Origin of the sequence: Rhodococcus rhodochrous (genome assembly GCF_014854695.1) — a bacterium.
Lineage (GTDB): Bacteria > Actinomycetota > Actinomycetes > Mycobacteriales > Mycobacteriaceae > Rhodococcus.
Map to the genome: position 1 here is coordinate 55,176 of NZ_CP027559.1, position 57,408 is coordinate 112,583.

The 57,408-nt window shown below is 64.5% G+C and carries 47 protein-coding genes and 4 pseudogenes (1 of these 51 cut by a window edge); 30 read left to right on the forward strand and 21 right to left on the reverse strand.

Annotated features, from left to right (window positions below; genetic code table 11):
• Positions 1-184: 184 nt before the first annotated feature.
• Together C6Y44_RS27095 and C6Y44_RS27100 are read right to left on the reverse strand one after the other, a co-directional pair.
• Positions 185-1,273 (reverse strand): IS630 family transposase, encoded by a 1,089-nt coding sequence (locus tag C6Y44_RS27095; RefSeq protein WP_192379219.1) that lies wholly within the window; start codon positions 1,271-1,273, stop codon positions 185-187.
• A 438-nt stretch (positions 1,274-1,711) separates the two neighbouring features.
• Entirely contained in the window at positions 1,712-2,575 is an 864-nt protein-coding gene (locus tag C6Y44_RS27100; RefSeq protein WP_225623915.1) for a DUF2637 domain-containing protein, read from the reverse strand.
• Between the two features lie 921 nt (positions 2,576-3,496).
• Between C6Y44_RS27100 and C6Y44_RS27105 the strand changes: the two genes are divergently transcribed.
• Positions 3,497-4,030: a hypothetical protein gene (locus C6Y44_RS27105; RefSeq protein WP_192379213.1), complete on the forward strand. Its 534-nt coding sequence runs from the start codon at positions 3,497-3,499 to the stop codon at positions 4,028-4,030.
• A 997-nt stretch (positions 4,031-5,027) separates the two neighbouring features.
• Here C6Y44_RS27105 and C6Y44_RS27110 read toward each other — a convergent pair.
• Together C6Y44_RS27110 and C6Y44_RS27115 are read right to left on the reverse strand one after the other, a co-directional pair.
• Positions 5,028-5,285 (reverse strand): ParB family protein, encoded by a 258-nt coding sequence (locus C6Y44_RS27110; RefSeq protein WP_192379123.1) that lies wholly within the window; start codon positions 5,283-5,285, stop codon positions 5,028-5,030.
• On the reverse strand, positions 5,282-5,554 hold the full coding sequence (locus C6Y44_RS27115) for a ParB family protein (RefSeq protein WP_192379125.1): 273 nt from the start codon (positions 5,552-5,554) through the stop codon (positions 5,282-5,284). The genes C6Y44_RS27110 and C6Y44_RS27115 overlap by 4 nt, the downstream gene beginning before the upstream one ends.
• A gap of 186 nt (positions 5,555-5,740) precedes the next feature.
• Here C6Y44_RS27115 and C6Y44_RS27120 point away from each other — a divergent pair, with 186 nt between their 5' ends.
• Together C6Y44_RS27120 and C6Y44_RS27125 are read left to right on the forward strand one after the other, a co-directional pair.
• Positions 5,741-6,628 (forward strand): replication initiation protein, encoded by an 888-nt coding sequence (locus C6Y44_RS27120; protein ID WP_192379127.1) that lies wholly within the window; start codon positions 5,741-5,743, stop codon positions 6,626-6,628.
• A complete protein-coding gene (locus C6Y44_RS27125) occupies positions 6,625-6,888 on the forward strand; it encodes a sigma factor-like helix-turn-helix DNA-binding protein (RefSeq protein ID WP_192379129.1) in 264 nt (87 codons plus the stop codon). Before C6Y44_RS27120 ends, C6Y44_RS27125 begins: the two co-directional genes overlap by 4 nt.
• 70 nt (positions 6,889-6,958) lie before the next feature.
• Here the strand turns inward: C6Y44_RS27125 and C6Y44_RS27130 are convergent, their stop codons facing one another.
• Together C6Y44_RS27130 and C6Y44_RS27135 are read right to left on the reverse strand one after the other, a co-directional pair.
• A complete protein-coding gene (locus C6Y44_RS27130) occupies positions 6,959-7,957 on the reverse strand; it encodes a replication protein (RefSeq protein ID WP_192379131.1) in 999 nt (332 codons plus the stop codon).
• Positions 7,958-8,337: 380 nt separating this feature from the next.
• Positions 8,338-8,523 (reverse strand): toxin-antitoxin system HicB family antitoxin, encoded by a 186-nt coding sequence (locus tag C6Y44_RS27135; protein ID WP_033098656.1) that lies wholly within the window; start codon positions 8,521-8,523, stop codon positions 8,338-8,340.
• Between the two features lie 188 nt (positions 8,524-8,711).
• Between C6Y44_RS27135 and C6Y44_RS27140 the strand changes: the two genes are divergently transcribed.
• Positions 8,712-10,121 carry a cytochrome P450 gene (locus C6Y44_RS27140; protein ID WP_192379132.1) on the forward strand — a complete coding sequence of 470 codons (1,410 nt, stop codon included), beginning with the start codon at positions 8,712-8,714 and terminating at the stop codon, positions 10,119-10,121.
• Positions 10,122-10,194: 73 nt separating this feature from the next.
• On the forward strand, positions 10,195-11,250 hold the full coding sequence (locus C6Y44_RS27145) for a GAF domain-containing protein (RefSeq protein ID WP_192379134.1): 1,056 nt from the start codon (positions 10,195-10,197) through the stop codon (positions 11,248-11,250).
• A 216-nt stretch (positions 11,251-11,466) separates the two neighbouring features.
• On the opposite strand, the gene C6Y44_RS27150 is transcribed toward C6Y44_RS27145, so the two are convergent.
• Complete coding sequence (locus tag C6Y44_RS27150; RefSeq protein WP_033098657.1) at positions 11,467-11,913, reverse strand: helix-turn-helix transcriptional regulator; 447 nt, start codon at positions 11,911-11,913, stop codon at positions 11,467-11,469.
• Between the two features lie 537 nt (positions 11,914-12,450).
• On the opposite strand from C6Y44_RS27150, the gene C6Y44_RS27155 reads away from it, so the two are divergent.
• The 7 genes from C6Y44_RS27155 to C6Y44_RS27185 all read left to right on the forward strand — a co-directional run bounded on the left by C6Y44_RS27155 (position 12,451) and on the right by C6Y44_RS27185 (position 21,059).
• A complete protein-coding gene (locus C6Y44_RS27155) occupies positions 12,451-13,725 on the forward strand; it encodes an insoluble domain protein (RefSeq protein WP_192379135.1) in 1,275 nt (424 codons plus the stop codon).
• A gap of 233 nt (positions 13,726-13,958) precedes the next feature.
• The gene (locus C6Y44_RS27160) at positions 13,959-14,492 is read left to right on the forward strand and encodes a hypothetical protein (protein ID WP_225623898.1); all 534 of its coding nucleotides are present in this window, start codon (positions 13,959-13,961) and stop codon (positions 14,490-14,492) included.
• Positions 14,489-16,468 carry a cutinase family protein gene (locus C6Y44_RS27165; protein ID WP_192379136.1) on the forward strand — a complete coding sequence of 660 codons (1,980 nt, stop codon included), beginning with the start codon at positions 14,489-14,491 and terminating at the stop codon, positions 16,466-16,468. The genes C6Y44_RS27160 and C6Y44_RS27165 overlap by 4 nt, the downstream gene beginning before the upstream one ends.
• 154 nt (positions 16,469-16,622) lie before the next feature.
• Positions 16,623-18,227, forward strand: coding sequence for a peptidoglycan DD-metalloendopeptidase family protein (locus C6Y44_RS27170; protein WP_225623899.1), 1,605 nt, complete (start codon positions 16,623-16,625; stop codon positions 18,225-18,227).
• 66 nt (positions 18,228-18,293) lie between these two features.
• Positions 18,294-18,938 carry a hypothetical protein gene (locus C6Y44_RS27175; RefSeq protein WP_192379137.1) on the forward strand — a complete coding sequence of 215 codons (645 nt, stop codon included), beginning with the start codon at positions 18,294-18,296 and terminating at the stop codon, positions 18,936-18,938.
• A complete protein-coding gene (locus C6Y44_RS27180) occupies positions 18,935-19,534 on the forward strand; it encodes a hypothetical protein (protein WP_192379139.1) in 600 nt (199 codons plus the stop codon). The genes C6Y44_RS27175 and C6Y44_RS27180 overlap by 4 nt, the downstream gene beginning before the upstream one ends.
• Before the next feature lie 10 nt (positions 19,535-19,544).
• The gene (locus C6Y44_RS27185; protein ID WP_192379141.1) at positions 19,545-21,059 is read left to right on the forward strand and encodes a MinD/ParA family ATP-binding protein; all 1,515 of its coding nucleotides are present in this window, start codon (positions 19,545-19,547) and stop codon (positions 21,057-21,059) included.
• Positions 21,060-21,091: 32 nt separating this feature from the next.
• Here C6Y44_RS27185 and C6Y44_RS27190 read toward each other — a convergent pair whose 3' ends face one another.
• Entirely contained in the window at positions 21,092-22,294 is a 1,203-nt protein-coding gene (locus C6Y44_RS27190) for an IS110 family RNA-guided transposase (RefSeq protein ID WP_225623900.1), read from the reverse strand.
• 332 nt (positions 22,295-22,626) lie between these two features.
• On the opposite strand from C6Y44_RS27190, the gene C6Y44_RS27195 reads away from it, so the two are divergent.
• The 8 genes from C6Y44_RS27195 (at position 22,627) to C6Y44_RS27230 (ending at position 33,294) form a co-directional block, all read left to right on the forward strand.
• Positions 22,627-22,944 (forward strand): hypothetical protein, encoded by a 318-nt coding sequence (locus tag C6Y44_RS27195; RefSeq protein WP_225623901.1) that lies wholly within the window; start codon positions 22,627-22,629, stop codon positions 22,942-22,944.
• Positions 22,945-22,977: 33 nt separating this feature from the next.
• Positions 22,978-23,730: a hypothetical protein gene (locus tag C6Y44_RS27200; RefSeq protein ID WP_192379142.1), complete on the forward strand. Its 753-nt coding sequence runs from the start codon at positions 22,978-22,980 to the stop codon at positions 23,728-23,730.
• Positions 23,731-23,732: 2 nt separating this feature from the next.
• Entirely contained in the window at positions 23,733-25,859 is a 2,127-nt protein-coding gene (locus C6Y44_RS27205) for a hypothetical protein (protein ID WP_192379144.1), read from the forward strand.
• Positions 25,859-27,451 (forward strand): hypothetical protein, encoded by a 1,593-nt coding sequence (locus tag C6Y44_RS27210; protein ID WP_192379145.1) that lies wholly within the window; start codon positions 25,859-25,861, stop codon positions 27,449-27,451. Before C6Y44_RS27205 ends, C6Y44_RS27210 begins: the two co-directional genes overlap by 1 nt.
• Positions 27,451-28,950, forward strand: a complete 1,500-nt coding sequence (locus tag C6Y44_RS27215; RefSeq protein WP_225623902.1) for an ATP/GTP-binding protein — start codon at positions 27,451-27,453, stop codon at positions 28,948-28,950. The genes C6Y44_RS27210 and C6Y44_RS27215 overlap by 1 nt, the downstream gene beginning before the upstream one ends.
• Positions 28,947-30,758, forward strand: coding sequence for a type IV secretory system conjugative DNA transfer family protein (locus tag C6Y44_RS27220; RefSeq protein ID WP_225623903.1), 1,812 nt, complete (start codon positions 28,947-28,949; stop codon positions 30,756-30,758). The genes C6Y44_RS27215 and C6Y44_RS27220 overlap by 4 nt, the downstream gene beginning before the upstream one ends.
• A complete protein-coding gene (locus C6Y44_RS27225; protein WP_192379147.1) occupies positions 30,755-31,375 on the forward strand; it encodes a hypothetical protein in 621 nt (206 codons plus the stop codon). The genes C6Y44_RS27220 and C6Y44_RS27225 overlap by 4 nt, the downstream gene beginning before the upstream one ends.
• A 191-nt stretch (positions 31,376-31,566) precedes the next feature.
• A complete protein-coding gene (locus tag C6Y44_RS27230; protein ID WP_192379149.1) occupies positions 31,567-33,294 on the forward strand; it encodes a hypothetical protein in 1,728 nt (575 codons plus the stop codon).
• On the opposite strand, the gene mobF is transcribed toward C6Y44_RS27230, so the two are convergent.
• Positions 33,291-37,709, reverse strand: a complete 4,419-nt coding sequence (gene mobF, locus C6Y44_RS27235; protein WP_225623916.1) for a MobF family relaxase — start codon at positions 37,707-37,709, stop codon at positions 33,291-33,293. The genes C6Y44_RS27230 and mobF overlap by 4 nt on opposite strands.
• A 228-nt stretch (positions 37,710-37,937) precedes the next feature.
• On the opposite strand from mobF, the gene C6Y44_RS27240 reads away from it, so the two are divergent.
• The 3 genes from C6Y44_RS27240 to C6Y44_RS27250 all read left to right on the forward strand — a co-directional run bounded on the left by C6Y44_RS27240 (position 37,938) and on the right by C6Y44_RS27250 (position 39,212).
• Positions 37,938-38,393 (forward strand): hypothetical protein, encoded by a 456-nt coding sequence (locus C6Y44_RS27240; RefSeq protein ID WP_225623904.1) that lies wholly within the window; start codon positions 37,938-37,940, stop codon positions 38,391-38,393.
• 42 nt (positions 38,394-38,435) lie between these two features.
• The gene (locus C6Y44_RS27245; RefSeq protein WP_225623905.1) at positions 38,436-38,927 is read left to right on the forward strand and encodes a hypothetical protein; all 492 of its coding nucleotides are present in this window, start codon (positions 38,436-38,438) and stop codon (positions 38,925-38,927) included.
• A 120-nt stretch (positions 38,928-39,047) separates the two neighbouring features.
• Positions 39,048-39,212, forward strand: coding sequence for a hypothetical protein (locus C6Y44_RS27250; RefSeq protein ID WP_186455231.1), 165 nt, complete (start codon positions 39,048-39,050; stop codon positions 39,210-39,212).
• A 230-nt stretch (positions 39,213-39,442) separates the two neighbouring features.
• On the opposite strand, the gene C6Y44_RS27255 is transcribed toward C6Y44_RS27250, so the two are convergent.
• A complete protein-coding gene (locus C6Y44_RS27255) occupies positions 39,443-40,447 on the reverse strand; it encodes a DUF4192 family protein (RefSeq protein ID WP_192379151.1) in 1,005 nt (334 codons plus the stop codon).
• A 787-nt stretch (positions 40,448-41,234) separates the two neighbouring features.
• Here C6Y44_RS27255 and C6Y44_RS27260 point away from each other — a divergent pair.
• Both C6Y44_RS27260 and C6Y44_RS27265 read left to right on the forward strand, forming a co-directional pair.
• Positions 41,235-42,260, forward strand: coding sequence for an ImmA/IrrE family metallo-endopeptidase (locus C6Y44_RS27260; protein ID WP_192379153.1), 1,026 nt, complete (start codon positions 41,235-41,237; stop codon positions 42,258-42,260).
• A complete protein-coding gene (locus C6Y44_RS27265; RefSeq protein WP_192379155.1) occupies positions 42,257-42,760 on the forward strand; it encodes a hypothetical protein in 504 nt (167 codons plus the stop codon). Before C6Y44_RS27260 ends, C6Y44_RS27265 begins: the two co-directional genes overlap by 4 nt.
• Here C6Y44_RS27265 and C6Y44_RS27270 read toward each other — a convergent pair.
• Positions 42,755-43,543, reverse strand: a complete 789-nt coding sequence (locus tag C6Y44_RS27270; protein WP_225623906.1) for a DUF6602 domain-containing protein — start codon at positions 43,541-43,543, stop codon at positions 42,755-42,757. The genes C6Y44_RS27265 and C6Y44_RS27270 overlap by 6 nt on opposite strands.
• A 122-nt stretch (positions 43,544-43,665) precedes the next feature.
• Complete coding sequence (locus C6Y44_RS27275; RefSeq protein WP_192379159.1) at positions 43,666-44,253, reverse strand: recombinase family protein; 588 nt, start codon at positions 44,251-44,253, stop codon at positions 43,666-43,668.
• A 292-nt stretch (positions 44,254-44,545) separates the two neighbouring features.
• Between C6Y44_RS27275 and C6Y44_RS27280 the strand changes: the two genes are divergently transcribed.
• On the forward strand, positions 44,546-45,094 hold the full coding sequence (locus C6Y44_RS27280; RefSeq protein ID WP_065996229.1) for a recombinase family protein: 549 nt from the start codon (positions 44,546-44,548) through the stop codon (positions 45,092-45,094).
• Positions 45,095-45,305: 211 nt separating this feature from the next.
• Here the strand turns inward: C6Y44_RS27280 and C6Y44_RS27285 are convergent.
• The 6 genes and pseudogenes from C6Y44_RS27285 to C6Y44_RS27310 form a co-directional block, all read right to left on the reverse strand.
• Positions 45,306-45,862 (reverse strand): annotated as a pseudogene (locus C6Y44_RS27285) (HAD-IC family P-type ATPase); the annotation flags it as partial.
• Positions 45,863-45,945: 83 nt separating this feature from the next.
• Complete coding sequence (locus C6Y44_RS27290; protein WP_192379160.1) at positions 45,946-46,788, reverse strand: F510_1955 family glycosylhydrolase; 843 nt, start codon at positions 46,786-46,788, stop codon at positions 45,946-45,948.
• 41 nt (positions 46,789-46,829) lie between these two features.
• A complete protein-coding gene (locus C6Y44_RS27295) occupies positions 46,830-48,998 on the reverse strand; it encodes a heavy metal translocating P-type ATPase (RefSeq protein ID WP_192379162.1) in 2,169 nt (722 codons plus the stop codon).
• A gap of 47 nt (positions 48,999-49,045) precedes the next feature.
• Positions 49,046-49,702 carry a DUF305 domain-containing protein gene (locus C6Y44_RS27300; RefSeq protein ID WP_192379164.1) on the reverse strand — a complete coding sequence of 219 codons (657 nt, stop codon included), beginning with the start codon at positions 49,700-49,702 and terminating at the stop codon, positions 49,046-49,048.
• A 77-nt stretch (positions 49,703-49,779) separates the two neighbouring features.
• Positions 49,780-51,249, reverse strand: coding sequence for a multicopper oxidase family protein (locus tag C6Y44_RS27305; RefSeq protein ID WP_404817820.1), 1,470 nt, complete (start codon positions 51,247-51,249; stop codon positions 49,780-49,782).
• A 31-nt stretch (positions 51,250-51,280) separates the two neighbouring features.
• The gene (locus C6Y44_RS27310; protein WP_225623907.1) at positions 51,281-51,718 is read right to left on the reverse strand and encodes an SHOCT domain-containing protein; all 438 of its coding nucleotides are present in this window, start codon (positions 51,716-51,718) and stop codon (positions 51,281-51,283) included.
• A gap of 76 nt (positions 51,719-51,794) precedes the next feature.
• Here C6Y44_RS27310 and C6Y44_RS27315 point away from each other — a divergent pair, with 76 nt between their 5' ends.
• Entirely contained in the window at positions 51,795-52,472 is a 678-nt protein-coding gene (locus tag C6Y44_RS27315; RefSeq protein WP_192379233.1) for a response regulator transcription factor, read from the forward strand.
• The gene (locus tag C6Y44_RS27320; RefSeq protein WP_192379167.1) at positions 52,469-53,623 is read left to right on the forward strand and encodes a sensor histidine kinase; all 1,155 of its coding nucleotides are present in this window, start codon (positions 52,469-52,471) and stop codon (positions 53,621-53,623) included. The genes C6Y44_RS27315 and C6Y44_RS27320 overlap by 4 nt, the downstream gene beginning before the upstream one ends.
• 104 nt (positions 53,624-53,727) lie before the next feature.
• On the opposite strand, the pseudogene C6Y44_RS27325 reads toward C6Y44_RS27320, so the two are convergent.
• Positions 53,728-54,468, reverse strand: a pseudogene (locus C6Y44_RS27325) (IS256 family transposase); the annotation flags it as partial.
• A 123-nt stretch (positions 54,469-54,591) separates the two neighbouring features.
• Between C6Y44_RS27325 and C6Y44_RS27330 the strand changes: the two are divergent.
• Positions 54,592-55,821 (forward strand): integrase catalytic domain-containing protein, encoded by a 1,230-nt coding sequence (locus C6Y44_RS27330; protein WP_192379169.1) that lies wholly within the window; start codon positions 54,592-54,594, stop codon positions 55,819-55,821.
• Here the strand turns inward: C6Y44_RS27330 and C6Y44_RS27335 are convergent.
• Positions 55,749-56,366, reverse strand: a pseudogene (locus tag C6Y44_RS27335) (transposase); the annotation flags it as partial. The gene C6Y44_RS27330 and the pseudogene C6Y44_RS27335 sit on opposite strands and share 73 nt — an antisense overlap.
• 352 nt (positions 56,367-56,718) lie before the next feature.
• Positions 56,719-57,039, reverse strand: a complete 321-nt coding sequence (locus tag C6Y44_RS27340; RefSeq protein ID WP_263869930.1) for a Fic family protein — start codon at positions 57,037-57,039, stop codon at positions 56,719-56,721.
• Between the two features lie 191 nt (positions 57,040-57,230).
• On the opposite strand from C6Y44_RS27340, the pseudogene C6Y44_RS28305 reads away from it, so the two are divergent.
• A pseudogene (locus C6Y44_RS28305) lies at positions 57,231-57,408 on the forward strand (arsenic resistance protein) (its annotated part continues 71 nt past the right edge of the window); the annotation flags it as partial.

Below are 57,408 nucleotides of genomic sequence, written 5' to 3' on the forward strand. Positions count from 1 at the left end.
GGCGGGTTTTCCCTTGCTCGGTGGTCGGCGGGTCCGGTAGGGCCGTGTGTGGTGACCGGGCGCGGTACCCGCGGAGCAGCGGGAACCTTGGGAGTGAGGGACAGGGGTCCGGGGGCGGAGCCCCCGGGGATCTGTAGAGCCGATGCTCACGGCAGGCGAGCCGGGGCACACTCCTAGTGGCTCGTCACGCAACCTTGGCCGGGTAATGCGGGTACTCGGCCCACGACCGGATCGGTGAGTCCGGGGCGAACCGGGTCTTCGGCTCGGCACGAGCATTGCGCCACCGCATATACGACGCGATCGCAGTGTTCTGCTCGGCATGACTGCGATGATCGGTGCCGTTGAGCGCGAAATACCGCAAGGCGGCGAATTCCGCCTCGATCCAGTTCAGCCACGACCCGTAGGTCGGCAGAAACACCAACTCGACGTCGTTGTCCTTAGCCCACCTGCGGACACTCAGGTGCCGGTGCGGGGAGAAGTTGTCCAGGACCACATACAACTTCTCCCCGGGCCACCTGGCCCGCAACACCTTCAGAAGATCGAGGAACTCACCGGCACGTTTGCGCGGACGAATCCGGTAATACATTCGGCCGCTGGACAGATCGAGTGCGGCGAGCATGTGCATCACCCCGTCGTAGCGGTGATACGTCGCCCGCAACCGTGCAGGACGGGTGGCCGGCCGCCACGATTTCCCTTTCCGCGGCTGCAGGTTCAGCGGACCGAACTCGTCCACACAGACCACCCGACCGTCGGCCGGCGGGGTGTCGTACAGATCCAAGATCGTGCGCATCTTCGACAGGAAATCCGGATCGGTCGAGGCCTTCCACGTCGTGGTCGACTGCCAGGTGACCTTCCCGTCGCGCAGGATGCGGCGCAGCGTCTCACGACTGATCGTCGGCACGATCTTCTGCGCGATCAGGTGCTCGGCCAGTTTGGCCAGACTCCAGGTGGAGAACCCGGCGATTTTCCAATCGGCGGGGGACGTCCGGGCGATCAAGCAGATCTTCTCGCGGGTCTGCTCATCGATCGTCTTCGGTCGTCCCCCTTTCCATTTTGGGTGCAACGCCTCGAATCCCTGCTCGTTGAACGCGTGGATGACATCGCGGACGTAGTCGTCGCTGACCTGGATCAACGAGGTGATGTCCTTGACGGTCTGGCCTTGCGCGGACATCAGCACCACGATGGCGCGGCGGAGTTTGATCGGGTCCTTGGCGGTGCGGCTGATCTTCTGCAGCCGCCGGCCTTCCTCCATGGTCAACGATCGAACGAACACGCTCGGTTTGCGTGCCACGACTACCTCCTTGTCTCGACTCGGAGACAGTCTGCCGTGGACGTGTCGGTCAGCCGCGGATTACCCGGTCAACAATCCGAGACGAGCCACTAGCAAGGGCGAGGGGCACCGTCCGCCGGCCGCGGGAGCATACGTTTGCCGGCCCCGAGACCAACGAGGCCAAAATCCGACTGCCACACCGACCCTTGAGCACACTGCTCGTCGACACCCGAGACGACCCGAAGGGGGTCCGGGGGCGAATCGCCCCTGGTCAACGCCGCAAATGCGACTCGGCGCACCCAACCGGGGACGATTCCCGAGTTCGATACGCCGAGGTGAGACTGTCAGGCATCAGACGTGGGCATTTTTTGATGTCGGTCTGATCTCTTGTTGATTCAGATTTGAAGCTGAAAAGTTGCTTTTTCGATGACCTTGTGATGCTCAGATGGGGACGGAGGTGTCGGCCTCGGAGAGCCATCGGTAGACGGTGGCGACGGAGCGGTCGACTTCTTGGGCGATGACGGGCACGTCCACTCCGGCCTGACGTCGAGTCAGTGCCCATTCGCGACGTTCCTCGTGGGAGTGGAAGGTCGGGATGGGGGTGGCGTCGAGGTGCGCGCCGGGTAGGTGGGGCAGTGGCACCTCGAGCTGTCGAGTGAGAGCGTCAGCGGTCGCGGTGCGAGTCGGTTGCGCGGCTGGGGTCTCGTTCGCAGTCCCGGCTGCGGCACGGTTCTCAGTGATGGTCGTGACGTGAGTCTTGGATGCGGTCGCGTTCTCGTTCGCGGTCTCACGGAGCGGCTGTGTCGCGGGCACGGATTCGATGTGAGTCTCGGCGGGGCTCTCGGTGGGTGCAGCGGTGCGACGGCCGAGAACGGTCAGCGCGTGGGTGGAGGCGAGCAGCGAGATCGGCGGGAGTGTTGCGATCACTGCGGCGAGAACGGAGTTGAAGCCGGGGGTCGTGGTGAGAACGGCGTGGATCGCGTTTCCTGCGATCGAGACGGTGGCGGCTCCGATGAGAATCTTCCAGAAGAATCGTCGCGCCCGGTGGTCGTGACGTCGGGAGACGACTCCCATCGTTGCTTGCAGGATCGTTCCGTCGACGATGACGGGGAACAGGAAGGCGATCTCTCTCGGTTGGCCGGCCTGGATGCACAGGTCTCGCAGTGCGAGGAAGCTGAGAATGAACGCGGCCGCGCCGATTCCTACGGTGATGGTCACGCCTGCGAACCACATGGATCCGCTGACGGGTGTTGTGTTGGCGGGCTCCGAGTTCTTCTCGTTCTTATGGCGCTTCGTCGCTTTCATGGTGTCCATAATAACAATGGAAACTATGAAATGAGAAGTGGTTTCTCATGTGAGAGTTGCAGGTCACGTCTTCATTCTCAGGACAGCGCGGTTAGCGCGATTGGTCTCGTTCTCACGAGTTCGAGGGAGTCGGAGAGCTCTGTGCGGTGGGTCTGCGACAGCACGCTGAGGAAGGGTCCATTGGTACTGCCAGATGCGGACGTCAGGTTCCGAAGAACAGCGAGGCCGGTGTCTACTGCCATGGCGACGGCAGCACAAAGTCACCAACTCCTCGAAAGGCGGGCGCTGGAGCCAGGAGAAGCCCCCGCAGGGGCGATCAGTGCTCACCGACCATGTAACAGTTGAGCACCCCTGCGCACGGTGAGTTCGTCGGATCGATTTCGACTCCCGATTCGGTCGCGGTCAACGCGAATGCCCCTGACGTCCGCACCTCTGACCGGCGTAGCCGCAGCGTCAGGAGATGCGGAAGGTTTCACAGATACGGCCAACCACAAGGCAGGGGTCCCAGGAAACCTCTACGACCGCTGACGTTGCTCGGCGAACGACACCGCAATTGGTCCGGATCGCCCACCCGACTCGATCATTCCTGCAACTTGCTCCGCTATCGCTGCGACCGGTAGGGATGTGTGGTTATATACCGACGGGAGGAAAATTCTTTACCATCGGGAGGGGATTCAAGCAATGACGGCGCAGGTTCCAGCCACTCTGTAGGCGTAAATCAGATTGCTGAAGCGGGAGATGATTGGTCATCCCGCCTCGGATTCCTGCGGGTCGATACCGTCAATTGTGCAGTATTCAAGTACGCGCCTGTCTCGAATTTCGAGTCCGTTTCTAAAAAGTCCTCCGAATGGGATGCAGGATTCGTTGCCGACGGGCAGCACGCATAACGAGGGGAATGAAGTGCGAAGCTTATATCGGAGAATGGTCGTTTTCGCTGCTGCGGCAACAGCAGTCATGAGCTTAGCTTTCGCTGCACCGGCCTCCGCGGAGGAGGTAACCGGCGTACAAGTGGACGCGCCGATAATGATGGCGGGGCCAAACGGTGAGCTTATCCCAGTCCCTGACGCCGAAGTTCAGCACGGCCCAGTTATCCGGCCGCAGAGTTGGACCAACTGCGACAGATATGAAACTCTTTTCCTCGGAGCGCGGCATGCCTGTTTCAACATCAACGGGTCCGGGTTGTGGGCGAATTCCCAGTCGGTATGGTTTGACGCATCGCGCACCGGAAACGACCCGTACACCTACGTCAACGCTCGGTTCAACGTTGATCGACCCAACGGAATGTACTTCTGGGGAACAAACGGCGGCGCAGTGAACATCATGAATGGATACGCAGTCACCGTTCCGATCAACAACTTCATCGAAGCCGGCACCTGGTGCATGCGTTACCAGTTGCAGCGCACCAACGGCGTGTGGGAAGGCTGGAGGCAGACATGTGGGCCAGTGTGGGCTTAACCACTGGCAACTGTCTCGCTACGCGAGTGCGACTGGTCACGGACAATAGTCGACCCGTTCCACTGCAGTGCTACCGCGGCCAGTACGCCGATGATGATCCCTACAGAAGGTAAGGTCAACCAGATCCAAGGGACCTCAAGTTGAGGAGGAAACCCTGTACGTTCTGCGATTTCAGGACCTACAAAAACTGTGGGGGGCGACCATTGGAGGGTCGCGGCGGAAACTAGCCCGGTAACGAGGCCTAGTGCGCCGCACAGCAACCAGGTAAGGGTCGTTGTGCGGCGCCCCTCGTTAGCTACATTCCGTACCCCGATTCGGCTCAGAACAGTACCGACGAGGAACCCCAAGATCAAGCCTGTGACAGGAAAAGTGAGCCATGCGGGTACCAAAGGGATAAAAGCTGGATCAGATACACGGATGCTGAATTCCATTTGCGTCCTGGCGCCTTCTTGGGAGAAGGATAATTCCCCGTATCGCGGTGGAGTTACGAAGCGCCAAACGGCTAGCGCAAATATTCCCGTTAACAGACCCCAGATCACTGTGAACATGTGAATGCTGGAGGAACTACGTGCATTCATTTCGATAATCACCCCGTTGCAGCCGCGAAGCGGTGTGAAGTCACCCTGTCACGCATTATTCTAGGGCACCCGCATAAGGGGGTGCATGCCCTGGTGCTGATCTTCCGCATCGAGTGAGAGTGTCAGCGCATGACCGCCGCCTTAAGATTTCTTTACTTTCGCCACTTTCCCCTCTCTCGATCGCACCGATCTGCTTGTCGTCCGAGAGGTCGATTGTGAACCAGGGGCCTCTCCGGATCCTGACACACCCTCAATGCGGATCGACGTCGATACGTACAGGAACCGAGCGTGCCACGACGGCCCTCGCTGCGATCCATCTACAACGAATGAGCCTGGGTATGTCAGACCAGAAATCCGGATCGTCGCAGTTGGTGGAACTGCTCACTGTGGAGGATGGGGAGTGGTGCGACTGATGAGTCTCAGGTGCGGTTCCAGCGGCCGACGCCGGTCTGGGCGGTGGACTTGACTTCCCCGGTGGCCGGAGCGTCCCAGCTGTGGCCGTTGTTGTGTTCGGCTTCGAGTCGCTCGATTGTCTCTAGGACGGCGGTCTCGAGGAATTCGCTGAAGGTACTCGGCGGGAGGACTGTGCGGGTGCCGAGGTAGGCAGCGCGAATGCGTTCGGCCTGGTCGGTGTGGAACCCGAGTTTGGGCCGGGGAGTGCGTGACGCCTCGCTCATTGCTGGTCCTGTTCTCCTGGGCGGCCCGGGGCGTTGCGTCCGACGCCGGTCTGGGAGAGGGATTTGAGTTCGCTGCGGCTTGGGGTTCGCCAGGGCCGGCCTTCGTTGTGTTCGGCTTCGAGGCGTTCGGTGGCCTCGACCAGCAGGGCGGTGATGAACTCGCTGAGGGTGGCCGGGGGCAGGATGGCGCGGGTGCCGACGTAGGCGGCGCGAATCCGGTCGGCGTCGGATTCGCTGATGTCGAAGGCCATGCGCTTCTTCCCGGTCATGGTTCTCATCGTAACTTCGGTACGTGCGTCGTCGACTCTGCCACGAATGGACATGGTCACGGATTCGGAAGGAGTGGGCAGTGCGGATACCTGATATGGCTTGGCATGGCCTACCCGAATAATCTCTGTATATGGCTCGGCGTGTCCTACCCGAATACTCGATCTTGGTAGTGCACAGTACTCGGCATGGAAACGGCGGGGGAGTCCCTTCTCACTGACGAGCAGTGGGGAAACGAGGTGCTCCTGCCGCATCGGCCGTTCGCGACGAACCAACTCGAGCACGGTCAGTACCGAATGAGCCGTGACCAGGCATTGATGATGCGCTACATCCAGCACTCTCCCCACGCGTTGCTCGGATCGATCGTCATCGACTGTGACCACCCCGATGCGGCGATGCGGGCGTTCGAGAAACCGTCGGATCATCCGACGCCGAGCTGGGTCGCGCAATCTCCCTCCGGGCGGGCGCACCTGGGTTGGTGGCTGGGCGATCATCGAGTCTGCCGTACCGACTCGGCACGGTTGACTCCGCTGCGCTACGCCCATCGCATCGAGCGAGGTCTGTGTATCTCTGTCGGTGGGGACTTCTCCTACGGTGGGCAGCTGACCAAGAACCCGATCCACCCTGAATGGGAAACCATTTACGGTCCAGCGGATCCCTACTCGTTGCGGGATCTGGCGACCATCTACACACCTCGTCAGGCCCCGCGCCGGCCCGACCGCTCCGTGGGTCTGGGCCGCAATGTGACGATGTTCGACACTGCCCGTAAGTGGGCGTACCCACAGTGGTGGCACCATCGTCATGACACCGTCGATCAGTGGCTTCAACTGGTTCTTCAGCGTTGTCACGGAATCAACAGCGAGTTCGCCGACCCTCTTCCTTTCATCGAGGTCCGTGCCACGGCGTACTCCATAGGCAAGTGGATCTGGCGTAACTTCGACGAGGGGACGTTCCGGGCGCGCCAGGCAACACGTGGCAGCAAGGGTGGCAAGGTCATGAGCTCCGCGAAACGGGAAGCAAACAGGAAGCGGGCCACTAAGTTCGATTTGGCGACAGCATTGGAGTTTGCGCAATGAGTGGCAGCGCCCAGGCACAACAACGTCGGTCGATCACTGCAAAGGAACTGGCACGCCGGCTCGGCTCGTCGGAGCGCACTGCACGTCGTCTGATTGCTGAGCCCCGAGACCAATTCCTCGAACGCGCAGAACGTCGACGCAAGCAGGTGGTCGAACTTCGCGAGCAGGGGATGAAGTACCGCGAGATCGCCGAGGAACTGGAGATGTCGACCGGAGCGGTGGGTCGGATATTGCATGATGCCCGCAGGCTCGAGGGGTAGGAGTGGCTTCCGCGTGAAACGATTCGATTCCTCTTCGCCGCTGTGGTGCTGACCGGAGCGAGCATTTCGTTCAGTAGTGGTTCCGGTCGAAGCGGTTCCCGCGGGTCTGGGTGCGCATGCTCGAGCGCTGGAACAGTATCTTCCGGATCTCGGCGAGAGCGGTGGCACGGGTGTCGTCGCTGGCCGGAGGATGAGCAGCACGCCGGTCGAGTTCGGCGCGACGTTCGGCTGCGCGGTGGTCTTGGATCTCGGTGCGGTGTTCGGTGGGGGTAGGCCCTGACCACACGTCGGCAAGGGCACGGAGTTGCCAGCGCAGGAAGGCGGTCGGGGATGTTAGGTGTGGGAGGGTGCGGTCGCGGCGGAACTCGGTGATCTGGTCGGCGATGTCGTCGCCGGTCCATCGGGTGGTGTCGATGCCTGCGGCGGTCAGGGCGTCGGCGATCGCTCCAACGTGGTGATGGGTGGTTCCGGGGACGTAGTGGCCATTTCGGTTCACGCCGCGGTATTCGGGCATCGTGGGACCGAGTCGGTCGGCCAGTCGCGCTGCGGCGATCTGAGCGTGTAGGGGTCGTGGGCCGCCCGGGTTTTTCGTCGAAGCCCGGGCGCGGCGCGTAGCGCGCGCGTTGGTGATTATTTGAGAACGAGAGATACCTGTAGAACCCAAAGGGTTCTCCGGTAGATCCGCATGATTCGGAAACTGGGGATAAACAGAAGAGTCGGCAGTGAACTTGCTGGTCAAGGCCCACACGGAAGCTGCGCGGAGTTGCTTTCCGCCATGGGTGAGGCTGGCTTCGACGCGTTCGGCGATGGTGAGGTAGCGGCCACGGACGAGTTCGACGGCGGCTCCGATGCGGCGAAGGATCTGGCGGGCTCGGTCGAGGACGTCGGTGCTGATGCCGGCGTATTCGGCGAGGGTGTCGCGGGCGGCGGTGAGGCTGCGGCCGGTGGATTCGTCGGCGTAAGCGGCGTGAGCGTTGGCGGCGGCGATGAACTTGTCCGGGGCGATGCGGTGCTCGTGGCAGATCTTGATGCCGGTCTCGCTGCGGACGAAGGTGATGATCTGGCGCATCCAGCCCGCGCGGGAGTCCCAGACGGGGATGGGGGAGTAGGCACCATCGGCTACGCGGAGGTTGTAGCTGCCGCGACGGCGACCACGGCGGGTCTGGGGAGCGGCGCGGCCGGGACCTCGACGGTTGTCGCGGGCGGTGTGTGCGCTCCGTTGTGGGCGACACGCGGGAATGTGATTTAAGACGGAAGTTGGCCCAAACGAGCAGCGCTCGCTAATATGCATAACGAAGGCTTTCTGGAGAGAAAGTTCGAGTGCCCGAGGAGTTTGGCGACTTTGCTCGGTCACATATTCGGTTTGGAAGACCCCTCGCTTGGCAGGCGGGGGGTTTTCTGCATCTGAGGGCGGGCTAGTTGGCGGCTAGCGGCCCTCTCTGGTGGCGTTTACACGGTCACCGCCTTGATCTCGCGGGCAAGGTCCGGTCGACCGGCTTGGAGTGCGAGCAGGTCGGCGACGTATTGGGACAGCGCGACCTTGGCGTCCTTGGCATCGTTGCGGAGCTGTTCGTGCAGCTCAGCGGGGATGCGTAGAGTCATCGCGGCGCGGTCGCCTTTATGCGGCTGTGCCATGCGTAAACCCCCGTTCTTCAAGATCGGCCCGTTGAATCTGACTCAGGTTAGCGGCTGCGAGCGCGGATGTCAGTTACCTCCGTACATCGGCGTGGCGCGTGTCGACTAGTGGGACGGCAGTCAGGGAGCCCTTGAGCGGTGGGAGGCGGCGGTGTGCCTCTCGCCGGCGGTGGGGCACACTCTCACGAATGGCGTCACCGCAGCTTTCGACGAGCAGCCCTGCGACCACCGACTCTCCGCCGATTCCGCAACCTCGATGGAGACTGCCGCTGGTGGGTGATCTGCTCAGCATCGATGTGGCCAAGCCGGTTCAGCGTGAGATGCAGATGGCGCAGGAACTCGGTGGGATCTTCGAACGCAAGATCCTCCAGCACCGGTTGATCGTGGTCTCCGGCGCCGACCTGGTGCGGGAGGTCAACGACGAGGAGAAGTGGGCGAAGTTCCTCGGTAAGCCGCTGCGCAAGCTTCGTGTCATCGCCGGCGACGGACTGTTCACCGCGTTCAACTCCGAACCGAACTGGAGCAAGGCCCACAATATCCTCGGTCCGGGCTTCAGCCAGGCCGCGATGCGTGGCTATCACGACTCGATGCTCACCGTCGTCGACCGGCTGGTCGACAGTTGGGACAGCGCAGCGGCGGGCGGTGAGTATGTGGACGTGCCGAAGAGCATGACGTCGCTGACCTTCGACGTCATCGGCCGCTGCGGTTTCGGCTACGACTTCGACTCGTTCGGCCGCACCGAGCCCGATCCGTTCATCGAGGCGATGAGCCGGGCGCTCGAGTACATCAACCGCTCGTCGAACGACATCCCGATCCTGCGGGCCCTGTTCGGCCGCGCGGCGCGTGAGCAGCACGAACGCGATATCGCGCTGATGCAGGCCACGGTCGATCGCATCGTCGAGGAGCGGATGCGCTCCGGTGAGCAGCACGGCGATCTGCTGGACCTGATGATGCACACCGTCGATCCCGATACCGGCGAGCAGCTCAGTCCGGAGTCGATCCGCAATCAGGTGCTGACCTTCCTGGTCGCGGGTAACGAGACCACTGCGGCCACCCTGGGGTTCGCGGTCCATTTCCTGAGCCGACATCCCGAGGTGGTGGCGAAGGCACGGGCCGAGATCGCCGAGGTCGTCGGTGCCGACGGCCGGATCGGGTACGAGCAGGTCGCCAAGCTGCGGTATGTGCGGCGGGTGGTGGATGAGACGCTGCGGTTGTGGCCGGCGGCCCCGGGTTATTTCCGCAAGGTGCGCGGTGAGACCACCCTCGGCGGACGGAGGCTGCCGAAGGGTTCGTGGGTGTTCGTGCTGCTGCCGCAGCTGCACCGCGACCCGCTGTGGGGTGACGACCCCGAGCGGTTCGACCCGGATCGGTTCGAGCCCGAGGCCGTGCGGAAGCGTCCGGCGCACATCTTCAAGCCGTGGGGGACCGGGATCCGGGCGTGTATCGGTCGTCAGTTCGCGTTGCACGAGGCGGTGCTCACGCTCGCGGCGTTGATCCGGCGGTACGACTTCGCTCCGGAGCCGGGTTACGAGCTCGACGTGCATGAGGCGATCACTCTCAAGCCGCGGGGGTTGAAGGTCCGGCTCTCGCGTCGGTGATGGGTGCGGCCGACAGGTAGGTTCCCCCTGGGCAGCAGTACTGTGCCCACAGTTCGGGGAAGGTTATAAGTTAATGGTGATTCTCAATGAGTGGCATCTGGTCGAGACGTTGGTCGACGGCGAGATGTCCGTGGTCAGCTGTGGCGGCACGGTCAAGGAGTGGGCGTCGGTGACCCGACATGTTCAGCCGGCCCCGGATCTGCCGGTCACGCCGATCATCGACGAGGTTGTTCGCACTCGTCGGCCGGTCAGGATCGATGTGCGCTCGCGTAAGGGGGCGCAGAAGGCGTTTCACATCGAGGTACTGCCTGTTCTCGGTCCCAGCGGGGAGGCGCACGGTGTCCAGGTGTGGGTGGGTGAGCCCGGCCGGGTTCCCGGCCCACCTCGCATTGCAGCGGGGATTGCGTGGAGTCTCGAGCGGATGGTGATCGGGCAGACGGTCGAAGCATCGATGATGTCCGGGGTGTTGCCCGAGGATCACGTGCCGGAGCGGACTCCTGCGGAGTACATCGCCAAGGCGGTGAAGTTCGACGATTCGGCGTCGTTGTTCGAGCTGGGCATCGACCCGGTGCACGGTCGCCGGTGGGAGGCTCCGATGTCGGTTCTGCACGCCGATGGTCGGGTGATGCGCTGGTATTGCTGGGGCAAGGGCCGCACCGATCCGGGCAACGTTGGATTGCGGCTGCTGTGGCACGACGTCTCCGACACGACGACGCCGGAGTTGCCGACGTTGAGTGAGCTGGGCATGCAGGAGATGCTGCGATCGGCGGGGGTCTACACCGGCGTCTTCGCCGCCGACCTCGCTGTGTTGACGATGTGGCTGCCCGATGCCCCGCCGTGGGTGGCCTGGCGAAACATCAAAGGTGGAAACGAGATCGTGCATCCCGACGACCGGCATGTGCTGGCCGATGCGCTGGCAACGTTTCGTTCGGGGGATACCGCCGCTCGGTGTGTCCGCGCTCGTCTGCGTTCCGAATCGGGATGGCGGACAGCGCAATTGTCGATCAGCCCGTATCCCGGTCCGCTCAGCGACCGTCTGGTACTCGTTCAGATTTCAACGATGTCGGACGAATTCGATTCGGCCACAGAGAATTTTCAGGGCTCCGATCAGGGGTCGTCGGGCGGGTAGGTTGGTCCCGGACTCGTGGGCGTGATCTGGTAATTTGTCTTCCGCGTCCCCGCCCGTGGGGATTTCCCGGGGCCTGTTCACTCGGCCTCGGATGCAGCACAGCCGGTTTCGGCCGCTTCCGCATGCCTGCGTGAGGTGGGCTGCTATCTCCGCGGGGGGAGCTCAGACGTGGTTATCCGTACTTTGCGTGCGTCGACACAAGGTGTGTCGCGCGTGTCAGACGGGCGCGCCAGGCGGTCGGGTTCGGGTCCGTTCGTAGGCGGCACGGATCTCTGCTGTGTCCACTCCCAGTGCTCGAGCGAGCCCGTCGGCTACCGGCTCGCGCAGCGATGTTTCCCCCAGCTCGAGGCTGCTGAGCGATGCCGTGGAGATGCCGACTTGCAGCGCCAGCTGGGGCTGAGTCAGGCCGGCCTGGACGCGCAGATCGCCCAGGTACCGCTCGTGCGGGGGGATGCGCACCAGCTCGGACATCGGAACATCGAGCGCGGCAGTGACACGGGCCAGACGGTCCACCTGCGGGGTGGCTTGCCCGGATTCCCAGGCGCGCACGGCGGCCACGCTCACTTCGGCGAACCTCGCCAGGTCGCCACGGGTGTAACCCTTCTTCGTCCGCAGCTCGATCAGCCTCTCCCGGTCGAATCCCCGAAGAGGCCGTCTTGTCATGCCCCAAACCTTTCCACGAGGCATAACAGTGCCCTACAGAATGGCTTGCGTCATCTTCCACCGGAATAGATTTTGATGTAGTCTTCTGGAATAGAGTTTCATCGACGGATCTTGTGGCGAAGGGGGTAGCGATCGGCTGAGCCGAGGGGAAGCGCCTGGCCGGCAACCAGCGCGAGCCACGGTGAAGCCACCGGCAAAAGGGAAACCCCGGACACGTGTCAGTGATTGGCGTCGGTGTCACGTATCCGGGGTTGAACCACCTACGTAACAACCCATCCGGGCTGACTACGCAAGCTCGGGCACCAGGTCACTACGGACGAGAGCCCACTTCCTTGTCGGGCGCTGCTGCTCTGGCGTTACTCGACTGTGCGCGCCGGCAGCAGCGTTCCCGCACCTAGCCGGCGCTGCCGACACGTGCACAAGCGGACTACCTCCCCTGTGGTGACCACCCGATCTTCTCGGCCCTGACGGATCCCTGTCTCGCTCAGGTCCTTCACGCATTCGGGATTCGATTCATTCGCAGGAAAGGCGAGGCACATGTCCGTATCCAACGAAGATCAGCTGGTTTCCGGCACCGGCAGACACCGGCGCCGCCGAACGACCAGTGCGGTGCTCAGCACCGCGACTCTGGCACCGGCGGCAGCAGGGTTGCTCATTGCCTTCGCGCCGACGGCAGCAGCAGCGCCGACCGACGACTCCGGCGGTGGACAGGCGGGCATCACGTCCCCGCCGCAGTCCGGTGGGGGACAGGCGGGCATCACCTCCACGCCACCGTCGACTTCTGCTCCTGGACCCTCGGCTCCTGATCCGCAGCCTGCCGAGAACTTCTGGGTAGCGCCTCCGGCCGAGTACAACCGCGGCACCCGCGCCTACAACCCACAGACCGGCGGTGGTGTGTCAATGGCGCAGTACAACGGCTATTCGGGCGGCGACAACTCCGGCTACTCCGGTTACAGCGTTCCTGCTCCGCAGGCGCCGGTCGTGCTGGAAGGCCCGACCCTGCCGATCGAGGCTCCGGTCAACAAGATGCGTTTCGGCCGGGTGATCTTCGACCAGCCGAACTGGGTCTCGGACGTCGATGCCGACAAGACCAACCGCACGACCGCAGTGGTCGAGGCGATGGTCACCGACTACCACCGGTCGACCGGCATGGAGACCGAAGAAGCCGAGAAGATCGCATCTGCTCAGGTGGCGGGCACGGCAGTCGGCGCTGGCGCCGGGTTCGTCACCGGTTGCACCGCCGTCGGTATCCCGACGGCTCTGGTCGCGTCCACGGCTGCGGGTATCGCCGGAGCTGCTGCGGGCACGATGGTGCCCGTCCCGATTCCGGGCGTAGCCCCAATCACCTCCGGTGTTGCCGCCACAGCCGCTGGTGCAGCGGGTGGCTTTGCGGCCGGATGCGCGGTCGGCGGCACGATCGGCGCGGTCGGTGGTGGCCTGGCCGGGTACGGGGTCGGCACAGCCTACGGCGCGGGCGAGGACGCCACGCCCATCGAGACCGAGGTGCCCGACATCGAGGCCGAACAGGTCACCGAACAGGTCGACACCACGCTCGCGCAGTGGTCGGAAGACCCCATCGGAGCGGCTGCTGTCGATGCCGTGCAGACCTTCGCCACCGAGACCGCACCTGCGATCGATGAGCAGGTCCGCGACTTCGTCCAGGCACAGCCCGGTGGTGGGCAGGTCATCGAGCAGGTCGACCAGGCACTCGACTCGTTCTTCACCGACGCGACGCCGGGGCTGGCATCGCGCCTGGTCAGCGAGGCGGTCGGTTTGGGTCTCGGCACGCCCGCTCCGGCAGTCGACGCCTGAGTCCAGTCGAAGAGGGAGACGAACCGATGAAGCGGAACGACCGAGCGAACTCATCTCGGGTGCTCGATGCGACCGCACCTCGCACCCGCATGGTTCGGGAGTCGGTGCCGGTGTCGGTACCGGCGGCCGAAGAGCGCTTTTCCTCCGGGAGAACCGCGTCCGCCCGTGAGTCGGCGTCTCGAGTGGTCGCGGCGGCCGATGCCGGTCGCCGCGCCACTCACCCGACCGCACAGGTGAGCACGCGTCGCCCTGTCGGGAAGGGACTGACCTATGCCGGTCTCGGTCTCGTGGCCGTGGGCGTCGTGGGACTGGCCGGCTGGGGCATTACCGCTCTCGTCGGCGGCGGTGACGACGCCGCGGACTTCGGTGGCCTGGTCCCGGACACTGCGACCGCGGCGCCGACCGCGGCCGCGGCCGCGGCAGATGATCCGTGCTCACCGGGCGAGGGTGACCAACTCTCCGGCGAAGGGGTGATCGCTGCGCTCGAACACCGCTATTACCTGCTGCGTTCGGGTGAGTTGGTACGGGAGTTGATGGCCCCTGATGCACCGTTGCCCGACGCGGCAATGATCCAGCAAGGCATCGACACCGTGCCGCTGGGGACCACGCACTGCCTCGAGGTCACGGCCATCGGGCCGAACACCTACAGCGCGCAGATCACCGAGGTCCGCCCGGATCGGCGCAACGAGTTCAAACAGCGGATCACAACGACCACGGCCGAGGACGGCCGAGTGATGATCCGCTCCATCGAAGAGGTCGGGGCATGAGGAATGCAAGTCTCGCTCTGGCAGCGGCAGCAGTGACCGCCGCGGCCGCGGTGAGCACACCGACGGTTGCTCATGCAGCGGAAACGAACGGATGCGCGCGCACGATCGCGCTCATGATTCCCGGCACGACGGAAACGTCCGCTCATGCTGATCCGACCGTGCCGACGGGCATGCTCGCGGCGGTCGGTGACGCACTCGAGCAACGGTTCGGCAAGAACCTCGACGTGGTGTACGTGCCGTATCCGGGCGAGGCGTTCTTCAACGGCACGTCCTATGCCGAATCGAAGTCCCGGGGCGACAAAGCGGCAGCAGAGTTGATGGAGCGGTGCCCGTCGTCGAAGTACCTCATCGCCGGGTACAGCCAGGGCGCGCAGATCGGCAACGATCTGGCCGTCAACATCGGCCACGGTCTCGGCCCGGTCACTCCGCAGCAGGTCAAGGCGGTGATTCTGCTCGCCAATCCGAAGCGGGGCACTGAGGGCGCAACGTTGATCGGCCCGCCCCTGAGCGGTCAGGGCATCGCTGGGCCGGCCCCGGAAGGGTTCGGCAAGCTCGCGGGCAAGGTGTTCGACATCTGCCACCCGGACGATGCGTACTGCAACACCGATGGTCAGTCGACGCCGTTCCTGGCGTCTCTGGGCCGGATCATCGCCAATCCGCCGGGAGCGGTCGATGTCTCTGCCGAACTTGCCTCGACTGCATCACCCCAGACTCCGACGATCACCGGCACGTCGACAGTGGCGCAATCCTCCCTGGTCGATGAGCTGTCCTCGCCGGGGACCTGGCGCAACGCGGATCTGTCGGCGGTGTTCGGGGCAGCCTCGCAACTGGCCGAGTCGGTGTCTTCGCTCGATGCCGCTGGTCCGACGTCGACCACCTCGGCGGCGAACATCGCCCGCATGACGCAGCAGGCGCGGCTGGTGTCGGAGACTTTGACGCCGGTCGACCAGGCGCGAGAGTGGATCGACAGCAATCCGGGCGCGCGTGAGACGTTCACCTCGGCTCCCGAGGGATCGCCGGAGGCGACGACGGCGGGCGTGCTCGACATGCTCGAGCAGGTCGATGTCCCGGCAGTGTTGTCGGCCGCCGAAGCGGTGACCGGCGTGAGCACGGCGTTGCTTGAGTCCCGGGCCTCGGGTGAGTCGGTCGATGTGTCGACGCTGGCAGGGTCGGCAGATGCGCTGGTCGCGGGTCTGTCGCCGTTGGCGGCCTCAGGTCCTGTGGAGTTGCGGACGGCAACGCAGGTGCTTTCGGTGGCCAAGCCGACGACGATCATCAATCAACTGCTGGGCGTCGTCTCCGGCGTGACTTCGGTCGACTATCCGGCGGTGGCAGCCGGGTTGCAGCAGATTCCGATCAAGATTGCCACCGGCGATGTGCACGGGGCGCACGCGGTCGCGGGGGATCTGAACAATCAGCTCTCCCCGCTGGTGAAGATGGCTGCCGGGGTGGATTTCAAGACACTCTCGCGGCTGGTGGCGATGGTTCCGGACCCGTCCGGCACGGCCGCAATCGCCGCGCTGGTGCTTGATCTGCTCGGCAACGTCGATGTGATCCGCTTGGCCCGCAATGTCGGTGAGATTCAGGAAATCGCCTGGTCGGTGGCCGAAAGCGGGAACGTGCTCGAGCTGTCTCGGCTGATGCCGGTGGCGGTGGAGCTGGCGCAGGTGGCTCTCGGCGTGCTCACCCCGGGCCTGAAGATGAGTCCCGATCAACTGCACGATCCGGGCGATCCGATCGGCTCGCTGATGGCGGTGCAGGCACAGGACAGTGATCTGGCCGGCCTGGGCCAATCGGTGATGACGCTGGCGAGTAGTGACGGTGCGGCCGAGCTGGGGCAGCTGGTGGCCGAAGGATTCACCGCGGCGAGTTTCTACGCCTCGAATTCGCACATTGCGTATCCGAGCTGGTCCCCGGATGGGAGGGACAACGCGATCGACACGATGGTGAAGGTTTTCGCCAAGGCGATTGGCTGACGCCGGGCGGTCCTGGTCAGCGGGTGGTGCCGCTGCCAGGACCGGGAGCCTTCCACTAACGCGGCATCCGACCTCGGGCGGGCGGATGCGAAGTCACTCACGTGCATGGCCTGGGCGGGCTAGCGACAAGCACTCATGCAAAGGGGGTGAGGACGTGGCTTCTTCGACGACGAAAATTTCGCTGGCAGCCAGCGTCGTGGCCCTGATGGGTGCGCTGGTGATGTGCGGCAGCGACAATCCCGATCCGGACAACTGCCTGCCGACGCAGGGTGTGTCCCGGTCACCGAACAGCCTGCGTGCTGCCACCGGCAAGAAGGTGCAGCCGATGGTCACCGGCACCTACACGTTCACCTCCGGTTTCGGCCCGCGCTGGGGTACCTCGCACAACGGCATCGACCTGGCAGCACCGATCGGTACACCCTTCTCTGCACCGATCGACGGAATCGTTGTCGCGGCAGGAGATTCCGGCGCGAGCGATGAGAACGGTTTCGACAACTGGATCATCGTCGACTCGGCCACCGCGGACGGGTCGACCATTTCGACGGTCTACGGGCACATGTTCCCGGACGGTGTTCTCGTCTCCGTCGGTGACGAGGTGCGCGCCGGGGATCTGATCGGTCTGGTCGGCAACGCCGGAGGTTCGACCGGACCGCACCTGCATTTCGAGGTCTGGCCCGGGGGCCGACTCGACGGTGGATCTGCGATCGACCCGATGCCGTGGCTGGCCGATGCGGCTGAACTCGACGCCCCGCAACAGCGTCCGACCTCGCCGAATGTGCAGCTGGTCGCGGCCGAGACTTCGCTCGGTGCCGGCTGCACCGGCCTGACGCGCCCCGGCGGACGCTCCCTCGCGCCGGGATCGGTCCCCGAGGAGTTCCGGGAGTGGATCGTCAAGGCGGCTCAGACCTGCGAGGCGATCGATGCTCCTTTGCTGGCCTCCCAGCTCTACGCCGAGAACCAGTTCCGCTACGGCCCCTCCTCGCCGGTGTCTCCGGCGGGGGCACGCGGGCCGGGACAGTTCATGCCCGCGACCTGGGCCTCGATCGGTCAGGACTATGACGGTGACGGCGTGGCCGACGTGAATTCCATCGGTGACTCGGTGATGGCCATGGCCGACTACGACTGCCAGATGTGGGAGCAGACGCAGCAGTGGCTCCGCGAGGGAAAAGTCTCAGGTGACGGCACCGAGTTGATGCTCTCGGCCTACAACTGCGGGCCGGGCAACACACTCGCTTCCGGCGGGGTGTGCGGCAACGCGGAGACCACGAGCTACGTCCGCACTATCCTGGCCGGCCGCGCTGACTTCGCCGGTGTCGACCAGCCTCGGCCGCCGTCGGTGAGCGGTTCGCGGGTGGTCGATGCAGCACTCGGATGGCTGGGCACCGATTACGCCTGGGGCGGCGGGGATGCCACCGGCCCGACTCGCGGCATCGCCGATGGCGGTGTCGCCGATGAGCACGGCGACCACAACAAGGTCGGCTTCGACTGCTCGGGCCTGGTCGTGTACGCGGTGGCGCAGGCGACGGACGGAAGAATTGTTCTGCCACACCAAGACTCCGCTCAGGTCAACGATCCCCGAGGGACGCCCGTAACCGAGGCGGCGGACTTGCAACCCGGAGACATCGTGCAGCCCTACCCCGGCCACGTGTGGATCTGGATGGGGGACAACAAAGTTGTCGAAGCACCCCAGTCCGGCGAGAAGGTCCGAATCACCGAATGGACACCCCCGAAACATGTCAGAGCCATTCGATTTGGTTGACACATAACGGATTTCATACGCCAGAACATCGAAAACGATGACACACCAGGAAGGGAACACCACACCGTGAGCGAAGAGTGGGACAAGGCGGAATCGGCCGTCCGCACCCTCGGATCGACCCGGACAGTCCAGGCGATGACGGCCTCGGACCTGCGGGCTTGGGCTGCGGAGAACAACCTGATGACGCGCACCCAGTGGCCGAAGATCAAGCGCGAGCTCTACAAGCAGTTCGATGTGGACTACGACGCCCTGCGAGAACGCGAGCAGCGTGAACGGGCCGAAAAGCTGGCCGCGGCCGCCGCATCGGCTCCGGTGGTGTCCTTGGCCTCGGCCGGCGACGAACGTGGCTCGTTCGCCGTCGTCGGCGATGCCGACACCAACGATGTCGCCTGGTACGGATCGTTCCACAAGGACGATCGGATCTTCCGGCCCGGCGATCAGGACTCGGCGGATGAGGCCAGCGCCGGTAAAGCCGTGTTCCTCGCTGCGAAAGTCCGCGACCACCTCGAGGTCGAGGCGGTTCGGTTGCGTCTGCGAGTGAGCAGTGAACGCATCGACGGTGTGAAACTGGCCGATCTCGCGGCAAAAAAGCAGGTCATCCTCGATCTCAAGGTGGTCCCGACCGGCAATCCGGCCGAGCAGTGGTGCCTCGAACCGGGCTACGGCGAATGGCGGGCGATCCGCCTGTCGGATCTGGTGGTGGCCGAATGATCCGCCGACTGGCACTGATCGGTGTCCTCGCCGGAGCCCTCACGGTGGCCGGATGCAGCTCCGAGACCGACCAGGATCAGACCACTACGAACTCGTCGGCACAGCCGTCGTCGACGCAGGCATGGCCTCCCACCGAACCGGCTGCGCCCACCGAGCAGTCCACCCCCACCCCGGTGGCACCGACGGTGGACACCTCCGATCCGGGCGAGCTCGGCCGCACGGTCGTCGAGACCTGGTTCTCCTATGACACCCGCACCGACACCAATCGCAACGACGCACCGGTGCGGGCCGCCGATCTAGGCGTGCTGACCGACGAACTCGACGCGCAGGTCCGCGCCGATGTGCAGATCCCGGTCAAGGCCAGCGGTGAGTGGGCACAGTGGGCGTCGCAGGGCGCGACGGTCACCGCCGTGGCGGTGGAGGTCCCCAACCAGGGACAGGTCAATACCGCGACGAAATATCACGGCATGTACGAGGTGACCAGCACGGTCACCGATTCCAGCGGCACCGAGATCGGCACAGACGTGCAGTACGTCGCCGTGGTGCTGACCGACAACGGCGACGGATGGCGCGTTTCGTCCGTCACCACCCTGTGAGGTGAGCGTGATGGCTGACATCGCTGACTACAACCACGAACCGACCATCGACCCGCGTCGGCTGCGGCTACGCCCGAACCGTCCCGCTGTCGAACCCGAACCGGCCCCGGCTCCCGAGCCTGTAACCGAGGACATCGCCGATCCGTACGGGGTCAGAGTAGATGCTCTCGCGGCCGTCGACGAGCCGATCGCGCCGACAGCAATGCCGTCCACCGGGCACGGCGCACTGTTCGACGAGGCCGCCTCACCGGCACTTTCCCAGCCTGCCCAGTGGGGTTGGCGGGGTCGGATCAATGCAGCTCTGGGCACGAAACTGGCCCCGAAGGCGGCATCGGCAGAGACCGGCCACCGGGCGGCGGTCGAAGCGATCCAGCGCACGCTGCCGGGTTCGGGCACGGTCGCTGTGGTCAACACCAAGGGCGGAGCCGGCAAGACTCCGACGTCGATTGCGCTGGCCGCGATGCTCGGTAAGCATCGCGGCCGCGGGGTCGTGGCGGTGGATATGAGCGAGGCCGGCGGCACCCTCGGCATTCGCGCAGCGCGCACCGCACCCATCGAACGCACGGTGTGGGATGTCCTCGACAACGCATCGCGGCTGATGTCGGCCGACGTCGAGGCGGGGGAGCTGGCGGCGTATCTGCGACTCCAGCCCACCCACGACGAGATCCTGGCCGGGGACACCGATTCTTCCTACGACGACATGCTCGGCGAGGACGAGTGCGCGGCGTTGGGAGCGGTGCTTCGTCGCCATCGCGACCTGCTGATTATCGACACAGCCACCACTGCGCAGGCCGGGGCGTGGCAGTGGGCGGTGCGCCACGCCGACGTGCTGGTGGTGCCGCTGCCGATGCGCCGGGACATGGCGCAGCACGCCTACGCGATGCTCGACGGCCTCCGTAAGCGGGGCTTCGAGCATCTGGTGCGCTCTGCGATCGTGCTGCTGTGCGCGACGCCGGGGTCCGATCCGAACCTCGAAACTGCGATTGTCGACGAGTTCGACTCTCTCGGTGTGCAGACCTACGTTCGGGTCCCGTTCGAGCCGGTCTTCGCCACCGGTGAGCGGATCACGCTCGAGGCGTTGTCGCAGAGTTCGATCATCGCGTGGACGAATATCGCGGCGATGGTGACCGATGCGCTGGCCGAGGCCATCGTCGAGCGGCAGGCCGGACTCCGGCAGCAGGGGGAACCAGCTCCGGCGGTCGCCCCTGAACCGGCTCCGCCGACGTTCGCGACGGACGTTCCGAGCTTCGTAGCGCCCCAGCCGGCCCCGGCTCCCGAGTCGGTTCCCGCAGCTGAGCCGCCCCCGGCCCCGGTAGCCGAACCCGCTGCCGCTCCTGCTGTCCGGGTGCCTGAGACGGACCCGGCCAGGGACCTGCCCCTGGACTACCGGCCCACCGCCGAGGCGGCGGAATCGGCCCCCGAACCGGACGCCTCGAGCGAATCCGCTGCGGAGGTGCACCAACCGCCGGCCCCAGCGCGGCGGCCGCAACCACCGAAGCCGTCGAGCTTCGATCCCTACGCCTGACCTTCTGTGTGAAAGGACTCTCAATGATCCTGTCAAGCCGCCACCGCGGTGACCGGCACAGTCGGTTGCCAGGTGCGGTGGTCGCGGAGCAGAGCGTAGAGAACGTCCACGCGCCGCCGAGCCAGGCAGATGGTGGCCTGGACGGGACGCTTACCTTCGGCACGTTTGCGCTGATAGTAGGCGCGAGAGGCGGGGTCGCAGCGGACCGCGGTCAACGCCGACATGTACATCACCCGGCGCAGGCGCCTGCTGTAGCGCTGAGGGGTGTGCAGACGCCCGGTGCGTTTACCCGAATCCCTGGGTCGCGGCGCCAATCCGGTCCAGGCAGCGAGCTGATCGGCCGATCCGATCAGGGCGGGGTCACCGACTGCGGCAAGGAATTCGGCGCCGAGCCGGAATCCCATACCCGGCAAGCTCAGGATCACTTCGGCCAGAGGGTGACGGCGAAATCGGGCCTCGATCTCCGCGTCCACGGCGTTGATACGTGCGTCGAGGTCGATCACCGCCTGCGCCAATTCGGCGACCAGTTCGGCAGCGACATCTTCCCCCGGCAACCGCACGGTCTGCGCCTTCGCGGCGGTGACTGCGGCCCGGGCGATCGATTCGGCGTGGCGCACCCCGGCCCCGGTGAGCATCGTGGCCAGTCGGGCCGCACCGACGCGGCGGATCGCTTTCGGTCGCTGGTAGCGGGCCAGCAGCACCACCCATCCCCGGTCCGAGGAGATCTGCGCGAGGCGTTCGAGGCCGGGGCAGATCGCGACGAGTTGCTGACGCAGCCGGTTGATGGTCCGGGTACGGTCGGCGACCAGATTGGTGCGGTGGCCGGTGAGCATCTGCAGCTCACGGATCAACTCGTCGTCGGGACGCAGAACGGGCAGGTCCGACCGCATCCGGGACTGATCGGCGATCACTCGGGCGTCGCGGGCGTCGGTCTTGGCTTCGCCGCCGCGGTAGACCGACGATGCCTGCCACACCGAACGTCCGGACAGGTAGCGCACCGGTTTCCCGGCGTCGGCCAGCACAGTCAGCAACAAGGTGACGTAGGCGGTGGTCAGATCCACCGTCCACGACACCGTCTCGGCGAGGGCGTCGATCTCGGTGATCACCGCACGGATCGTTGCTTCGTCGTTGTCGCATCGCCGCGACAGCACCACCGTCCCGGAGGTGTCGAGTACGCATATCCAGTGGTGTTCTTTGCCGACGTCGACTCCTGCCCACAGTTGCGAACCGGTCATCGGATTTCCTCGTTTTCGCTTGTGTTCCGGCCTGGCCCCGATGGACGCCTCCGCCGGCATTTCCTTAAACAAGCGATCATTCGCAGATCTCAATCAGCGGTCCGAGGTGTCCAGACAGGTCGGGTGGCCAGTCCTTTCAAGCCCCACTCGAGAGTGGGCAAACCTTATGCAGCCTCGCCCGGCCCGCCCGGGTTACAGCTCAACGTAACTCTCACGAAGTAACTGCACCTACGAACTTAAGGACCCCTGTGATGTCTCGCAATACCTCGATGCGGTCGCTACCTCGTAGCGTGGCCCGTGCTGCGTCCCTGTTGTCGGCCACGATCGGCACGGTGTTGCTCACCGCCGGTACCGCCTCGGCTCAGACCGACAATCCACTCGACGGAATCTCCCCTGATCTGGGGGTGTTCGGTCCTACGTTCCAGAGCACCTGGTCGCGGATTGCGGGCGGTATCTGGGGTGCAGTCCTGGCGGTATCCGCAGTCAACCTGATCATTTCGCTCTACAAGATCCGTAAGGCTCGCGCCGGGGGCTACCAGAGCGAATTGAGCGATTCGATGGATTCGGCCAAGACCGCTGGTGTGGCGTTCGGTTGCGTGGCCGGAGCGGGGATCATCGTCGGCGCCATCTTGTTCGTCGTCAACGGCTGATAGCCGATCTACCAGCACTGTTAGGAGAATCAGATGGCACCCGATTTCAGCTCGATCAAGCCGGGCTCCCAGCAATCGCCCCCGGCAACAGCAGCACCGACGCCGACATCCTCGGCGAAGACGGCAGAGACCAAAGGATTGAAGGCGGCGTTCGACAGACTGCCCTCATGGTTCAAGTACGGCCTGGTGATCCTGCTCGTGGTGACGATCCTCGGGAGCATCCTCGCGAGGCTGAGCGGCGGTAGCTCGGAGTCCGACACGGTGCGGACCGGGCACGGTCCCAACTCGATCACCAACGGTGTTCCGCATGGCTACGACCGCACCGAGCCCGGCGCGCAAACGGCAGCAACGAACTTCGTGCAAGCCGCAAACCAGGTCTCTCTAGGTCGAATCTCTGCCGAGGAGGCCAAGTCGGCCCTCGTCGGCAGCAACGCCAGCGATGCGCTGCTGGCCGTCCTCGACGAGAGCGTGACTCAGGCCGAGGGCACGGTGATGAACGTCCTTCCCGCCCTGGTCAACGTCACGGACTACTCGGATGACCGTGCGGTGGTGTCGGTGTGGGCGGTCTCGGCGAGCCAGAACGATCTGAGCGGCACGGGCAAGGTCAGCGTCCTTACGGTCTGGTCCACGACCACGGTGACCTTGGAGTGGGAGAACAGGGATTGGAAGGCCGTCGATTGGGCGTTCCGTTCCGGACCCGAGCCCGAAGAGGTCTCGTTCCCCGAAGGGGATTCCACTCTCGCCGAGTTCGGCGCGAACGGCCTCTACACCTTCTTCGTGGAGTAATCATGCGATCCCTTGTCCGTACTTTTCTTGCGGTGCTGCTGGCGGTGCTCGCGTTGGCCTCGAGTACGACGTCCGCGTGGGCGCAGCCGCTCAGTGGCGCTGCCGAGGGGTGGCCTGCCGGGATGTCAGACGAGCTCAAGGAGTTCTTTCCCGGTCACCCGGAGTTCGAGGCGGCCGGGTGGTCGACCGATCCGGCGTGTGCGGACAAGGGTGGCGACTTCGGGCAGTACCTCGCGCAGTACTTCCGTTTCGACCAGCAAATTCTCTACTGGGCGTCCCCGGTGACGCAGCGCATCGCGCAGTACGCCGAGCTGATGGGTGTTTCAGAGGACGAAGCGAAGCAAGCGGTGCTCGATGGCAAGGCTCCGACCACCTGGCCGGCATCCTTCCCCGGTGGTGACCCGGAGCTCTCGCCCTCGGCCAAGGTGTGCGCTGCGGATCTGGCGAAGTGGTCGGAGCCCAGCGGGAACCACTGGGGATTTACCTGGGCGGCTGCACCCGACGCCGGTTCGATCGCAGTGATGAAGCAACAGAAGTGGGTCGATAACCTGCCGGACGACATTTTCGAGAATCCGTGCAGCGATCACGAGATGCTGTGCAACAGAGCCTATTTCCTCGACTGCGACAAGGGCACCAACATCAGCGAGATCAACCAGTGCCGGGGCTGGAACACACAGATCGGAGCGATGTTCGGCGGCATCTGGAACTGGAAAGAGCAGAACAAGGACTTCGCTGACCGGTTCCTCGATCTCGCCAGAGTCGGTGGTGTGGTCCTCAAGGCCGCCACGCCGCTTCAGATCCAGCTCGGCGTCGGCCTCGGTATAGCGGCCGTCGACAAGGCCAGTGATGTAGTCGCGTTCATCGCTGATCCGGGCAGCGTGATCGACGACTGGGCCAACAGCACCAAGGAAAGCGCGGTATCGCTGACCACCTCGGTCCTCGAGGGCTTGGCGAACATCCACGAGTTCAACCCGCGGGATGAAGGTTTCCTGCGGTGGTACGCGGTCAGTTGCGGAATCGGGGTGTTCGTCATGTCAATTACCGCACTGTTCACGATCTACCGAACCTCCGCACAGAAATCGACACGAATGGAACTGGCGCACAGCCTGATCGGATACGCCCCATTGGGTGTGCTGTCGATGATGTTCGCCCCGGCCGCCGCCGAAATGCTGGTCCAGCTCTCGCACGCGCTGACCACCTCCCTGTCCGGACTGCTCAAGCAGGACTTGGAGCAGGCGGTGGTGTCGGTATCGGCAATGCTCGGAGGCATCACGAGCGACACCGTCGTCGGTGGCTCTCTGACCGGCATCGTGTTCTTCGGGTTGTTGTTTCTCGGGTCGCTGGCGTTGTTCTTCGGCATGTTGATGCACGCCGCTGCCTTGCCGATCCTCGCCGGCCTGACCGGTGTCGCGTTCGGATTGTGGGTGCATCCGAACCTGCGGAAGAAGGCGATGCGCCCGATCTTCGTATTCATCTCGATCGTGTTTTCCAAGCCGGTGATCTTCCTCGGTCTGGGGTTCTTGGCCACGGTGCTGATCGACAGCAGCGCCGGGGCTTACGTCGACGGTGACCTCGCATCGCTTGGCGCCTTGGCGATGTCGGCGGTGTGCATCGGACTGGTCGGGCTCGCTCCGTGGTCGCTGCTCAAGTACGCCCCGTTCATGCCGTCCAGTGAAGATTCGGAAGGCTTCGGCGATACCGGATCGGCGACCGGACAAGGGCTGGGCGGCACTTTGCAGACCGCGCAGATGGCGATGATGGCCCGCGGCGGTGGTGGCGGGGGTGAGGTCGCTGCGGCCCGCTCCGCAGGGGCGGCACACGCCCATCCTGTCGGCGGGGGCGTTGGTGGGGGAGTGGCTTCCACCTCGAACGGGTCGACGTCCCATAGTTCCGCCGGGTCTACCTCCCACCAGCATTCGGGTGTTACCGCAGGTCATAGCGGTGGTGGGCACGGTGGGGCGAGCACTCGCAAACTCATGGGGGCAGCCAAGGGCATCTCCGGCACGGCCGCCTCGGCCGGGGTTGGTGCGGTGGTAGTAGCTGGAACGGTCGGCGGTGCAGCACTGAACAAGGCGGCGCAGGCAGCGCAGAGCGCTCCCGAGCGAACCGACAACATGGGAGATCAGTGATGAGTGACAGTGAGCAGCGCACCTCGATCCTCGGCTCGGAAATCGCTCGCCGAGGACTGATCCCCGTTCCCGAACCTGTGCTGTTCGCCTATTCAGCGGCGCTGATGGTCTCGATGTTCCTGTTCGTCTTCTTCGGATCGACGATCTGGACACTGGCCGGTGTCCTCGCGGTGGTGGGCGGCACGCTGTGGGCGACGACCGACATCAACGGTCGCCGGTCTTGGTCGGGGGAGAAGCTACACCGGATCCGGGATCGGCGGCGGCGAAAGCACGGTGAACACGTCTATCGGGCACCCGGTGATGAGTTGTACGGGGTGCTCGGAGCCGATCCGGGCTGGGAGTTCCCGGTGCCTCTCGGGGATGTCGCTCCGCTGGATCTGACCGATACAGGTCTCGATGACATGTTCATCCTCGAGCACCGGACGCCTGGTGACAACAACTACTACTCGGTGGTGCTGTCGATTCAAGGGCTCGCCGAAGGACTCCGCGGTGCGGAGGAATGGGCGGTGACCTCGCAGGCGTTCTCGCGCACGCTGGCTTCATTCGCGCGCCGATCCTCGCTGCTTCGAGGGCTGGAGATGGTGCATCGCTCGGTGCCGGCCGATCTGACTCCGCACGTGGCGTGGATGGAATCGGTGGTGCGTGCGAATCCTCATGCACACCGGGTGATGCCTGCGGTCGAGTCCTACGGCCAGCTCATCGACGGTCTGGCCCCGGAGTCGGAAGAGCATCGTTGCTACGCCACGCTGATCTTCCCGAAGTCGGTCGAGTTGCTGTCGGCGGCCGGAGCGGTCGCCAAGCGTAAGGGCGTAGAGACGAAGGCCGGTATCGGCCAGGTCATCGTCGAGGAGACCATGCGGGCGGTCGGTGCGCTGACCTCGGCTCGTCTCGGGCAGGTGCAGGTGCTCGGCCAACAGCGTGCCTGTGCGGTGTTCCGCTCGATGCTCGATCCGTCCTATGCGCTCGATGCCCATCGTGGCGCGAACTGGGGCAACTGCTGGCCGTCGTATGTCGGCGGAGACCTGTCGACACGGGTGTCCGCCCGATGGGATACCCGAGTCGGGTTGATCCGGCCCGGTTCGATCGAACCGATCCCGCTGCACGCTGAATGGCTCTCGCCGCTGTTGACCGGCGTCGACCCGGACCCCGGCGATCCTGTTGAGGGGCTTCCGGCCCAGCCGACGATCCGCACGGTGAAGGTGCGGATGGATTTCGTCGATGCGGTCAAAGCACGCCAGGTGGCACGCAAGGACGCGACCGAGGATGCAGCACGCCAGTACAAGGAGCGAAAGAAGGGCCAGGTCACCGACGGTGCATCGGAGGTCATGGCGTCGGCGTCGCTGCGTCGCCGCGAAGACCTCAAGCCGGGATCGGGACACCACGGGGTGATCTGGTCGATGGCAGTGTCGGTCACCGCACCGGATGAGGATGCGGTGATGCGGGCGTGTGCGCGGCTCGAGCAGGCCGCCGACCAAGCCGCCATCAAAGAGTTCACCTGGTTCGACGACAGCCACGATGTCGCGCAATTCCTCACTCTGCCGCTCGGCCGCGGACTCGCGGCCACCAAGTACACCCGGGCCAAGGGGGTCTGATGCCGTCACTAAGCAGCCGCAACAAGGGCGCTGCGCCTGCGCCGACCGCGCCGGAGGTAGTTCAGGCGGACACGCCGGTGGTTTCTCGTCGGCGTCCGCCGAAGCGCAACAAGTGGCTCGACCGGTGGGGCTGGTACGAACCGCGCCCGGAAGGGGTGTGGTCGACGACTCGCCAGGCCGAAGCGCTGAATCTGGCGACCACCCGCAAGAACGTGCGGCACGAAGGTCTCGTGTCGGGGCGGAACCTGATGTCGAATGCGCTGGTCATCACCGATCCGTTCGCGTTGTACGGCAGTGAGATCGAAAACATCAACGTCGCGGTGGTCGGTGACATCGGCAAGGCGAAGTCCTCACTGATCAAGACCACCCTGGGACTGCGGCAGATCGCGGCCGGCCGCCAGGTCGTGGTGATCGACAAGAAGCGCCAAGGTGATCGCGGTGGTGAGTACACCGAACTCGCCAAGTCGCTGGGGGTGCCGTCGATCAGGTTCAAGACCGGCGGTGACGGTGCGCGGTTGAACATCATGGACCCGGCGATTTCGTCGTCGGTGACCACCTCGGGTGGCATCGTGCCGGCCGGTCAAGAAGTGCTGATCGCCGCGGTACTCGAGGACACCATGCAGCGAACGTTGGTGCAGACGGAGATCGCGGCGCTGAACCTGGCACTGAGACTGGTCAACGAACATGCCCGCAGCGAGGGCACCGAGCCGATCCTGCGTGATGTCGCCGATCTGCTGCTGTCGACGCCGGAGGAAGCGACAGCCACCTTCGGTGAGGTGTGGGAGAAGGAAGCATGCCGATGGGGTCGGGATCCGGGCCTGGCGCTGCGGCAGCTCTGCGAAGGAGATCTGCGCGGGTTGGTCGATCAGCCGACCTCGGCCGATGTCCGTCATGCGCTCGACCACCCGCTCGTGCACTTCGACGTGTCCGAACTGCCCAACAAGGGACCGGCGCTGCGGGTGGTGATGACGGTCATCAATACGTGGCTGTCGAATGTTCTCGCCGCTCGCGCATCCGAGCACAAGCAGACCATTCTCATCGTCGAGGAAGGCTGGCACATCGCGGAAGGCTCGACCGGGCGGGTTTTCCGCGACAACATGAAGCTCTCTCGCGGCCTGGGCCTGTCCACGGTCTCCGCGTTCCACCACATCGCCGATCTACCTGCGGATTCTCCGGCCAAGGCGTTGATGCAGGAAGCCGGGATCGTGTTCCTGTACGGACAGGATCGAGTGGACGATGCCGAGCAGACGGTTCGCATGTACCACCTGCCCGAATACTGCGTCGATCTGCTGATGTCGATGCACAAGGGGCAGTGTCTCGTGGTGATGGGCAAGTCCGATCCGGTGCTGATGAAGCACGAGCGGTCCCCGCTCGAGATCACCCTCACCGACACCGATGAGGTCATTCGGGGCCAGGCGAGCACGCTGGTCGGGCAGACCCGGCTCCCGGACACTCTCGGTGCCGAGGAATTGGCCGAGCTGGTGGGGGCGGTGCAGTGAACGAGCGGGGTCAGCAGCGGCCGACACAGCCGGTGATTCCGGTCGGCACCGGCCTGGTGGTCGTGGTGATCGGCGGGGTCCTGTGGACGGTGTACGCCGGGGGCGCGGTTGCCGGCCTAGTGACCGGGGCGGGCCCGGTCTTCCCGGAAGGGCTGCACGGCACGTTGTCGGTGTTGCGGGCGTTGGTGCTCACACCGGGTGACCCGACGGTGGGCTGGCCCGAGGACTCGCGGCCGGGCTCGGCGGTCGCGGTGTGGGTGTGCCTGATCGCAGCCATGCTGGCCTATATCACCGTCGTCCTCATGATCGACGGGAAGGTTTCGGCACGTCAACGCGCTAAGCGCACGCGCCAAGAAGGGTTTGCGGACCGGACGGAGCTGCGGCAGCGCGGCCTCGATCGTAAGAGCGCAGTGAAAGCCGCGAAGGCGAATCGGGCGAGCTTGGGTGATACTCCGGCCCGCAAGATCGACGCGCACCAGGTGGCGACCCGGATCGGCACGCTCTACGGCGAGCATGGCAAAGATGCCGAGGTGTTCATCCAGTACCGGGACGGCACACTGGTCGAGGGTCCGACCGGATCGGGCAAGAGCTGGCGGTTGGCTTGGCAGCGGATCGTCGAGTCGGTCGGGTTCGTGCTGGCCACGACCACCAAACCTGATCTGCTGTGGTCGACGGTGGGGCAACGGTTGGCCTCCGGCCCGGTCGAGGTGTTCGACCCCGAAGCCATCACACGGTGGCCGACGCCGATGCGGTGGTCCCTGCTGGCCGGCTGCGATGACCCGGATACGGCGATCCGACGTGCCGATGCGCTGGTGCAGGCCGTTCCCCTCGGCGATACCAAGAACAGTGGATACTTCTCGACGAACGCAGCGAAGTACCTGCGGTGCTGTCTGTATGCGGCGGCGGTGTCCGGTGGGGATGTGACCACCTTCTATCGCTGGGCGATGCAGCGGCAGGTGCCGAAGGTCAAGGAGATTCTGGACCGGGACCTGCCGACGTGGAGCGTGGAGTATTCGCAGCTCGGCGGCTCGGGATCGGATTCGGTCGACGATGTGATGTCGACGGTCTCGACGCTGCTCGATCCCCTCGCCTCACCGAAGCTGATGGCGGCAGTCAATGTCACCGCCGACGAGTCGGTGAACCTCGCGCAGCTCATCCGCGACAGCGGGACGCTGTATCTGATCTCCGAAGGCTCCTACGGCTCGAGCGCACCGATCGTCACGGCGTTGGCGGCGGAGGCGTATTACCTGGCCAAAGAGATTTCGCGGGAGTACCCGGAGGAGAGAATCGACCCTCCGGTGCGGTTCGTTCTCGATGAGGTCAACAACGTCGCGCCCATCCCGGATCTGCCCGACAAGGTCTCCGACAGCGCCGGGCGAGGGATCTCGATCTGGGCGTTCTGCCACGGTGAGGAGCAGAACATCCGGCGATGGGGTCCGAGCGCGGGGAAGATGTTCACGACGAACTCGCCGGTGCGGATCATCCTGCCCGGCCTCGGTGATGTGAACGAGCTCGAGCAGATCTCCCGATTGACCGGTGAGCGCGAACAGTGGTGGTCTCCGACGCAGGCTCCTCGGCAGACGAAGGTGATGACCGCCCCGGAGATTCGCGGAATGCCTGCTGACCAGGCATTGATGATCTACCGGGGTGCGGCTCCGGCGCGGGTTCATCTCCCGCTGGTGTGGGACCTTCCGCACTGGAAAAAGCGGGTGCTCGACTCTCGAGAGGTTTACAACTGGGTCTGTGAGACGGGGGAGCTGCCCGATTGGGCCTGGTCCCGCACGGGCGGGGAAGTGGTGCTCGGATGAGCGGGTACACGCCGGGCCGGCTGTCGTGGCGGCATCTCGACCAGGAACAAGCCCAACAGTTGTGGGACGAGTTGATCGACTGGGTGGAGTGGTTTCGCGGCTGCTACCGGCTCACCGATCGGATCAAGGGCTGCTGGTATCGGCACCCGAAGATGGTCGAGGAACTGACGGCGGCGATGTCGGCGCACAAGGTCGCCTACGAACAGCTCGGCGACGGTCAGGTGCATTCGTGGTCGCCGGGAAGTTGGCACTACCAGGTCTATCAACCGCTTTTGCAACGCCTGGCGGCCAACTCCGACGAGTTCGGCGACTGTATCGACGGGCGCTGTGAACCGCCGACCGTGCAGGTCACGCTGCTCGAAGGGGTGCGGGAGTGGATCGCGGCCGATATCGCGGCGCGGCCGACCCCGATCGCGGCGGCGGTCGCCGCGACCGAATCGCTCCCGGACTCGGGCAACGGGGCGGAGCCGGCGGTGATCGACGCTGCGCGGATGGTCGATCTGATCGACTCGGGCGACGCCGAACCGATCGATCCTGACGACGAGTTCGGGCCGGTCTCATATGACGATCATGTTTGGGAGTGGTCCGACGACACGGCGGGGTACGTGCGGACCTAGAGAGACTGCCGAGGAACATCGACCGGACTCACCACCTGGCCTTTCCTCGGCGTGGTGGTCGGTTGTCGGAAGTGCCCGCCCAGGTACCGACGTTGATCACCACAACACGGTCACGGCGTCGACCTGATTGAGAACAGGTCGACGCCGTGGCCTTACGTTCCCCCGTAATCTAAGTTTGTGGAATGACTCGAGTGAAATGGGATGAGGTTCCACATCTTTTCGAAGACATGGTTTCTGTTCTGCTAAGCACACTCCATCCCAATGCGCGCCGGATAGACGGATCCGGAGGAGATGGCGGGCGCGATGTGCAAATCCTCGAAGATGGAGAACTGCATATTTTTGAATGCAAATCTTTCACCGGTCGCATAGCCCCTAAGAGCCCCAATCGGCGGAGTCAGGTAGAAAAGAGCCTTAAAACTGCAATGGCTCACCAGCCGGACAGTTGGACGCTAATCGTTCCCATTGACCCTACCCCCGATGAGGAAAAATGGTTCAACGGACTCAAAGAAAAGTTCGGAATTGAATGTCCAATGTACTGGCTGGGCCGGGACTGGCTCGATCGCCAGATGGGGAACCACCCGGCCATCAAGCGGTACTTCGTGGACGGTGTAAACGACGAGGTTGTACGGCTCCTACGCGAGATTAGCAAGGAACAAGCGGCCCTCGACGGAGATCTCATTGGCGGACTAGAGCGTCTTCAAAACCTCGCCACTCGGATTAACGAACTAGATCCGTACTACCGGATCGATATTTCGATCACCGGTGACCAGACCTCAGTCAGTCACACCCCTCGATGGAAAGGAGCAGAAGAAGAAAGTCCCATTTCCTTCGGCATTAAATTCAAATTCCCCGACACGGAACTAGGAAGGTTGGAATCAGAAAAGTTCCGAAACAGTATAGAAAGGGGTGAAGCTGTCACTGTCGACAGTCAATATGTGACAATTACACACGCCTCCGGAGCAATAGGTATATCAGATATACTTGGAAAATCCGCGAAAATCGCCATCGGGTCTACACGTGCACCCATTGAACAAGAACTGCATGGACGAATCGTCATCTACGGGCCAACCGGCCAGAGGAAGTCTTCGCTTCCAGTCCGATTTACACAGCGTCAGCTTGGAAGCCGTGTGTCTTCGATACACGGACAAGACAAAACGGGATCGATCCACATCTCCGCCGAATTAGTCGAATCAGAGTTCAATCACGGGTCGAAGTATAATGTGAAGGTAATTTTTGAACCCGTAGACGGCCTGTACCCCCACGATCTTTTGATCGTATACAGATTTGCTTCCCACCTCTGCAATCCCAACAGAATTCAATTGGAACTGGGTGATGCTAGCCCAATCGGAGACCCGGTAGCCATCGAGGGGACTGACACGTTTCCGGATCTACCGATCACTTTGCTCGAGAAGCTTGCCCGTATCCAAGCAGTTGCCAACGAACCTTTTTCGGTTTCATCCACATTCACCCACGACGACGCGAAGCAGATCGAGATCGCGACTCACCTACTTGATGGCGAAGAAATCAATGTGAGGGAGTCTCGAGAATTTATTCGCCCTATACCTTTAGAATGGATCGAAGAGCCAGAGGGTAAGGCAAATCTCCTCTCTCAACTAGAGAATCAAATCCAGTTTCTTTTGCCCATGTCGCAACAATTCGAAATCTGCGGTCAAAAATTATTCCTTGGTGATGGAATCTACTTTTGCCCAAATGTGAAGGTGGACAATCTGGAAGAGCTACGCTCGTTCCTCCACGGAGACAAACCAGCTGAGCCCTTTATGGTTCACCTGTCGCCCACAGCCGGAACTCCTGTCACGTTTCGCCTCCTCCGAGACGACGATCCGCCAGAGTTCAAAGATCTCGGGCTCGTCCGCCTCTACCCCTTATCCGTCGCCTCGGAACCCAGGGCCGACAGCTAGATACGACGGGGTCGCGGCTCCACTTCAGGTGCTCCGTACTGATGGCTCCGATGAACCGGTGTCTGGTCCCGTCCTTCCTCCTGATGCTGACGCTGCTGCTTGCGCTGACGTTCGACGTGAGTCCAGTCGAGTGTGGCACGACGGTCTTTCGGCCGGACTCCGACCAGGGTGTCCTCGCCGGTGACGTGGTGAGTGCTGCGGTAGGCAGCCGCGTCGGCGATGGTGTTCCGCCACAGGGCAATGTGTTCGGGATCGTCGGGGCAGGCACCGAGGCTCGAGTGCGCCCAGGCCGGTGCGGTGTCGTCGGTGAGCTGGTCGCGGTAGTCGCGGTGCAGTTCGGCGATGACCTGGTAGTCCTCGCGGAGCGTGGCGGCAAGCTCGGGGTCGATGCTGTCGGCGTCGGACACAGGCGCGACGACCCATTCGGGTGCGTCAGGGTTCGTGAAGTCTCGGCCCTCGGCGGCGATGCGGTCGAGTTCGGCGAGCAGCACAGTCGCGGGGACGGTGGCTCCGGCCCGCTCCGCCAGATCGGCTACGACCTCCTCAATGCTCGCGCCGCTGAGGCGGTGGAGATGTTCGATGCGCCCGGCGATGGCCTGGGCACGTTCGTCGTCGGTCTGCAAGGCGAGCGTGGGCAGGTGCTCGGCGATGATCTCTTCGTGCTCGGTGAGCCATGCGGTGTTGCGGCGAGCGATTAGCTCGGTCAGGGGCTTGGCCATGTCGGAGCGCAGCGCGGCCGCAGTGGTGTCGACGCTGTTTGCGGCCAGACGTTCGTGATGCCAGGTGAGCAGGTTGATCGGGTCGACGCCGGCTTGGGCGGCGCGGTGGAGCTGGCGGGCGAGCAGTCGTGCAGAGGATTCTTCGGCGATGCGGGCACCGAGCTCTTCTCCGAATGCAGCGGCGGCGAGGGTGCGAACTCTTTGTGTTTCGAGCAGTGCGGAGGTGTCGCGGTAGCGGCGGATGACCTCGCCGATGCCGGTGTCTGCGGCCGCGGCGCGGTCGGTGGTCTCGGTGTAGCGGCGGGCGCATTCGACCGCGAAGTCGTGCATTTCCGCGTCGGTGTGGAGGGGGTCGCGGATCGGTAGCGGCGGCAATGTCGGGTGTTCGGTGAACTGGCCGACGAGGGCGCGGGTGCGGTGGGCGAGGACCGATCCGATGTCTTTCGCTCCGGCGAGGGGACCTTCGGCGAGGGCGTGTCCAAGGAGAGTGCGGGTGCTGTGGCCGTGGTCATGGGCATCGGAGAGGACCTGGCGAAGCTGTGCCCATCCTTCGGTGCCTTCGATGGTGGCGGCGATGTGTTCGGGCAGGGTGCGGCGCATCTCGGTCTCGAGTGCGGCGTCGCGGAGGCGGCGTTGGGCGGCCAGATATGCCTCGCGCAGCCGCTCCGGGTCGGTGGCGTGGGCGGCTTGTTCGGCGAGTTCTTCGGTGGCGGTGCGGTGGCCGTTGTCGGTGGCGACGACGGTTTCGAGGATCATCCGGCCGGTGGAGACGTTCTTGTCTTCGAGGTGCGGACGCTCGGTGTCGAGGTTGACGGGCACGTCGACCGGGACGTAGATCCGGTTGTCGGTGCGGGCGCGGGTGACGGCCACATACAGCCCGGAGCGGTCCATCTCGGGGGTGATGATGGCGTGGGCGGTGTCAACGGTGACGCCCTGGGCGCGGTGCACGGTGGAGGCGTAGCCGAGTTGCACGTGGGTGCTGATGTAGTCGGCCGGCAGGGTGATGACGCCGCCGTGCTCGAGGTGCCGCACGGTCAGTGCGCCGCGTTCGGAGACGACATCGAGCACTTCCCATAGGTCCCCGTTTCGCACGAACGCTCCGGCTTTCTTTCCGCCGGAGGGGTTCAGATCGCGGCGGTTGCTGCGGGTGAGCACGATGTCGCCGCGGCCTGCGGTGAGTTCGTCGGCGAGGGCGACGGTGGTGGATTCGTCGCTGGTTCCGTCGTGGCGGCGCACGGCCTGGACTTGGATGTTCGCTGCCGTGACGTCCTCGCGGGTGGGCAGCATGACGATGGATTCTTTGCCGTCGGCGAGGTCGTGGAGGTAGTTCTCGACGGCCTGGCCGATCATTTCTTCGCGCGTTCCTTCGCGCACGAGATCGCGTTCGTAGATCAGGTCCAGGCCGGTGGAGTCACCGGATCGCAGCAGCATCGAGTTTTCGGCTTGGGCGGTGTCGTTGCCGAATCGGACCACGGTGTCGAGTTCCGGCGCGTCGGTGTTCTGCGCCAGATAGCGCAGCATTCCGCCGGTCTCCACAGCGTCGAGCTGGGCCGGGTCACCGAGCAGGCGGACGACTGCGCCACGCTCCTTGGCGATCTCGACGACGGCGGCGAGGTCGAGGGTGGAGGCAAGGGAGGCTTCGTCGACGAGCAGCATCGTGCCCGGTGCGATGTCGATGCCGGCCGGAAGTGTGCCAGGGCGACTGCCGACGAGACCGCGCCAGGGGTAGGTCAACGAGGCCAGGGTCAGGCCGGTAACACCGACTTCTTCGCCGAGTGTTTCGGCAGCGACCGCGGAGGGTGCGAGGGCTATGACGCGACGGCCTTCGCTCTGCCATGCCTGCACGACGGCCTTCATGCTGGTGGTCTTGCCGGTTCCTGCGGGTCCCACACCGACGGCCAGCAGTGCCCCGGATTGCAGGAAGTGCTCGGTCAAGGTGCGCTGGCCGGCGTTGAGGTTGCGCCCGGTTTCGGCGCGCATCGTCTCGCACACCTGGCGGATCGAGGCGGCGCGAGCGGTGAAGACGGTGGGTTCGCTGGTGGCCGATACCAGCATCGTTTCGGCGTCGAGGATGCGCTGGGAGCTGTGTTTGTGGCTGCCGTGGTGGGACAGAACGAAGTCGCCGTTACGTCGGCGCAGACGCCTCGGGATCGCGGGCAGCTCGACCCGTGGGGTGGTTACCGACAACTCCATGACCCGGCTGGTGAGTCGATCGACTGCCGTCCGGTAGGCGTCGAGGTCGGGGAACGTCTCACCGCCGAGGTGGGCCTGGACAGCGGAGACGATGTGCGGCAGTTGCCAGCGCGAGCGCTTGGATTCGAGCTTGGTGATCACGTCTCGGGCGTCGTCGTCGAGGCTTCGGCGCTGCGGCCTCGGGGCGTGATCGGCGGCGAAGGCGTCGCGGACGAGCTGGTCGACGGCCTCGTTGCCACCGAGGATTTCGGCGGCCTTCTCGCGCCATTCTGCACGCATCTCCGCGAGTGATTTCGCGTCGGCCTTGCCTTCGCGGGTGTCGAGGGTTGCTTGTTGATAGAGCTGATACATCGTCTTGGCGTCGGGCATCCGCTGGTACTTGGCGCGGTACTCGGCCACGAGTTCGTCGCGGCGGGCTTCGATTGCGCTGCGACGGGAGCTGAACTTCTCAAGCATGTTGCGGGGGATGGCGGCCAGTTCGACGACGGGTTGCTTGCCTTGCGCGATCTCGCGGTGGGTCAGCTCGAGGCCGAGTTCGGTGCTCAGGCGCTGCATCACTTCGGCGTTGAATCTCTGCGAGGCGGCGACGGCGAAGCGGAACATGGTCGATCCGTCGACGGCTCGCCACTTGCCGTCTTCGGCGGCCCGGGTCTTGATCGATACGACGGCGTGGGTGTGCAGGTTGGGGTCCCCGCAGCGGGAATCGAAGTGCTTGTAGAGGGTGGCGACGAAGCCGTTGGTGTCGATCTGTTCCTCACCGCTGCGGCCGACCCGGGTGAAGCAGGCGTTCTCTTCGAGCCACCGGAGGGTGTCTTTCACCGTGGCGTCGACGATGCGCTCGATCTCGATGCGCGTCTCGTTCGGTGCCAATGCCCACAGGCTCGACACGCTCTTGGGCGGTGTGAAAACCAGGTCGTGGCCGGCTACCGGGTGTCGGACTTTGCCCTTCTCGTGGGCGATCCAGTTTCGCAATTCGGCCTCGTTCGCGACCGGTCGGCCGTGCTTGTCCTGGAACATTCCTCCGGCGATGCGGTCGAGGATCGCAGCGGATTCGTCCGGGCTCGGGGCGTGTCCGTGGGTGTCGGTGTACTCGGCGATTTCGGCCGCGTGTCGGTCGAACAGCTCGACGTTGTTTTTGAAGGTCGGGAACTTCCGTCCAAGTCGGGCGAGCCGGATCGCGTCCTCGGAGGGGACGCCCCGGTCGATGAGTTCGGCGATCACGGCGTCGGCGTTCGGGTGGAGTCCTTCGCCGAACAGGGCCTTCATTTGCGCCTCGGTGACGACATCGCCGACGGAGATCCGGTCGGCGTTCTCGACGTGGATGTCGTCGATAAGTTCGTTCAAACCGTCGACGCCTGAGCCGAACCATTCGCCGGGCGGTGTGCCGTGCGCGGTGTAGTAGTCGGTCAGTTCTGCTCCACGTTCACGCTCGCGGTCGGCTGTGGCGACCTGACGTGTCAGGTACGCGTAGCCGTCCGCTGCGTGCAGGACGTGGAGGGTCATCACGGGCTCGATCTTAGCGGTACGAACGTGCAGGTTGGGAGCGGGATTCCCGAATGTCAGTAAAACTGCAAGAGGTGTGTCCCCTTTCTTCTGTCGCGAGTGCCTGGATACGGTGCGATGTAGATCGGTATAGCCAGCGGTCGCAGACCGCTTCGGCGAAGCGACGGGTTTGGTCGGGATGCTGGTTTAGACTCGGCGCGAGTTGTTGTAGACGGGAAGGGTGTCGCAGTGAGTGGTTCGGGGGATGCGGTGCACAACGAGACGAAGGTGATCTCGGCGCGCAGTCAGGCACGGTCGAAGTTGTCGGAACGGCGCGCTGAATTGCTCAAGCGGATCAGCGACAACCAGCGCGACCTCGAGCGCGCGTTGGCGTCGCTGGAGAAGGTGGACAAGGCCGCTGTTCGTCGTGATGCGGCGATCGTCAAGGCGAACGAGGAGTTCGAGAAGAAGAAGGCTGCGGCCGAACTCGCGGCGGGCAGGTCGCTGGCGCAGGTTGCTGGACGTGGCGAGACCGCGACCTCGATCTCCGAACTCGTCGATCTGGACGTGGCGATGGTGCGCCGGTTGGTGAAGCTGGCCGAAGAGAACAACGACTCGACGCCTCCCGCACAAGGATCGAGCGAGGGCGGCAGTGAGGCGAAAGAACCGACGCCCGACGTGCCTGTAGCTGCTTCCGGCTCCTGATCGGGCAGCAAGCACCGGCGCGAGATCAGAGACGGAGCCACTGTGCGGTGGGAGCCAGGAGACGAGATCGAACGGACTCGCTTCTTCCAGCGCGTGGTGTACGGACTGGACTTGGATTCCTGTCACCTCTGGGTCGGTGCGCTCGGCGATGACGGCTACGGACGGTTCTGGATAGCTCGGGGCGGTCATCAGATCGTGGTGCGACCGCACCGTTACGCGCTCGCTGGGGAGCTGGAACGTGGCCTCGACGACGACGAAGTGGCGATGCACCGGCGTTGTGACGACCCGCTGTGCGTCAACACGGGCGACGGTGATGCCTTCGCTGCCCATGTGGTGCTCGCGTCGGCCGCTGAGAACATGGCGGACATGGGGCGTAAGGGTCGCGGCGGGGGCCGTCGATTGTGGTTCGGTGCCGACCGTGCCGAACGTGCTCGACGCTCACGAGCGGTGCGCGAGGCGGTGTTGCGATATGGCTGGGATCAGCACGCGATCGAGAGAGCCCTATACGACGGGACGCAAGGAACGCTGTGGTAGTTGGCAGGCGATCGTCTTCTGATGTGTCGAGGCGGTTGGTGCGACCACGGTGGGTATTCGATGATGAGGGTTGACCGCTGCACGCGAGTCGGGGCGGTTTCGGAGACGTTAGGGGTTCTCATGCAGCGCAGTGAAGCGGAAGCGGCCTTGCTCGATGCCGTCCTCGAGGTGATGCCGATTTCGGATCTGGCCCTCGATGCGGCAGTGGCCGGCATACCGGTGCTGGACGTACCCCGCACTCGCGGCATCGACATCTGCTTCTCGGATAAGCCGGACATTCTCTGACGGCTCGCCTGGATCGCACCGTGACGATGCGCGGGTCGTCGCACTGCGGTTGGGCGTCGTCCCGGCACGGTGGCGCGGATCCGTGCGCGAGCTGCGGGAGAAGTCGGGCGAAGGGGCTCGATGCCCTGAGCTCGGCCGTGCGCGCTGCGGAGGTGCGGGCGGGTTCGTTGGTGAGTTGGAGATAGGGCGAGGCCCCGAACCGGTCGGTGCGGGGCCTCGTGGTGTGTTTGTCAGTCCTCGGGGGTGAATCCGAATTCGGGGAGGACGTTTCGACCGGCCTCGAGGACTTCTTGCACTCCCTTGGCGTGTAGGCCGTGGTCGACGACTTGGCGGATGAGAAGTGCGAGCTTGGGGATCTGGGTCTCGTGGGCTACTCCGTTCTCGATGGCGTCGAGGGCTACGGCGGCGCGGACTCCGTAGCCGTGTGCGTAGGCGACGGCGGCGAGGACGGACAGGATCGTAAAGCGGGCGTAGCCGGAGGTCTTGCGGGCGGCGTCGGTCAGGATGGCGACGGCAGCGACGTTGCGGGAGAAGTACAGGGCCACGTCGCGGGCGCGGGGGTTCTCGGTGAGGGTGATCGCGACGGCGACGGCTTCGGGGTAGGTCAGCTCGCGGGGTGCTTCGATGGCGTCGCGCAGCGTCTCGAGGTTCGCGGCGTCGGTGATCTCGGGAGCCTGGGCGCGGGCCTGGCGCGCGTCCCACTGGCGCTCGAACAACACTCCGAGGTCTTCGGCGGGTGCGAGTTCGGCGGCGAGCGCGTCGCGGCTGGGGGCAATGGGTGCGCGGCCGTCGATGACTCCGAGGACAGCAACGATGCTCGCGAGGATGTCGCCGAGTTCGCCGGATTCGGCGCTGGGGAAGTTGAAGAAGGTCTCACCGGCGGTGTACTCGGGCAGGACGGCGGCGATGGGCACGGCCAAACCGAGCGTGTAGGCGTGGCGGGTGGCGGCGAGAAGGGTTCCCTCTGCGGTGTCGCCGTTGGGGTGGATGCTGACGAGCGCGGCGATGGTGGCGTTGAAGTCGGCGGACTCAGCGGCGGCCATGAGCTTGTCGAGAGCGACAACGGCGGTGGCGTTGTCGTGGTCGAGGCGGGCGAAGGGGCCGGTCGTTCCCTGGGGATCGAACAGGGCGATGACGAGGGATTCGTTCGGGACCATGCCGAGGAAGGCGGGGATGCCTTCGATGAACTGGGCGGTGTTGAGGCGGGTAACGGGGCCGTTCTCGTTGTTGTTCATGACTCAAGTTTACATCTGTTTTGATGATTTTTCGATGTTTATCTGGTGCTTCTCCGGTGCTTTTCTGGTGATGCTGGTCACACGTTTTTAGGGTCTGACCTGCGGGTTTTTCGGGTGTATCGGGGTGGTTCGGTGGCGGTGGTGGAGCGGGTACCTCGGTCGGTCGGTGCGGCCTGGTGAACCGGGCGCGGTGACTGCCGGGCAAGGGCGGGTTTTCCCTTGCACGGTGGTCGGCGGGTCCGGTAGGGCCGTGGTGTGGCGACCGGGCGCGGTGCACGCGGAGCAGCGGGAACCTTGGGAGGGAGGGACAGGGGTCCGGGGGCGGAGCCCCCGGGGATCGGTAGAGCCGACACACGGCAGACGAGCCGGTCACACTCCTAGCCAGGGCGAGGGGGCACCGTCCGCCGGCCGCGGGAGCATACGTTTACCGACCCCGAGACCAACGAGGCGCATTCATACCCTTCACTACAGTTGCCTTAAGATCTCAACGGGCACGATTTACCCCCTCACCTGGTACGCATGCGTTGCGGCACAAGCGACGAGCCTCGGCTACCGGCACACACTCCAGTAGAGTTTGAGCGGGCAGGAACTGTGTCGCAGGGTGTTGAGATAGATTCTGCTAGCCCACATCGGAAGCCCTCATACAGCAGAAGGGAGCCGGACGATAGCTGCCAAGCCCGCCCCGATCACCGGCTCTGTCCTCGAATGGGCGATCCGCGATTCTGGCCTGTCACGAGGCGAGATTGCCGACAAGGTCGAGGTTAGCGACAACCAGTTACGCGAGTGGATGTACGAGGACTCGTTTCCTTCCATCACACAGTTAAGGAAACTGGCGAAGATCCTTGGGCGTCCAGAGTCCTTCTTCTTCATGGAAACCCCGCCCAAGCAGGACCCTACCCCTGCTGAGTTCCGGCGTTTCGCCGGATCAACCGGGCGGCCAGGCACGCACACCATCGACGGTGTCAAACTCGCCAGAAGGGTGCAAAAGACTCACGCCTGGATCCGGCAGAGAGGCAACGAATCCCCGGTTCCCCTTCCTCAGATCAGTTCCGAGGAGGGTGTAGAAGAGACGGCCGAACTTCTCCGTGCATGGCTCGGCTGGTCCACCGAGACACAGATGCAGGTCAGCGACGCTGCATCGGCCAGAGAGTTCCGAAGCGCGCTCCAATCCAAGGGAATCCTGGCGCTGAACCTAACTCTGGATGAGGGCATTACGCGGGGATTTAGCCTCCATCACCCATACGCTCCCTTGGTAGCGGCCAACACCCGCGACCCACACCCGGCTCGCTTATTCTCCTATGCACACGAGCTGGTTCATCTTTGTCTCGGCGAGGATGCCGTATGCGGGACCCATGGAATCAAACAGGGAATCGAGCGATTCTGCAATCGTGTCGCTTCGGCAATCCTAATGCCCCGGCGCGCTTTTATCGATTTCAAAATTTCGAAATTTGGCCGCACCCAAGTATCTGAAATAAAACAGGTCACCACGATAAAGAATCGATTCCGCGTAAGCATGCGAGCGGCGGCTATACGATTGGAAGAGCTCAATCTAGCCGCGCCGGGACTTTACGACAAAGTGGATCGAACAGCTACGGTCGACAAGAAAAAAACCGGATTCTCCGTACCCGGGCAGGAGCCTCGAACTCGGCCAAGAATCCGAGTTGATCAGTACGGCCACGAGTTTATAGGCACTCTTTTTGCTGCAGAAGAAAAAGGACTGCTCCGCCCTAGGCAAATATCAGAGCTTCTGAGCGTTTCCGAGAAAGAACTAAGCTCCGTTCGTCAACTTGCATTAGTTGGTGTTGACTCGTGATCAACATCATCGTGGCGGACGCCAGCGCGCTCCAGGCTATGCCAAGTCTTTGCTCTGCAGAGAATAAAATTCAAATGATGAGCGAAATGACGACTCGGGTGGAGGACGGCGATTTGTGTTTTCCACGAGCCGTGGCGCTCGATCTGAGAACCACGGCACGCGATGAGCCGATAGCTAGCTGGGCGTCGGGACTCGGGCGATCACTGGATCCCTACAAGGCTGACATAAAATACATGCGTCCATTGATGGGTTATGTTAAGCAGTGTGGGTACGAGGATGGATTCGATTCACTCACAGGAGAAGAACCGAGCATTGCTGATGTTGGACGCCTGGCCTGCCGTTATCAAGCAGAGGGTAAGAATTTTGTTATCGCCTCTGAAGATACAGGAGAAGGCCCCCTGTCCCCGACGATGGAGCAGCTTTGCGCAGCCGCTTCATGGAATATGATTGATGCCCGCGAAGCCCTAACTTGTTTGGGACTTTCAAGCTACCTCTCATAGTCTCTTAATTTCTCGACCAATATCGGTTAGATAGTGCGAGAATACGGAACGGCCTCCCCCAATTGATAGCGAGTTGAGCATAGATTCGCAGAATAGAAGAAGCGCACGCGAAGGCTCGCACGCATAATAATCCCCCAAAACGTCCACAATTGGGTATCGGTGACCTTCGTGGAGTAGGTCAGGTGAGTGGTCGTCCTCGGCAGGAGTCATAAAAGATCCAGGAATCCGCTTCCTGCCTTCACTGTTATGTAGCAGGGTTACACCGACCACATGTTCTTCCCCCTCTTCTGCTACTGCCGGAGCTAAATCCGCCTTCGATGCGAAAACCCCCAATTGGAGTATGCACGCAAAGTCAAGCCTTTTATCAATTTCACCAGCCTTCAAATGTGCAGATATTGTCTTAGCTGTCGTTGAAGCTGCGTATCCCACTAGTGCAAACTTGGGATGCGGGCCATGAGAAATTAGCCTGCGGACGCTAGACATTTTGGCGCCAGCATCTTCGATCTCCGCCTTATCTGCCGTAGTCTTTACCTCAATGCATAACCGGACATTCTCGACAGGGAACAGAACTTGGTTGGTTTGAGCCATAAGTGCAGGCTCTTCAGAGTTGTCGTACACAACAATATCAATTTGCTTGGAATAGTTTCCCCGAGAATCAATTAGCAGGCCCGACCCTATTCCGTACTTGGGCGGGACCAATTTTTCCAGTATTCGCGCTAGCGAGAGCTCATTTTCACGGCCCATCTCCCCTTGGTGATCGATCAACCGATTGAAGGTGTCCACTTCAGCTTCCAACCTTCGCAGGACTCCAGACCAGTACTCCTCCAATATCGCCATAAGCAGACAATGGCACATGCGTTCTGAACGACCGGTCCTTGCCTCGCGTCCAGCAGGGAAACGGAGCTTTAAGCTGCTGTTTCTTCTCGAGCGCGTCGCAGCGTGGCGTACATCGCGGACCGCGACAGGCCGCTGATTTCGCAGAGCTGGGCGGCGGTGTATTCGCCGGATTCGTAGTCGGCGAGCAGGCGTTTGCGCTGCAAGGCGGACAGCTTCGGTTGCTTGCCTTTGAGGCGGCCGGCCTTCTTCGCTTCGGCCATGCCTTCGCGGGTGCGGGCGCGGATGAGGTCGGATTCGAACTCCGCCATCAGCGACAACATGCCGAAGAAGAGTTTGCCGGTGGGATCGGTCGGGTCGTGGACGGAGCCGCCGATGCTCAGGCGGGTGCCTTTGGTTTCGAGTTCGTCGGCGATCGCCCGGAGGTCGACGGCGGAGCGGCCGAGGCGGTCGAGTTTGGTGACGACGAGGGTGTCGCCTTCGCGGCAGGCGGCGAGTGCTTCGCGCAGGCCGGGTCGGTGTCGGTTGCGGCCGGTGTAGCCCTTGTCGGTGTAGATCCGCTCGTCGGGGACTCCGAGGCGTTTGAGGGCTGTGCGTTGCGCTCGCAGATCTTGGCCTGCGGTGCTGCATCGGGCATAGCCGATCAGGATTCCGTCCATGAGGCGACGATAGTGCTGTTTGGGTCAAGCTATACGAGACCGACATGCAGGACGGTTAAACAGGACGGTCGGATGGTCGACTTCCGCAGGGCACGATCGGGTGCCGGACTGTTTCGGGGTGTGCTGTTTGAGGGGATCGGTCCGCAAACTTGATCTTGTTCCGATAACGGTCGTATATGAAACGTCCGCGACCGAATCGACCGACCAGGCGCGACAATTGTTCCGAAACTCATGTCTAAAACCTCTGGTTCAAAACCAGGCTTGTCGGCGAGTTATGGAACACTGCGAGCTTGTGAGCGAACTTTTGGGCTATGCGAGGGTCTCGACGACCGATCAGACCCTCGATCTGCAGAGCGACGCGCTGAGGGCGGCGGGGTGTTCGCGGATCTGGACCGAGACCGCCAGCGGTGCCACGACCGCCCGGCCGCAACTCGACGACCTGTTCTCGCACCTGCGGGCTGGCGACACCCTGGTGGTGTGGCGGCTCGATCGGCTCGGCCGCTCCCTGCCGCATCTGCTTCAGGTGGTCACCGATCTCGAGGAACGGGGCATCGGGTTCCGGTCGGTGACCGAGTCGATCGACACCACCACGGCCGGCGGCAAGCTGATCTTCTCGATCTTCGGTGCGCTCGCCGAGTTCGAGCGCAACCTCATCCGTGAACGCACCTCGGCCGGACTTGCAGCGGCCCGAGCTCGGGGCCGGGTCGGGGGCCGGCCGCCGAAGATGACGGCGAAGAAGATCAAGCAGGCGAAGTTGATGCGCGACAACGGAATGAGTCAGGTCGAGATCGCGGAGATTCTTGGGGTTGGTCGTACGACGCTGTATCGGCATTTGCAGTAGAGGTGGGGTGACCACAGTCCGGCAGTCACGTCCTGCGGAAACGCTTCGCCGGTAATGAACTGTGCGAGCGCCGACGCAGCGAAGGGCTGATCGTTCCGCGGCGTTCGGGTTCGACCGTGCTGTCCCGCAAGGCTGGGTCAGGTGAGCGCCGAAGGTAGATTCGGCCAGATCACCACCTGTGGCGAGGTCACACGTGTGCCGCGGGACCGTGTCAGCCTGTGCGGACAGCGCGGCGCCCTGCGGTCTCTCGCAGCAGCCGCAGTCCGTTGAGGCCGACGAGGATGGTGGAGCCTTCATGGCCGGCTACCGCCAGCGGCAACGGCAGGGTGCCGACGAGGTCCCAGGTCACCAGGACCGCGATGACCGAGGCGGCGATGGCGAGGTTGGCATGACCACGCGTCGGGCCCGCCGGGACAGGTGGATCACCGCGGGGATGGCGGTGAGGTCGTCGCGGACGACGACCGCGTCGGCGGTCTGCAAGGTCAGGTCCGATCCGGCGCCGCCCATGGCGATACCGACATGCGCGGCGGCCAGCGCAGGGGCGTCGTTGATGCCGTCGCCGACGACGACCACTTTTTCTCCGTCGGCCTGCAGTGCGCGGACGGCAGCGACCTTGTCGTCGGGCAGCAGCCCGGCCTGTACCTCGGTGATGCCGACCTCGGCGGCGAGCCGTGCGGCGACGACCGGATTGTCGCCGGTCAGCAGCGTGGGGGCGGTGCCGGTGAGCGCCCGGGCTGCGGCCACGGCGATCGCTGCCTGCGGGCGCAGTGATGCCGAGGTGAGGTGCACTTGGTACCGGTCCCCTCGGTCGGCGGCGCCGAGTGATGGGACCGCGCTCGGCAGTATCGGGGTCACTCGAGGATGTAGAGATCGTGCGCGGTGGCGGCATAGGCGGTGTCGGCATCGACGGCCAGCAGCGCCTCGACCGGACCGATCATTGCCTTCTGTTCCCAATTTCGACCGGTGTGGCTGCGCCAGGCGACACCGTCGGTGTCGACACCCCACAGGGACCCGTCACCGGCGGCGGAGAGCAATACCAGAGTGGGGGCCTCGGGAACGGTGGTGAAGATGCGGGCGGTATCGGTGCTGTGCTGCAGCCCCTCGGCGGTGGCCGCCCAGACACCGCTGTCGGTGACGGCCAAAGCTGCGGCGGCCAGCGGGGCTCCCGAACTCCACGTGGTGCCGGCGTCGGTGGAGACCAGCAGTCCGGTGGTTCCGTCGAAGCCGACGAGCACCGTCCCGTCGGTGGCCAGAGCGTGGAAGTCCACCTCTCCGGTCAGGGATTTCGGGGTCCATGTTCGTCCGCCGTCGGTGCTGTCGATCAGTCCGAGCGGGTTCGGTGCCGAACTCGACGGTCCGGGATGTCCGGAGGCGAAGAGCCGATCGGTGCCGGGCACCCCGGTCAGTCCCATGAAGTCGTCGTCGGAGGTGCCGACCCGGGTGGTGCGCCCGTCGACGCCGAGGGTGACCAGGCCGGTGTGAGTGCCGGCCAGGATCGTGCCGTCGGCACCGAGGTGTAACCCGTGCAGGTGATCGAGGGCAGGGGTCAATGCCACCGCGGGCACCTCCGCGGTCGGGACAGACCCCGATCGGGTCGGTGTCGTAGCGGGCTGCTGGGTCGAGCATCCGACGAGCACGGTCAGGGCAGCGGCGACGAGCACACCCCGGCAGGGGCGCGCGAACGATATCCACATGGACGCAGAAGAACTTTCTCTCTGGGGCAGGGCCACGCAGGTCAGGTGCGGGCTAGGTGGGCGGGCTCAAGGTCGAGGCGGCGCAACAGTTGTGCATTGAGGGCAACGACGATGGTCGAAACCGACATGAGCACCGCGGCCACCGCCGGGGAGATCGCCACCCCGGCGAAGGCGAGCACACCGGCGGCCAGGGGCACGGCGATGATGTTGTAGCCGGTTGCCCACACCAGGTTCTGCCACATCTTCCGGTAACTGGCGTGGGAGAGTTCGATGATCGACAGCACCGCCCGCGGATCGTTCGCCGCCAGCACCACTCCGGCGGATTCGATCGCCACATCGGTGCCGGCGCCGATGGCCACGCCCACGTCGGCGCGGGCCAGGGCCGGGGCGTCGTTCACCCCGTCGCCGACCATGGCGACCTTGTGCCCGCGCTGCTGCAGTTCGGTGACCTTCGCGTCCTTGTGTTCGGGCAGCACCTCGGCGAACACCTCGTCGATGCCGAGATCGGCGGCGACGGCGTCGGCGACCTGCCGGGCATCACCGGTGATCATCGCGACCTTGACTCCGCGGGCGTGCAGGGCGTCGATCGCCTGGCGGGACTCCTCCCGGACCGCGTCCTCGAGCGCCACGGCACCGAGCACCCGATCACCTTCGGCGATGTGCAGCACCGACGCTCCGCGCTGCACCCACTGTTCGGTGACGGCGGTGACCTCCTCGGGTACCGACAACGCCAGGTCGGTGAGCATCGCGGGTCCGCCGACGGTGACCTCGGTGCCGTCGACGACCGCGCGCACGCCACGGCCGGGCAACGACCGGAAGTCGGTGGCGGTGATCTTCTCGCCCGTCGGGACACCGGTGTCCGCCGCGGCCACGATCGCACGCGCGACGGGATGTTCACTGTCGGCTTCGACCGCGGCGGCGCGGGCCAGCAGATACGACTCGCCGATCCCATCGGCGGTCGCGACGCCGGTGACCTGGTGCCGGCCCTGGGTCAGGGTGCCGGTCTTGTCGAACAGCACCACCTCGACGGTGCGCATACGTTCGAGGGCGAGACGGTCCTTGACCAGCACCCCGGCCTTGGCGGCGCGTTCGGTGGAGATCGCGATCACCAGCGGGATCGCCAACCCCAGGGCGTGGGGACACGCGATGACCAGCACGGTGACCATGCGCACCACCGCTTCGTCGACGTTGCCGAGCAACGCCCACACCACGAAGGTGAGCAGACCGCTGATCGCAGCGAAGTAGAACAAGAACGCCGCGGCCTTGTCCGCCAGCGCCTGTGCCCGCGAGGAGGAGGCCTGAGCGTCGGCGACCATGCGTTGGATGCCGGCCAGGGCGGTGTCCTCACCGATAGCAGTGATCCGTACGCGCAGGGCGCTGTCGGTGGCGACGGTGCCGGCGACCACCATGTCACCGCTCTCGCGGGTAACGGTCTTCGATTCGCCGGTGATCATCGACTCGTCGACCTCGGCGCGCCCGTCGACGACCGTGCCGTCGGCCGGGACGCGGGCCCCGGCCCGCACGAGCACCACGTCGTCGAGGGTCAACTCCGACAGCGGCACCTCCTCGGTGCCGTCGTCGGTGATCTTCTCGGCGGTGTCGGGCAGCATCGCCGCCAGCGCGTCGAGCGCTCCCGAGGCCGAACCGAGGGCACGCATCTCGAGCCAGTGCCCGAGCAACATGATCACGATCAGCAGCGCCAGCTCCCACCAGAAGTCCAGGTCGAAGCCGCCCAGGCCGAGGGTGGTGATCCACGAGGCGGCGAAGGCGACGCTGATGGCCATCGCGATCAGCAGCATCATTCCCGGGCGGCGCGAACGCAGTTCGGCCCAGCCGCCGGTGAGGAACGGCATGCCGCCGTAGGCGAAGATCACCGTGCCCAGCACCGGCGGAATCCACATGGCCCCGGGGAAGTCCGGCATGGGATAGCCGAGCAGCTCGGCGACCATGTGGCTGAACCCCACGACCGGGATCGACAGGATCAGCGACACCCAGAAGCGGCGGCGGAACATCTCCCCGTGCGCGCCGTGCCCGGCGTGCCGGTCGTGGCCGCCGTGCCCGGTGTGTTCGGCGGACCCGCCGAGGTGGGCGAGGTGTTCGCCGTGCCCGGCATGCGCATCTTCCGCGTCGGGCGGCGGGCTCTGTGTGGAGGTGCCGTGATCGTGTCCGGCCGGCGCCGGATGGGAGTGTCGGTGTTCCGGGTGCGACATCGAAAAGCTCCTGTCTGGGGCGGGCCGACGGGGGTGAGCGGGGTGCGTTAGAGGGTGTCGAGCAGTTGGCGCATCGTCTCGATTTCCTGCTGCTGGGTCTCGACGATGCTGCGGGCCATCACCACCGCCTCGGGGAACTGTCCCTCGGCGATCTCGGTCCGTGCCATCTCGACGGCGCCTTCGTGGTGGGTGATCATCTGCTCGAGGAACAGGCGGGCCGCGTCGGTGCCCTGGGCATCCGATAGTGCCTGCATGTCCTCGTCGCTCATCATCCCGTCCATCCCGCTCATGCCGTCGCTCATCCCATCCATGCCCATGTCCTCGTCCATGCTGGGCATGTCGTGAGCCCCGTCGGGCATCGAGGTGGGTGCACCCCACTGATCGAGCCAGGACTCGAGTTGGTCGATCTCCGGACCCTGCGCGGCCTTGATCTGCTCGGCCAAGGCACTGACCTCGGCGGGGATGTTGTCCTTGGCCAAGATCATGTCGCTCATCTCGATGGCCTGACTGTGGTGCGGGATCATCATCTGCGCGAACATCACATCGGCATCGTTGTGTGCCGCCGTCTGTTCGGTGGGGGTGCTCGCCGAAGCTGGCGAGGTCGAGGTCGCGGCCGTGGTGCCGGTGTCGGAGTCGCTGCAGGCAGCGGCGGTGAACACCACCGCCAGGGCGGTGACGCCGGCAGCAAGGGTCTTCTTGTTCATCAGGGTGTGTTCCTTTCTCGAACGAGCACAGGCATCGCGATGGCCCAGTTCGGCCTCGCCGGTCGGCAGGACCCAGGTCACGCCAGGTAGGACACGGTGGTCATCATTCCGGCTTCCTGGTGATAGGCGTTGTGGCAGTGCAACGCCCATTGACCGGGGTTGTCGGTGTCGAATTCGATCTCGACGGTGCGCATGGGCCCGATGGTGACGGTGTCCTTGCGCAGTCCGGTATCGGTGAGCGCGAAGGTGTGTCCGTGCAGGTGCATGGGGTGGAACATGTCCGACATGTTGCGCATCCGCATGCGCACCCGTTGCCCTTCGTTGACGGTCAGCGGTGCACTGTCGGGGTGGGCGCGGCCGCCCAGGGTCCAGCGGTACGGCGACATGGTGCCGCCCATGTCCACGCTGTGGTACAGATCGTGATCACGCTCGGCCAGCCGCACGTACTCCCGTGGCGCAAGGTCGGTGCCGAGCAGCACCCGCCGATCGAGCTCGTCGGGCCGAGGTCGTGGCGGCAACTCGCCGGAGGCGGTGCGCACCACGGCCTGCCCGTGCCCGGTCTTGCCCTCGGCCTGCGCGAACAGCGGGAACACCCCGTCGTCGAGGGTGACGAGTACGTCGACACGCTCACCCATGCCGATCAGCACTGCGTCGGTGTCCTGCGGTACGACCGGGAAACCGTCGGTATGAGTGACCGTCATCCGGTGGCCACCCAACGCGACCCGGAAGGCGGTGTCGGCGGCCGCGTTGACGAACCGGATCCGTGCCCGTTGTCCGGGTGCGGCGGTCCAGACCATCGGATCTTCGGGCACGCGCCCGCCGAGCAGGAAGTGGGGATAGCGCACGTCCCCGGCGCCCCCGAGCAGCGGGGAGAGCATCGTTTCCCCACCCATGTCCATATCCGTGGCGTCGTGGTCCATCGTGCCCATCGCGGCGCCGTCACCGTTTCCTGCTCCGCTGCCGATGCCGAGCTCGCGGGCCACCTGGTCGGGGGTGCGGCCGGTGCCGTCGAGCCAGTCGTCGAGCACCACGATCCATTCGTGGTTGTAGTCGCCCGGCTCGGCCGGATCATCGATGATCAGCGCACCGTAGAGCCCGCGGTCGAGTTGCAGACCCGAATGCGAGTGATAGAAGTACGTGCCCGCATGAGGGACGGTGAACTCGTAGACGAATCGGTCTGCGGTGGCGATCGGGTCCTGGGTCAGCCCGGGAACACCGTCCATGTCGTTGCTCAACGCCAGCCCGTGCCAGTGCACACTCGTCTCCGCTGGTAGCTGGTTGTCGACCTCCACCCGCAGGAGATCCCCGACCCGGGCACGGATCAGCGGTCCCGGCACCTGATCGTCATAGGCCCAGGTGGACACGATGCGTCCCCCGAGGTCCACCTCGACCGGACGCGGCGTCAACCGGGCCGAGACCACCTGCTGGCCCGGGACACGTCGCTGCTGCTCGAGACGACGCACCACCGGTGACGTGGCGGCCACCGGGACGCCGGTCGCCGCCCCCGCCCCGGAACAGGCCGCCAGGACTCCGGCACCGGTCAGCATCGAGCCGATCAGGAAGGCTCGGCGGGTCAATCTACCCACGGACCTGCCCTCGCCGATCAGCAATCGCAGCGAGGTTGCCGGTCTGCGTCAATACCTGCCGCCGGGCGACGAACTCATCGGAGTCGATGTCGCCTCGGGCGAACCGCTCTTCGAGCATCCGCAGCGGATCACCCTCATGCTCGATGCCAGCAGGACCGCTCGTACGGTCGGCGCGGAACATGACGGCCACCAGATAGATCACCACCGTCCAGAACGCGAGCATGCACACGGCCATGACGGTCCATCCCGCCCAACCGATGTCACCGACCCAGCCCATCATGATCGTCTCCATCCCTCGGTTTCGTAGCTTCAGCATCGGGTTCCCACCCCACAGGTTCGATGGAGGTCGTATGAAGATTTGCTCAAGAAACTCCCTGTCGCGTCGCCGCGATACCGGCACCGCGACGGTGCTGGCGATGATGGACCCCATGACCTCCTCTGCTCGACCACCCGCACCCGGCAGCGACCCGGCGACGCCGGCGCGTCCCTCCACCGGCTTGCGGGCGATGGTCGTCGAGGACGAACCGTCACTGGCGGATCTGGTGGGCTCCTATCTCGAGCGGGACGGTTTCGAGGTCGCGGTCACCGGCGACGGCGCCGAGGCCGTTCCCCTCGCCCGGCAGGTCGATCCCGATGTGGTGGTCCTCGACCTCGGACTGCCGGGCCTGGACGGGGTGGAGGTGTGCCGGCAACTGCGGACCTTCTCCGACGCCTACGTCGTGATGCTCACCGCCCGCACCGAGGAGATCGACACCCTGATCGGGCTGTCCGTCGGCGCCGACGACTACATGACCAAACCGTTCAGCCCCCGCGAGCTGACAGCGCGCATCCAGGCCATGCTGCGCCGTCCCCGCACCACCATCGCCGCGACCGTTGCGCAGCCACACCGCTTCGGGGACCTGGCCCTCGACGTCGACGGCCGCGAGGCCACCGTCGCCGGGCGGCCGATCGCCCTGACCCGCACCGAATTCGACATCCTTGCCGCCCTGGCACGCGATCCCGGAGTGGTGCTCACCCGCACCCAGCTGATCGAAGCGGTATGGGGGCCGAGCTGGGTCGGTGACGAACACCTGGTCGACGTGCACATCGGACATCTGCGCCGCAAACTCGGCGACGACGCCACCCACGGCCGCTACGTGCGCACCGTCCGCGGTGTCGGCTACCGAATGGGCACCGGATCATGACCGCCCGATCGTCCACACCAGGCGGGTCCCTGCGCCGCACCGCCAACACCGCGAGTTTCGGCACCCGCCTGTTCCTCGCCCTGACCGTGGTGGTGCTCGGCTGCGCCATCAGCGCCTGGATCGTGGCCTCGGCGCTCGCGCCCGGCATCTTCCACGATCACCTCGGTCAGGCCGGCATCGACCACAACTCCAGCCAGGCCCGTCACGTCGAAGAGGCCTTCACCTGGGCGATCATCCTCGCCTGGGGACTGGCCATCGCCATCGCGGTGCTGCTGTCCCTGGCGGTGAGCTGGTACATCACCCGGCGCGTCCAACGGTCGCTGACGGCGGTGACCACCTCCACCGCCCAGATCGCCGCCGGCCACTACGACGCCCGCATACACAGCCCCGGACTCGGCCGCGAATTCGACGAACTCACCGTCACCGTCAACGAAGTCGCCCGCCGCCTCGAAGCCACCGAAACCACCCGACGCCGGATGCTCGCCGACCTCGGCCACGAGATGCGCACCCCCATCGCCACTCTCGACTCCTACCTCGAAGCCCTCGAAGACGGCGTCCGCAGCCTGGACGAGGACACCCTGCAGATCCTGCGTGCCGCCACCCAACGCCTCGACCGCCTCGCCCAAGACATCACCGCCGTCTCCCGCGCCGAAGAACATCTCACCCGCATCACCCCGATCCCCACCGACACCGCAACCCTGATCACCGCAGCCGCCGAGGCGGTCCGCACGCGCTACGACGACAAGGGCGTCACCCTCGATACCCGCATCGAGCAATCCGTCCCGGTCACCGTCGACCCGGACCGATTCGGGCAGGTACTGGGCAACCTGCTCGACAACGCGCTGCGCCACACCCCCGACGGGGGCACCGTCACCATCACCTGCCGGCAGCTCGACCCCACCCACGCCGAAATCGTCGTCGCCGACACCGGAGAAGGTATCGCCGCCGAACACCTCGACCACCTCTTCGACCGCTTCTACCGAGCCGACCTCGCCCGCAACCGCCGCCACGGCGGCAGCGGCATCGGCCTGACCATCACCCGCGCACTCATCGAGGCACACCGAGGCCGGATCCGCGCCGCCAGTGACGGCCCCGGCCGCGGAGCACGGTTCACCATCGACCTGCCCAGCACCGGTACTACCCGCGTGTAGTAGTGCCCGCCCGCCTCACGAAGTTCCTACTTCGCCAGGTGTCAGATTCGCCCACGATGTCGGGACTGTCAGGTAATCGGTGGATCCGGTTCTGACACATGGGATTAGTTGGCGTTCGGGGTGATGCGTCCTTCGAAGGTGATCGCGAAAGCGTTCAAAGCTCCTTTCCACCGTGATGTCCATCGTGCGCGCCCCTTGCCGGTCGGGTCCAGCGCACGAGTGGCCAGATACAGACACTTGAGCGCGGCTTGTTCGTTGGGGAAATGCCCACGGGCCCGGATCGCCCTCCGGTACCGGGCGTTGAGCGATTCGATCGCGTTCGTCGAGCAGATCACCCGGCGAATCTCGATGTCGTAGTCGAGGAAGGGCACGAACTCCGACCAGTTGTTTTCCCACATCCGGACGATCGCCGGATAGCGCGGTCCCCACTTGCCGGCGAACTCGCCGAACCGTTCCTTCGCCGCTGCCTCGGTCGGAGCGGTGTAGATCGGCCGCAGATCCCGGGACATCTCCTCCCAGTATTGTCGGGCCGCATACCGGAAGGTGTTGCGCAGCAGATGGATCAGGCAGGTCTGCACCACCGTTTGGGGCCACACGGTGGTGATCGCCTCGGGTAGGCCTTTGAGTCCGTCGCAGACGGCGATGCACACGTCCTCGACACCGCGGTTCTTGATCTCGGTAAGCACCGCCAACCAGAACTTCGCGCCCTCACCGCCGTCGCCGGACCACAAGCCGAGGATGTCGCGTTCACCGGAGGTGGTGACCCCCACGGCGACGTAGACGGGTCGGTTGGCGACCTGACCGTCACGGATCTTGACGTGGATCGCATCGATGAACAACACCGCGCGTTGACTCATCCAAAATGCGCGCATAGAGGTAGTCGTTGCCTCAACTGAGAATGCGCGCGTGCGGTGCGCCTGCCGTGTCCGGCTCGGGCCGGGCGGTAGGCCCGAACGATGGGGCTGTCGATGAGTCAACGCAAGGCCGTGACCAAGACGATCGCGACGCGGTACGCCCGGGCCAACAAGGCCGCCAAGGGTGTCATCCTCGACGAATTGTGTGCCACGACCGGCTGGCATCGCAATCACGCCCGTAAGGCGTTGACGCAGGCGTTGCACCCCACGACGGTCAGGGGACGCACCCCGAGACCACCGAAGTACGGCTCGGACGTGATTGCGGCACTACGATTCTGCTGGGCAGTGCTCGGTGCGCCGGCCGGTAAACGGCTGGCGGCGGTGCTGCCGGACCTGGTGCCGACGCTACGTCGGTTCGGCGAGTTGAGCATCGACGACGCCACTGCGGAGTTGTTGGTGTCGATGTCGGCGGCGACCATCGACCGTCGGCTGGCCGAAGACCGGCGCAGGCTCGATCCGAAGGGCCGGGCACACACCAAACCGGGGTCGTTGCTCAAGTCGCAGATCCCGATCCGCACGTGGGCGCAGTGGGACGACGCAGTCCCGGGGTTCGTGGAGATCGACCTGGTCGGACACGAAGGCGGCAACGCGGTCGGCGACCACGCCTACACCCTGACGGTGACCGACATCGCCACTGGCTGGACCGAGAACCGGTCGGTGCCGAACAAGGCCCGCAAGTGGGTGCTCGCCGCGCTCGAGGAGATTGCCGGCATCCTGCCGTTCCCGATCCGCGGTGTCGACTCCGACAACGGCAGCGAATTCATCAACCACCACCTGCTCGCCTGGTGCGAGCAGCGGCAGATCACCTTCACCCGGTCCCGACCCGGCAACTCCAACGACGGCGCGCACGTCGAGCAGAAGAACTGGGCGATCGTGCGGACCGTCGTCGGCTACCACCGTTACGACACCCCGGCAGAGTTGTTGCTACTGAACAGGATCTGGGTTCTGCAGTCGAGTCTGTCGAACTACTTCTGTCCGCAGCAGAAACTGATCTCGAAGGTGCGGGACGGGGCGAAGGTGATCAAGAAGTACGACACGGCTACCACCCCGAAACGCCGCGCCGAGCAGCACGAGACGGTCACCGTCGAGGACAAGGCGATCCTCGCCGACACCTACGTGCGCCTGAACCCGGCGGCGATCCAGCGGCAGATCCAGGCGTTGACCGCCGAGCTGCTGACCCTGACCATCGCCAAGGCCGGTCCGGCCCGCGTCCCCGCCGTCACGGCAGTCGCCACGCGCGCATCATCGGATGAGGCAACGAAGCAAACCTCGCGCGCATCTTGACGTGAGGCAATAGGCACCGGATACACCGAGTCGAGCGGCCGGACCGACCATTCGGCCATCTCGGCGAGCACCTTGTCGGTGATCTTGCTGATCGTTTCCTTCGACACTGTGGCGCCGTAGACGTCGTCGAAGTGGGCAGCGATCTCACCGGTGGTCAGTCCTTTCGCCGACAGCGACAAGATGATCTCGTCGACTCCGGTCAGGCGCCGTTGGCGTTTCTTGACGATCTGCGGATCGAAGGAGGCATCGGTGTCTCGCGGGACTTGGATCTGCACGGGGCCGATCTCGGTCAGCACGGTCTTGCTGCGCCGGCCGTTACGCGAGTTGCCGGTGTTCCTTCCTTCTACCTGGTGTTTTTCGTAGCCGAGGTGCTCGTCCATTTCCGCTTCGAGGGCAGTTTCGAGCACCGTGGCGGTGAGTTGGTTGAGTAGTCCGTTCGGGCCGACCAACTCGACGCCGTCGGCTTTGGCTTGGGCGAGCAACTGCTGCGCCAGCTGCTGGGGATCGATCTTCGGCTGATCCATAGGATCGAGTGTTTCGGTCATGATCGCGCCTTCTCGCCAAGCAAGCTCGGCGTGTCGGCCAAAGCCAGTTCAACCGTTATCCCGACAGTCCCACGATGTCTTCGAGGAGATCGAAGCCCGCGCGGACGCGCTTCTTCAGGACCTGATAGGCGTACTGGAGGGGCTGTGACCGTACTGTTCGGCATGCCGGAGAGTGCACTCGAACGGCGGCGCCGGTTCCACAGTGCGCGGGCGAGCATGTAGGCGGCTCCCGGTGTCGGCGGTACCTACTACGGAAGCGCTGTCTCGTTTTCCCACGTGCCGTAGCGAACCCCGCGCCAACACTCACACAGTGGAGCCAGCGAATTGTGCTGATCCCACTCCCGAAGCGCCTTCACATACCGGGCGTGTTCGGCAGTGTCCCGTTCGACGCTGAGCTCGACAACGGGAAGTCCACGCGCCTCACTGCTTCGGTAACCATCACGCGGACCGCTCTGCCGTTGAAATCCTCGAACGGGTGGATGTGGAGCGTGTGCGCCTCCAGATAGGCCAGTGCCTCGAGTTGGAGCTCGATATCATCGTCGCAGTACTTGAGCCGATCATCGAAGTTGTGGAACAGCTCCCGCATCTCACGGCCGACGTGAATATGTTCCGGCGGGGAGTGACTTCCCACCCGGACCGACATTTTCCGCCATCTGCCGGCGATATCGGGCATCACCCCGGTCAGGATCCGACGATGGAACTCGCGGATGAGATCCGCATCCATTGCCTCGTGGACGAAATGACCGGAGGCCACGTCGTCGAGCAGCAGGCGCAGTGGCTCAGCGATCAGATCGGCGACCTCGGAATAGGTCTAGCTGCCGAAGAGCGTGTCGAACTGGCGAGTGCTGCCTCTGTCGACCGGCTGGGCCGTGGACGCTGTACGGGTTGCTGTTCACGATCGTGCTCCTATTCGCGCTCCAGGGCGAACAGATCACGTCGCAGCCATGGGACGTCGTGCGCATCGCTCTGCCTCTGCTCACCTATTTTGTCCTCATGTGGGGCGGCGGGTTCCTGTTCGGCGCCGCGATCGGTCTGGGCTACG

Excerpts from the sequence above, each read along its gene's own strand:
- C6Y44_RS27100 (WP_225623915.1), bottom strand. The coding sequence starts at position 2,575 with ATGAAAGCGACGAAGCGCCATAAGAACGAGAAGAACTCGGAGCCCGCC.
- C6Y44_RS27105 (WP_192379213.1), top strand. The coding sequence starts at position 3,497 with ATGGTCGTTTTCGCTGCTGCGGCAACAGCAGTCATGAGCTTAGCTTTC.
- C6Y44_RS27110 (WP_192379123.1), bottom strand. The coding sequence starts at position 5,285 with ATGAGCGAGGCGTCACGCACTCCCCGGCCCAAACTCGGGTTCCACACC.
- C6Y44_RS27115 (WP_192379125.1), bottom strand. The coding sequence starts at position 5,554 with ATGACCGGGAAGAAGCGCATGGCCTTCGACATCAGCGAATCCGACGCC.
- C6Y44_RS27120 (WP_192379127.1), top strand. The coding sequence starts at position 5,741 with ATGGAAACGGCGGGGGAGTCCCTTCTCACTGACGAGCAGTGGGGAAAC.
- C6Y44_RS27125 (WP_192379129.1), top strand. The coding sequence starts at position 6,625 with ATGAGTGGCAGCGCCCAGGCACAACAACGTCGGTCGATCACTGCAAAG.
- C6Y44_RS27130 (WP_192379131.1), bottom strand. The coding sequence starts at position 7,957 with ATGCGCCAGATCATCACCTTCGTCCGCAGCGAGACCGGCATCAAGATC.
- C6Y44_RS27135 (WP_033098656.1), bottom strand. The coding sequence starts at position 8,523 with ATGGCACAGCCGCATAAAGGCGACCGCGCCGCGATGACTCTACGCATC.
- C6Y44_RS27140 (WP_192379132.1), top strand. The coding sequence starts at position 8,712 with ATGGCGTCACCGCAGCTTTCGACGAGCAGCCCTGCGACCACCGACTCT.
- C6Y44_RS27145 (WP_192379134.1), top strand. The coding sequence starts at position 10,195 with ATGGTGATTCTCAATGAGTGGCATCTGGTCGAGACGTTGGTCGACGGC.
- C6Y44_RS27150 (WP_033098657.1), bottom strand. The coding sequence starts at position 11,913 with ATGACAAGACGGCCTCTTCGGGGATTCGACCGGGAGAGGCTGATCGAG.
- C6Y44_RS27155 (WP_192379135.1), top strand. The coding sequence starts at position 12,451 with ATGTCCGTATCCAACGAAGATCAGCTGGTTTCCGGCACCGGCAGACAC.
- C6Y44_RS27165 (WP_192379136.1), top strand. The coding sequence starts at position 14,489 with ATGAGGAATGCAAGTCTCGCTCTGGCAGCGGCAGCAGTGACCGCCGCG.
- C6Y44_RS27180 (WP_192379139.1), top strand. The coding sequence starts at position 18,935 with ATGATCCGCCGACTGGCACTGATCGGTGTCCTCGCCGGAGCCCTCACG.
- C6Y44_RS27185 (WP_192379141.1), top strand. The coding sequence starts at position 19,545 with ATGGCTGACATCGCTGACTACAACCACGAACCGACCATCGACCCGCGT.
- C6Y44_RS27190 (WP_225623900.1), bottom strand. The coding sequence starts at position 22,294 with ATGACCGGTTCGCAACTGTGGGCAGGAGTCGACGTCGGCAAAGAACAC.
- C6Y44_RS27200 (WP_192379142.1), top strand. The coding sequence starts at position 22,978 with ATGGCACCCGATTTCAGCTCGATCAAGCCGGGCTCCCAGCAATCGCCC.
- C6Y44_RS27205 (WP_192379144.1), top strand. The coding sequence starts at position 23,733 with ATGCGATCCCTTGTCCGTACTTTTCTTGCGGTGCTGCTGGCGGTGCTC.
- C6Y44_RS27210 (WP_192379145.1), top strand. The coding sequence starts at position 25,859 with ATGAGTGACAGTGAGCAGCGCACCTCGATCCTCGGCTCGGAAATCGCT.
- C6Y44_RS27215 (WP_225623902.1), top strand. The coding sequence starts at position 27,451 with ATGCCGTCACTAAGCAGCCGCAACAAGGGCGCTGCGCCTGCGCCGACC.
- C6Y44_RS27225 (WP_192379147.1), top strand. The coding sequence starts at position 30,755 with ATGAGCGGGTACACGCCGGGCCGGCTGTCGTGGCGGCATCTCGACCAG.
- mobF (WP_225623916.1), bottom strand. The coding sequence starts at position 37,709 with ATGACCCTCCACGTCCTGCACGCAGCGGACGGCTACGCGTACCTGACA.
- C6Y44_RS27250 (WP_186455231.1), top strand. The coding sequence starts at position 39,048 with ATGCAGCGCAGTGAAGCGGAAGCGGCCTTGCTCGATGCCGTCCTCGAG.
- C6Y44_RS27255 (WP_192379151.1), bottom strand. The coding sequence starts at position 40,447 with ATGAACAACAACGAGAACGGCCCCGTTACCCGCCTCAACACCGCCCAG.
- C6Y44_RS27260 (WP_192379153.1), top strand. The coding sequence starts at position 41,235 with ATGTACGAGGACTCGTTTCCTTCCATCACACAGTTAAGGAAACTGGCG.
- C6Y44_RS27275 (WP_192379159.1), bottom strand. The coding sequence starts at position 44,253 with ATGGACGGAATCCTGATCGGCTATGCCCGATGCAGCACCGCAGGCCAA.
- C6Y44_RS27290 (WP_192379160.1), bottom strand. The coding sequence starts at position 46,788 with ATGTGGATATCGTTCGCGCGCCCCTGCCGGGGTGTGCTCGTCGCCGCT.
- C6Y44_RS27295 (WP_192379162.1), bottom strand. The coding sequence starts at position 48,998 with ATGTCGCACCCGGAACACCGACACTCCCATCCGGCGCCGGCCGGACAC.
- C6Y44_RS27300 (WP_192379164.1), bottom strand. The coding sequence starts at position 49,702 with ATGAACAAGAAGACCCTTGCTGCCGGCGTCACCGCCCTGGCGGTGGTG.
- C6Y44_RS27305 (WP_404817820.1), bottom strand. The coding sequence starts at position 51,249 with ATGCTGACCGGTGCCGGAGTCCTGGCGGCCTGTTCCGGGGCGGGGGCG.
- C6Y44_RS27310 (WP_225623907.1), bottom strand. The coding sequence starts at position 51,718 with ATGGGGTCCATCATCGCCAGCACCGTCGCGGTGCCGGTATCGCGGCGA.
- C6Y44_RS27315 (WP_192379233.1), top strand. The coding sequence starts at position 51,795 with ATGGTCGTCGAGGACGAACCGTCACTGGCGGATCTGGTGGGCTCCTAT.
- C6Y44_RS27320 (WP_192379167.1), top strand. The coding sequence starts at position 52,469 with ATGACCGCCCGATCGTCCACACCAGGCGGGTCCCTGCGCCGCACCGCC.
- C6Y44_RS27330 (WP_192379169.1), top strand. The coding sequence starts at position 54,592 with ATGAGTCAACGCAAGGCCGTGACCAAGACGATCGCGACGCGGTACGCC.
- C6Y44_RS27340 (WP_263869930.1), bottom strand. The coding sequence starts at position 57,039 with ATGCCCGATATCGCCGGCAGATGGCGGAAAATGTCGGTCCGGGTGGGA.